Source organism: Gemmobacter caeni (assembly GCF_003054195.1).
In the GTDB taxonomy this organism is placed as follows: domain Bacteria; phylum Pseudomonadota; class Alphaproteobacteria; order Rhodobacterales; family Rhodobacteraceae; genus Gemmobacter; species Gemmobacter caeni.
On the sequence record NZ_QBKP01000001.1, the window covers coordinates 170,367 to 226,285 of the forward strand.

Sequence of the window (55,919 nt, forward strand, 5' to 3'; positions counted from 1 at the left end):
CAGAGGCCGCGATCCGCGCGGGCGGGCCGGTGCGCGTGGTGCTGCCAGCAGACCGGCCAGAGCGGCAGGCGGTGCTAAAGGGTCTGGCGGTCGGGATCGTGATTGCCCGTGACGCCGCCAGCGGCATGTCGGCCTCGCTGCGTGCAGGCATTGCCGGGCTGGACGGCCCGGTGATGATCCTGCCCGCCGATATGCCGGAACTGGACCAGGAAGCGCTGCGGCAGATGCAGGCCGTGCAATCCGCTGCGCCGGAGGCAATCCTGCGCGGAGCCAGTGGCGACACCCCCGGTCATCCGGTGATCTTTCCGGCGGATCTGCTGCCGGAACTGGCCCGGCTGAATGGCGACGAAGGCGCGCGCGCGGTTATCGCCGCCCATCGCGGGCGCCTGCGGCTGGTTCCGCTGCCCGGCCGGGCAGCGCTGACCGATCTGGACACGCCCGAGGACTGGGCGCTCTGGCGGCAGGGGCGTTAGCCCCCCCTCAGGCCATCAGCAAGACCCGCGCCTCATGTGCCCGCAGGCTGCGCCTGGCCGACAGGAACGGGCGATACTGCCCGGCTGCCAGTTCGGGGAACAGCGCCAGAAGTTCATTGCGCTGTGCATCATCCATGCCCGCCAGCGTCATGTCGCCGGGCTGGAAGCTCTCGCTCCAGGCGCCATCGGCCCGCACGATTTCGTGCCGGTCGAACATCAGGTGAATATAGCTGACCTGCTGCGGCATCGCTCGCGTGACTCCGGACAGGCCGGTCAGGTGGGTCGCCGCCACCAGAACCTCATGCTCGCCGAACAGCATCTCCGCCCGGTGGCCGGTAAACAGGATGCGGTGCTGCGGGCTGACCATCATGTCGCGCAGCGGCAGTTCCCCCCCTAGCGCACCGCGCGCGATGCGCACCGGCGCGAAATTGGGATGGGCCTGCAATTCGGCCCCCGAGAGATCGCGGCGCCCGATCCAGCGGACCGGCTGATAGCCGTTGTCACGGGTGAGAACCAGATCACCTTCCTCAAGCTGTTCCACCCGAACCTCGCCCCGCTCTGTCACGATAAGGCTGCCCGGCGTGAAACAGGGTATGACCTTCTCGATATCAGTGAAGGTCATAGTCCCGGTGACATTGCCGTCGGTATCAAGGAACTGGACGGTGCCATTTTCGGGATTGGCACTGTCGTAGATGATGTTCGTCAGATCCTTGCCCCAGGCGCTGAGGTCAAGGGTGTCGAAATCATCGCCGCCGTTCCCGCCATCGACCACCGCGCCGATCCCGGCACCGGCGCCAAGGGTGATCGTATCGCGGTCATCGCCACCGGCAACGGTATCGGCGCCGCCGTCAAGCTGGATGTTGTCATCCCCGGCGCCACCGTCGAGCAGATCATTGCCCGCGCCGCCGCTGAGCATGTCATTACCCGCGCCGCCGTAAAGCTGATCGTCGCCCGCATCGCCGGACAGCATGTCATTGCCGATACCGCCGGTCAGCAGGTCATTGTCCAGCCCGCCGAACAGCCGGTCATTGCCGTCGCCGCCATCCAGCGTATCGGCCTCGCTGCCACCGTAAAGCGTATCGCTGCCACCGCCACCAGACAGGCTGTCGGTGCCGCTGCCGCCGGTCAGCGAGTCGTCGCCCGTGCCGCCATCAAGGACGTCATTGCCCTCGTCGCCCTGCAACACGTCATTGTCGGCACCGCCCGCCAGCGTGTCATCGCCCAGACCGCCGACCAGTGTATCCTCTCCGGCGTCGCCCAGCAGCGAATCCGAACCGCCCTCACCATAAAGGGCATCGTCCCCCTCGCCGCCATAGACCGTGTCATTGCCCGCGCCGCCTTCCAGCAGGTCATTCCCGGCATCGCCATAAACCTGATCCGCGCCATCGCCTGCACGCACGGTATCGTCGCCAGCGCCCGCCTTGACCACATCGTCGGCATTGCCGAACTGGTTGTCATTGGCGTCGATCATATCGCCTTCAGGGTCGCCCGTGTAAGACCCGTCGATCAGATCATTGCCCGAGGTGCCCTCGACGATGAAATCGGGCGGGAAAACCTGTGCGCCATCCACGAACAGATTTTCGATGTTGAAGAACTGGAGCGTTTCACCCGAGGCGTAATGCACCACGCCGTTTTCGGGGTTCAGCAGATCCCAGACGATATGGTCGATGTTCGTGACATGAAGCGTATCATTGTCGGTGCCGGTGGTGACTGCCTCGCCACCATCGACATAGTCGCCTGCGCCGCCATAGAAGACGTCGGCATCCTCCTCGCCCAGCATCGTATCGTTGCCGGTGCCGCCGTAGATCGTGTCATTGCCGTCCGAGCCTTGCAGCAGGTCGTCGCCTTCATCGCCATGAACGATGTCATCGCCACCCGAGCCGGTAACGCTGTCGTTGCCCGCACCACCAAAGACAGTGTCGGTGCCATAGCCGCCAAAGACGTGATCGTCGCCAGCGCCGCCAAAGACCGAGTCGTCATCGGCCCCGCCATAGACAGAATCGTTCCCCGCGCCGCCATAGACCACATCATTCCCGGCATCGCCGCGCAGGAAGTCATCCCCGTCGCCGGCATCGAGCGAGTCATTGCCCGCATCGCCCTGCATGTAGTCATTGCCGTCGCCGCCCAGAACGGTGTCGTTGCCGTCACCGCCATAGAGGTTGTCATTGCCGGTGCCACCGATGATGGAATCATGGCCCGCCCCGGCAAATACCTCGTCATTGCCGCTTCCGGCGTCGATGTAGTCATTGCCGGTGCCGCCCGTGACGAAATCGGCGCCGCCCCCGGTGAAGATCTGGGTATTGCCGGTCGCGGCCGAGGCATTGACGTTGTCGTTCAGGTCAGTGGTGACCAGTTGCTCCATCTCGGAAAAGGTGCCTGAAGCACCGCTGCCGAAGGTGAAGCTGCCCGATTCCGTCCCGCTGAAGTTGACGTTGACGCCCGATCCGGCTGCCGTCAGCTCAAGCCGGTCCAGATCACCGGGATTCTCGCCGCCCACTGCCGTCACGGTGCCCGCATCGCCCGCAATGGTGAACACGTCATTGCCGGTGCCGCCATAAAGCGTGTCGTTGCCGGTGCCCCCGGCGGTCAGCCCTGCCGTGAGTGTATCATTGCCCGCGCCGCCATAGACCAGATCATCTCCGGCGTCACCGGCCAGGCTGTCATTGCCGTCGCCCCCATCCAGCGTGTCATTGCCGTCGCCCCCGGCCAGGACGTCATTGCCGGTTTCGCCCAGCACGCTGTCATTGCCCGCGCCGCCCGCAACCGTATCGTTGCCGGTGCCGCCATAAACCGTATCATTGCCCAGGCCCGCAGCGATCTGGTCATCCCCGCCATAGCCATAGATCGTATCGTTCAGCCCGTCGGTCCCGTCGATCTGATCGCCGTTCACATCGGTATAGCCGGGATTCATCACATCGTTCCCGGCCGTGCCGTCCACCGGCCCGGCAAAGACGATCCGCTCGATCTGGCTGAAGGTCAGCGTACCGCCCGAGGCCAGCGCGATAGTGCCGGATTCGTTGTCGCCGCCCGCATAGGTGATGGTCGAACCCGCCTCGACCACCAGCACGTCATTGTCATTGCCGGTTTCGCCGCCAATGATCGTGTCGCCCGCGCCACCCCAGATCGTATCGGCATCCGCGCCGCCGGTCAGCAGGTCATTGCCCGCCCCGCCATAAAGCACATCATTCCCCGCGCCGCCGTCCAGGGTATCGTTGCCGGTGCCTCCATCGACCGTATCATTGCCCGCCCCCGCGATCAGCGAGTCATTGCCGTCGCCGCCGCTGACAGAGTCGTTGCCCGCCCCCGCATCAATCGTGTCATTCCCCGCCCCGGCAAGGATTGAATCATTCCCCGCCCCGGTCGCCACGCTGTCATTGCCGACGCCGCCGTAGACGGTATCGTTGCCTGATCCGAGCGTGATGCTTTCAATCTCGCCAAACCCGGCGTTACCGCCGGTTGAGGACAGCGTGCCCGCTTCGGCCCCCGTGAAGGTCAGCGTCACATTGGTGGTCAGCGCCGAGGCGTCGATGCTGTCGCCCGTGGTTTCAGAGGTCTCGCCGCCGAGGATCGTGTCATTGCCATAGCTGCCCGAGAGGACGAACTTGTCATCCCCCGCGCCACCGCTTTGCACATCCGCGCCGCCGCCGCCGGTGATCGTGTCATTGCCGGTGCCGCCATAAAGGCTTTCGGCCCCGGAGCCGCCGGTGATGCTGTCATTGCCCGCCCCGCCGTCGAGCAGGTGCCCGGTCGTGCTGGAGGCGGCGTTGATCGTGTCGTTGCCGCTGCCCCCATAGACGTTCTCGATCTCCGAGAAGGTGGTGGAGCCGCCGGTATAGGTTGCGGTGCCATTCTCGTTGCCCGAGAAGGTCACGTTGATGCCGGTGGAGATAAGGCTGCCGTCCAGCGCGTCGCCAGTCGTCTCGCCGGTTTCGCCGCCCACCACGGTGTCCGACTCGCCGGTGCCGCCATTTGTCAGGTAGAAGCGGTCATCCCCGGCCCCGCCCGACAGGCTGTCATTGCCAAGGCCGCCATTCAGCGTGTCATTCCCCGCATCGCCGAACAACGTGTCATTCCCGGCATCGCCCAGCAGCGAGTCATTGCCGTCGTCGCCGTGGATCAGATCGTTTCCGGCCCCGCCGGAAATCGTGTCCGCGCCCTCGTCGCCATACAGCCGGTCCGCCCCGTTGCCGCCGGAGATCGAGTCATTGCCACTGCCGCCATAGACAATGTCATTTCCCTCGCCGGACGTGACAGTATCATTACCTGCCCCCGCATAGACAAGGTCGGCGTTGCCGGTCGTGCCCTGCACACCCAGACCGTCATTGTTGTCGATCCGGTCGCCATCCGGGTCGCCGGTATAGTTCGTGTCGATCACGTCATTGCCCGACGTGCCCGAAACGATGCCATCCTTCGTCACCGAGGTCGAGGTATGGATGGTGACGAAGCCAACATCGGTATTCCCCAACCCGTCGGAAACGGTATAGGAAAACGGTTCATTCCCGGTCGTCCCGTTCGAGAAAATGGTGATCGTGCCATCCGCGTTCAGCCGGACCTGCTGGCCTGACGGCAGGGTGATCGTCTGCCCCGCCACGACATTCTGGCCATTGATCTTGGTGATGGTCAGGTTCGAGCCGGAGGGATGTTCGTCGTTCGCCAGAATGTCGAAGCTGCGCGACGAATTGGTCAGCAAGTTGACCGTATCATCATTGGCCAGCGTATAGGTCTGCACGCTGTCGCCCATGATGAGCAGGTTGGAATCGTAGACCGCGTCGCCGCCATCCGCGATGCCGATCTTGATCGTGTTCACCTGCCCCGCATTTACCGGCGCCTTGATCGACAGCACATAGGTCAGGCCGTCCATCTCGGTGTTATACTGATCGGAAGTATTGTCGCGATAAAGGTTCTTGTTGAAGCCAGAGTTCACCGTGTCGATGGCCACATTGCCCGAGGTCGAGACACTGATCGGGGCAAAAACCCCGTTGACCCAGACGCCGAAGGCATCGTTGACGCCTTGGTTGATGTATTCCGGGTATTCCTCCGAGGCGAACACGAACTGCATCGTGATCATGTCACCGTCAGGCACGAAGCTGGCCTGAAGGATCGCGCCGTCATAGGTATTGACCCCGGACACCGCATTGAGCTGCGCGTCGCCGTCCACACCGCCGGCCATGTCGGTGCCGGTGTTGGTATTGACGTTGGTGTTCGTCGTCCCCGAGCTGTTGGTGAAATCCGCCGCATTGCCGGTTGACAGGATCACCCCGGTGTCCGTGGGCGAAACCCCCGCAATCGTGGTCAGCGCGCCGGTATAGGTCGCCGAGGAAGCCGCCGCCCCGCTGTAGGTCGCCGTACCGCTGACAAGCTGGACGCCATTCCCGAAGATGGCATTGAACATCTGTTCCGCAGTTGCGGCGGTATTGATCGAAAGTTCGGTTGCAACCGGCATGGCGTCACTCGTTCACGGTTTGAGGGAGGGAAGGCGGAAAAGAAACGGCGGCAAGCGGGCATGTTCCGGCACCCCGCCAAAGCGGCGGGCGGTTCGGGAACAAAGGCAATCCGGGGCTTGCGTGACCCATTATCCGATCCATTTCTAAATTCATGTCCGCCCCCATCCGCCCCTGCGGGCAGACGACAGGCTGGTACAGGATCGGCTTAGGCGCCGATCATGGCTGAATAGTGGTTCTGGATGGACAGATTATTGACTTCGTGCCCTTTGGAGGCACCGAATACGGCAAAATAAAGACACTGTGTTTAAAAATAAAATCAATAAGTTGCCGCGCGATCTTCGTTTCCCTTGCGGAAACTGCCTGTGTATCTTTTTTCAAGACCTGAAAGCAAAAAGGAGCCCGGAAGGGCTCCTTTTCTGAAGGTATGCGCTGGCCGCGCCGGTCACTTCACCAGCAGGCGCGCCTCGTGCTTTTTCAGCGTGCGCCGCGCCGCGCCGTAAGCCTCGCGGCCGACATCGGATTTCAGCTCGGGGAAGAGCTCGTAAATCTCGTTGCGCTGCGCATTGCCCATGCCGTTGAGCGTATAGTCGCCCGGCTGGAAGCTTTCGGTCCAGGCACCATTCGACAGAACGACCTCGTGGCGGTCGAACATGAAGTGGATATAGGTCGTCCCCATGCTGTCCACCTCGTGCACCCCGCGCCCGGCGACCAGATGCTTGGCGGCCACCAGAACCTCGTGCTCGTCGAAGTAAAGCGCGGTACGGTCGTTGGCCACCAGAACACGGTGGTTCGGGCTGACCATCATGTCGCGCTCCGGCAGGCCGTTGCCGAGGCTGCCCTTGCGGATCAGGATCGGCTTCAGATGCGGGTTCAGCGACAGGTCGGTCCAGTTCAGCGCCTTCTGGCCCACCCAGCGGATCTGCTGGATGCCGTTGTCGCGGGTGATGACCCGGTCACCGGCTTTCAGCTCTTCCACCGGCACCTCGCCACGCGGGGTCGCGATCAGTGTGCCGGGGGTGAAGCAGGGGATGACATTCTCGATATTCGTGAAGGTCATCGTCCCGGTGACATTGCCATCGGCATCAAGGAAATCGACGGTGCCGTTTTCCGGGTTGTCGGCGGCATAATGCACCACCAGCGGACCGGCGCTGCGCAGGTCGAGCGTGTCGTAATCGTCACCCCCCTCGCCGCCGTCGATCACATCGCCGATCCCGTCATTGGCCGAGCCGATGACGAAGGTGTCGCGATCATCGCCACCCGACAGGCTGTCTGCCCCCTCGCCGCCGAGGATCGTGTCATTGCCCTCGTCGCCGTAGATGGTGTCCTGATCAATGCCGCCGTCCAGCATGTCATTGCCGACACCGCCATAGAGGACATCATTGTCGTCCATCCCGAAGATGGTGTCGTTGCCCAGACCGCCATAGATCGTGTCCATGCCATTGTCGGGGCGCAGATCGGTCGCATCGGGAATGTTCAGCTCGTCCGGGTAGGACGGATCAAGGCCGCCATAGGCAAGGTCATCGCCATGGCCAAGGTGGATCAGGTCGGACCCTTCGCCGCCGATAACGGTATCATCGTCGCGGCCGCCATAGATCGTGTCGGCGTCGATGCCACCGTCGATCAGGTCGTTCTCGTCACCGCCGTAGATCAGATCGGCATCATCGCCGGTCCGGATCGTATCATTGCCATCGCCACCATAGACGGTGTCCATGTCGTTGAACGGATTGGCGTCATCCGGGTAAAGCCCCGGATAGCCCATATCCGGGCGCGGAATGCCGGTGGCAGAAGTGTCGATCAGGTCATTGCCCTGGCCGCCGCGCACGATATCGCGGCCATTGCCGCCATAGATCGTGTCATCGCCATCCCAGCCCACGATCGAGTCATCGCCCGGCCCGCCATAAACCAGATCATTGCCCGCTCCGGCAAAGACCGTGTCATCGCCCAGACCGGAATAGACGGTGTCATCACCTTCGCCCGCGCGCACGCGGTCATCATTCGGGTCGTCGCCCGGAATGATCGCGTCATTGGCGTCGATGCGGTCGCCATCCGGGTCGCCGGTATAGCTGGTGTCGATCAGGTCATTCCCGGCCGTGCCATCGACCCAGCCGTCGCGCGGCGGCGGGGCCACCGTGACGGTCACCGTGGCGGTGTCGGTCAGGCCATCGGGATCGGTGATGGTGTATTCGAAGGTCGCATCACCCGAGAAGCCCGCGTTGGGGGTGAAGGTGATCGTGCCATCGGCATTCACCGTCACCGTACCATCCGGCGAGGTTCCTGCCGAAACCACCGACAGCGGATCATTGTCGACATCGGTGTCATTCGCCAGAACGGCGATGACCACCGGCGTACCCGCATCGGTGTTGGCGTGATCGTTCACCGCATCCGGCGCGTCGTTCACCGGGTTCACCGTCACCGTCACGGTGGAGGTTGCGGTATTCCCGTCGGGATCGCGGATTTCGTAGGTGATGGTATCCGTGCCGTTGAAATCGGCGTTCGGCACATAATGCAGCGTGCCGTCGGGATTGACCGTGACCGTGCCGTTCGTCGCCGAGCCGGTCGTCACCGTCAGGGTCTGGCCCTGCGGATCGGTGTCATTGGTCAGCACGTCGATATCGACGGGCACATCCTCGTCGGTTTCGGCGGTGTCGGGATTGGCAACCGGGTCCTGCGACTGGTTGTCGACGGTATCGGAGATCGAGAAATACTCGACCGAACCCGCAAAATGCTGATCAATGTTGTTCAGCATGTTGGGGTTGGAATGCGCCTGCCCCGCGCCGATCATCCAGGGCTGGTCAATGCCCTCGCTGCTCTGGTCCATGGTCAGGCCGGGCGGAACCGCATCGTCAAAGCTGGTGCCCTGGGTGAAGTTTTCCAGATCCAGATGACCGCCGTTGGCCGCATCCCAGGAATAGGTCAGCTTGATCTCGTCGCCCGGCGCCGAGAAACCCGGCCCGGTGGTGAACACGGTCGAGCTGGTATCCGTTTCATGCGTGATGACGATGCTGCCATCGTCCAGCAGCTCCACCCTGTATCCACCGGGGGTTTCGCCGACGCTGTCGCGCGACAGGATGGTCTGGGTGCCCGAAACCGGATTTTCCGACGAGGAAAACTGGATTTCCAGCGTCCCGCGATCCAGCTGGAAGGCCGGGTTCGGATAGATCTTCACCAGATCATTGTCGCCGTCCAGAACAGCGCGTGTGCCGTCAGAAGTGGCTCCGTTCAGGTAAATCCCGTCCTGCGCCCCGTTGTCGAGAGCCGAGTCGCGGGCGTGGGTGTCCGTATCCTCGAAATTGTAGAGCGCGAAAACCGGCATCGTCTTTTCCCCGTTTCAGCGCGGCCCGTACGGCCCCGCCCGATCAAATGGACCCTTGCGGGCATGTGACCGGCACAAACCACGAGGGCGTGCCGGGAAGCCAACCGTTCAGAGTTCGGAGAAGAAAAAGTGCCTGAAATCCGGCATCACGAAGCGGCGCGTAAAATACGCGCACAGCAAAATGATTGTACGAAGCCTGGCAGCTCTTTTCACAACTCCTGCGTCAACTGACGCGCACCCTTTACGGCCGCCCCCACGGCCAATGTCCTTCCCAGAAAGACATCCTATGGATACCTCTTGTTCGGCGTGTCGAAAAGTAAATTCTCCACATTTTCGCCGCTTAGCGCGCATTCCGGACACGTCACCGCCCAGTCTTCACCATATTTTTGCCCGATTTGACGCTGGATTGTTCGCGCGGTGGACGCAGTTCAGGCGCTGTCAGGGATACGAAAATGCGCGTCTTTATTGGGACTTTTCGTCACATCCCGACGCATCCTCTGGTCGGCTCCGCACAGGACTGTTCCCACGGCGGAAACAGTGGCTCCGTCTTACTTTACGGTAACCAGGGCCCGAGTTTTGCCATGATGTTTAACCTTCCGTTCACTCCGAAGAACCAATCCGGCGCTCTGACAGGGATAGGACAGGCTCGGGAGACGGCCCGAAAAGCCGAAATCCGAATCACACGCAGAATCACGGCGAAAAGAAGGCAGGATCGGAGCGGGGTATGCCCGCCGCAAAACCTGTGCGGGAATCCGCCCGGACGGGCGACCGTGCAGCGGCGATTTTCGCCACCTCGCGCGGCGCAGGTCAGAGGGCCTGGAACTTTCGCTGTCGGGTCGTCCGGGGCGCGGCGCCGTTGCGGCAGGCCGGTCCCGATTGGTGCGGGCGGTGGGACTCGAACCCACACACCTTGCGGTAAGGGTGTTTGAGACCCTCGCGTCTACCATTCCGCCACACCCGCATCGCCAACCGATCTATGGGGCGGCGACGGGGCTGTCAAGCGCGGCCGCGTGCTGTGTCAAAGCTGCCGGGCAGCGAAGGTGTCGCATTGCCCCATGTCGCCCGAGCGATAGCCGCGCAGGAACCAGCGTGACCGCTGTTCAGAGGTGCCATGGGTGAAGGTATGCGGCATCGGGCGGCGCCCCGCATTGCGTTGCAGCGTGTCGTCGCCAATCTGCCGGGCGGCGTTCACCGCCTCCTCGATATCACCTTCCTCCAGCGTGCCGAACCGCGCATCGGCCTCGCGCGCCCAGATGCCGGAAAGGCAATCGGCCTGAAGCTCGATCCGAACCGAGATCGCGTTGCTTTCAGCCTGGCTGGATTGCGCCCGCACCTGATTGGCGCGGTTCAGGATGCCGATTTCGTTCTGCACATGGTGCGCGACCTCATGCGCCACCACATAGGCCGCAGCGAAATCGCCACCCGCGCCCAGTTGCTGCGACATGGTAGTGAAGAAATCGGTATCCAAATAGACCTTGCGGTCGGTCGGGCAGTAAAACGGGCCGGTCGCGCCGCTGGCATCGCCGCAGGGCGAAGGCGTCACGCCCTTGAACAGCACCAGCACCGGCGGACGATATTCCTTGCCCACCTGTTCGGGAAAAACGTGGCCCCAGACCTCCTCGGTATCGGCCAGCGTGACCGAGACGAACTCGCCCGCCGCCTTGTCAGCGGGGCTGAGATCGGCCTGCGTGGTCTGGCTCTGCGGCGCCGAGCCTGCGCCCTCCAGCAGCGGGGTGACATCGATGCCAAGGAAATAGCCGATCAGCAGAACGGCGATCACGCCGACACCGCCCATGGCCCCGCCGGCGCTGCGCATGCCGCGACGATCCTCGATGTTGCGGCTGCCGCGCCGACCTTTCCATTCCATGTGAAACTCCCTGCCCCGTTACGCCTGCGACCCTCAGGCGCAGATTACCCCGATGCCGCCGCATCGCAAGCGGCTTGACCTCGCCCCTCCGGCGTGATGAACCCCAACGGACAACAGGCGGGGCGGTTCCGATGATCAGGCGGCTGTATGACTGGACCATGGCGCTCGCGGGCCATCGCCATGCCCTGCTGGCGCTGGCAGCCGTGGCCTTCATCGAAAGCTCGGTCTTTCCGATTCCGCCGGACATCCTGTTGATCCCGATGATCATTGCCGCCCCGCAACGCGCCTTCCTTTACGCGCTGGTGGCCACCGTGGCCTCGGTACTGGGCGGTCTTGCGGGCTACGGGATCGGCTTTTTCCTGTTCGACACGGTGGGCGAGCCGGTGCTGGCCTTCTATGGCATGACCGCCGAGTTCGAGACATTCAGTGAAAGCTACAATGCCTGGGGCGCCTGGGCTGTGCTGATCGCGGGGGTGACGCCCTTTCCCTACAAGGTCATCACCATCCTGTCGGGCACCACGCAACTGTCGCTGCCGGTGTTCATCGTCGCCAGTATCGTGGCGCGGGGGCTGCGGTTCTTCATCGTCGCGGCCCTGCTGTGGAAATTTGGCGCACCGATCCGTGATTTCATCGAGCGGCGGCTTGGGCTTATGTTCACGCTGGCGCTGGCGCTGCTGATCGGCGGTTTTGCCGCCGTCAAATATCTCGGCTGACCGCCCCGGAAGGAGACCGCCATGACCTATTTCCGCTTTCTGGCGCTTGTCGCCGCCGGAGGCTCTGCCGCCCTGCTGCTGGGCGCGCTGGCCTTTCAGTATATCGGCGGGATGGCGCCCTGCCCGCTGTGCCTGTGGCAACGCTGGCCGCATGTCGCGGCGGTGGTCATCGGTCTGCTGGCCGTGGCTTTCGGCACGCGGGTTCTGGGCTGGCTGGGCGCGCTGGCGGCACTGACCACTGCGGGCATCGGCATCTTCCATGTCGGGGTCGAGCAGAAATGGTGGGCCGGTCTGGCCAGTTGTTCTTCCGGCTCGATCACCGGCCTCAGCGGGGCGGACCTGCTGAACACCGATATTGCGGTCGGTGCGGTGGTGCGCTGCGACGCGATTGCCTGGAGTCTGTTTGGCATTTCCATGGCGGGCTGGAACGTGATCATCTCGCTGGTGCTGGCGCTGATCTGGGTGGCGTCTGCGCGGCGCGGCTGACGAAGAAAGGGGGCTGTCTGCCCCCTCGCCCCTGCGGGGCTCACCCCCGAGGATATTTCAATCAAGGTAAAAGCAGGTCAGCCGAACAGGCGGCCGTGTTCCTGAATGGCAAAGCGGTCGGTCATGCCGGCGACGTAATCAGCGACGATGCGGGCCAGTTGCGTGTCATCTGTCGCGGCTTCGATATCGGCGCGCCATTCCTCGGGCAGCAGATCGGGGCGGCGCAGGAACAGCGGGAACAGATCGTCCAGCATCGCCGTTACCTCGGTCCGCATCTTCACTACTGAAGGCGCGCGATACATGCGGTGGAACAGGAAGCTGCGCACCGCCTTCAATTCCTGGTACAGCGGTTTAGAGAAGCGGATGATGGTGGTGCCCATGTGCCGGATGTCATCGACCGATTTCGGCTGCGCGGCTTCCAGCCGGTTCTGCGCAACATGGATCACATCCTCGACCATGCGGCCGAAGACGCGGCGCAGCGCCTCGTGCCGTCGGCGCATCTTTTCGAGACCGGGGTAAAGCCGGTCCACCTCCTCGAAGGCGGGGGCGGTCACCGGAAGCTCCATCAGGTCTTCCTCGGTGAACAGGCCCGAGCGCAGCCCGTCATGCAGATCGTGGTGGCTGTAGGCCACATCATCGGCGATGGCCGCCACCTGCGCCTCGGCACTGGCATGGGTGTCGAGACCCAGATCCCAGTCGGCATTCACCTCGGCCAGCGCATAGGGCAGCGGGCCTTCATGCTTCTTGTCAGCGAAGGGGCCGATCACCGGACCGTTGTGCTTGGCAATGCCCTCAAGGCTTTCCCAGGTCAGGTTCAGCCCGTCGAAACCGGCGTAGTGCCGTTCCAGCTTCGTCACGATGCGCAAGGCCTGGGCATTGTGGTCAAAGCCGCCATAGGGCTGCATCAGCCGGGCCAGCGCATCTTCGCCGGTATGGCCGAAGGGTGTATGGCCTAGGTCATGCGCCAGCGCCACGCATTCCGCAAGATCGGTGTTCAGGCCCAGCACGCCGGAAATCGTACGCGCGACCTGCGCCACCTCGATAGAATGCGTCAGGCGGGTGCGGTAGTAATCCCCCTCGTGTTCGATGAACACCTGCGTCTTGTGTTTCAGCCGGCGGAAGGCGGAGGAATGGATGATGCGGTCACGGTCACGCTGGAACGGCGAACGGAAGGTGGACATGCCCTCGTCATGGCGCCGCCCGCGCGAGGCTTCAGGCAGGCAGGCGAAGGGGGCGAGGATCTGGGTCATGGTCGCAGGTCGTTCTTCCGGTCGGTTGGCAGAGGCTTGTTTGGCAAACCTGCTGCCCCTATATGATGAAAACCCCATGAAGGATATGGAAATTCCGACGATGGACCTTCAGCTTCCCGCAGATGCGGCCCTGCCGCGTGTCACCGACCGGGCCTTTGCCCGTCTGGCCGAGATCGCCGAGATGACGGGCGAGCGCAAGGCATTGCGCGTCGCGGTCGAGGGCGGCGGTTGTTCGGGCTTCCAGTATGACATCCGGCTGGACGATGCGGCGGGCGACGATCTGGTGCTTGAAAAGGATGGCCAGCAGGTGCTGGTCGATCCGGTGTCGCTGCCCTTCCTGCAAAATGCCGTGGTGGATTTCACCGAAGAGCTGATCGGCGCGCGCTTCGTGATTGAAAATCCGAATGCCTCGTCCAACTGCGGCTGCGGCACGTCCTTCTCGATCTGATCTTTCCCGATCCCGGCGGCTCAGCGCGCCGGCGCGGCGCGCTGGCTGTGGATCAGCCAAAGCCCCGAAGCAACGACCAGCGCAGAACCCACCCAGAGATGCGCGCCGGTGAGTTCGCCGAACAGATGTTCGCCGAGCAGTACCATCCACAGGAACTGGACATTGGCGATCTGCATGACGACATAGGCGGGCAGCATCCGCAAAATGATGACCATCAGCCAGCGCGTGCCGACGATGAACAGCGTATATGCGACCAGCAACGCCAGATCCGCCCAGCCCATCGGCTGCCAGACGAAGGGTGCCACGACCGCGCCGAGAACCATGCAGGCGAGTTGAGCATAGAAGACCTGCGCCATGGAATGCGTGTGGCTCTTGCAGATCCGCCGCGACAGGACGATGGAAGCCGAGCCCGACAGGCTGGCGGCAAGCCCGATCCAGTGACCGGGGGTGATACCGCCCAGACCTTCGGGAAACAGGAACAGCATCCCGGCCAGCCCCAGCCCCAGCGCGCACCAGACTGCGGGCGCCAGCCGCTCGCGCAGGATCAGGCCAGACAGGACCGCGCCAAAGATCGGCATGATGGCGATGAAAACGAAGATTTCCGCGAAGGGCAGAAAGCGCAGGGCATAAAAAAAGCCGGTCGTGCTGATGGCCCCCAGAGTCGAGCGCAGCGCAACCAGCCAGGGGCTGCCGGTGTGGAACACGCGGCTGCCCTGCCCCGCCGCCGCCGTACCCAGACCGACCAGCACCGCAATAAGACCGGACAGCAGCATCAACTGCGGCGCGGCATAGGTTGCGATCAGATCCTTGGCTATCGCATCGGCGCTGACCGAAATGAGAGTGTTCAGCACAACAAGCCCCGCCCCGATCAGGGCGGTTTTCTGCAAGACAGGGCGCAGTCCAACCTCTGCGGTCATCAGGCCCCCTTCCGCACGGCGCCGTGCGCCAGAACTGGCCGGGCAAAGGTTGCGAAAAACGCCTCGAACTCCGGTCCCTCCGCCATGGCCCTGTCCGCGATTTCCAGTGCTTCGGGCGACAGCCGCCCCGCGCAGGCCCGCCGCATGGCAGGGTAATCCGCCTCGCGCCGTCCTCCAAGGGCCATAAGGGCCTGCGACCATTCGCGCAGCGGAGAGATCAGGGGACGCACCAAAGAAAATCGCATAGGACCAACCGGGTAATCTTCGCCAAAGGCGGTTTCTCCCATAGTCCCCATCAACCAGCGATTGACAAGAAAATTATGGTAGGCGTCGGAAGAATCTTCACAGACGCCCGCTTCGATGCGGAAGGCCGCAGATTCCCGGTGCAAATGGCCCAGCCACAGCGGCGGGACCGGCAGTCCGGCATAGCGCAGGGCGATGCAGACCTCGCCCAGAAGGTCTCCGTTCTGTTCCAGCCAGGCCAGATTTCCCAGAACATGAAGCGATTGTTGCGCGGCCTTTGGCAGGTGCAGCGGACGGCGGCCATATTCGGACAGGTAAAACACCGCATGCAGCAGGTCATAGGCGGCGCGCGGATTTGGCAGGGCAAAAGTTTCGGGCCGGGACATGAAGCCGGTGAGCCGCGCGTCAAGCCCCGGCAGATCGACGGCCTGTCCTGCGCGCGCCATCAGAAAACGGCTTTCGGCGCGCTGGAGATCGTTCACCTCCATTCCGATCCAGCCTTCGGAGGCGATGCGCGCGGCCATCCGCGCCGCTGTATCGCCCGGCTGGCCCAGATCCTCCAGCCAGACCGCGACACCCAGCATCATGCGGTAATATTGCGGGTGAAAGGCAAGCTGATCCTCCAGCCCGTCATGGAAAGGCTGGTAGACCGCAAGCGCTGCCTCGGGCACATCGTGGTTCAGCGCCGAAAGGATCATCAGAAGTTCGGCATTTTCCTTCAGCCACCACGCATCGCCCTGGCGCCTGCGCCCGGTGGCAAAGCCCGACAGCAGTGAAACAAGCCCGCCGGTTGCGCCCATGGCAGGACGGGCCGCGCGACGCGCGGCGAAACTCACGATGTTGGTCATTGGCCCTCTCCGGCAGATTGCCCGGCAGGAAAGCCCCCCTTTGGCGCCGGGCCCGGGCGAAAAGGGGGGCTGTCAGATCAGTTGGAGCAGGGCATCAGCGCGACGCCGGCGCCTGCAACCATGGTCTCGCCTTCGATGTTCGAGCAGGGCATCAGATCGGCGGCCACGCCGGTTTCGATGTTCGACGCCGGCATCAGCGCCACGCCGCCGCCCAGGATCATCTCGGTGCCCTCGATGTTCGAGCAGGGCATCAGATCGGCGCCAAGACCCATGGTCATGTCCGCCACATCGGCCGCTTCGGTGACTTCGACGAATTTACGCAGTGCGCTCATGATAAACCCCCGTGGTTCGAGCAGTGTTTGCCCCCTGAGCCTTGCACCTAGTAATTGATTTTTCAAAGAAAATTGCATTCACAGGTTGTATCCAGCCTTATCCACATGCCGGGCTGGCAACAACTATCGGATAGAGTTAACCAATTGGGCGAAATTATGACTTATCCACGCGTCAGTCTCATGCGAACAATCCACAGCCCCGGCCGGAAAGCATGATTCGCGAATATTAACAAAGCCTTAATTCCACAGCATTTCCGAGCGGCACTCCCGGCGCACCGCATCGGGGTTGCGGTCTGTCCCCTCGCGGGCGATAGAGGTCTGGCCAGATGTCCGACAGAAGCGGAGAGCCGATGAAACTCGCAACTTTCAACATCAACGGGATCAAGGCCCGGATCGAGGCCCTGCCCCGCTGGCTGGACAGCGCCCGCCCCGATGTCGTGGCCTTGCAGGAAATCAAGTCGGTCGACGAAGGCTTTCCGCGCGCCCTGTTCGAGGACATGGGATACCGCGTCGAAACCCACGGGCAGAAAAGCTTCAACGGTGTCGCCCTGCTGTCGCGCCTGCCGCTGGAAGATGTGACACGCGGTCTGCCCGGCGCGCCCGAAGACGAACAGGCCCGCTGGATCGAGGCGAGCGTGATCGGCGAGAAACGCGCCGTCCGGTTCTGCGGGCTGTATCTGCCGAACGGCAACCCCGTCAGCTTCGGCCCCGATGGCGCCCCTGAGGCCGAGGGGAAATACGGCTACAAGCTCTCGTGGATGGCGCGCATGCGCCAGCGCGCGACCGAACTTCTGGCGACGGAAGAGCCGATGGTGATGGCCGGTGACTACAACATCATCCCGCAGCCCGAGGATGCGGCGCGTCCCGAGACCTGGACCAAGGATGCGCTGTTCCTGCCCGAAAGCCGCGCGGCCTTCCGCCGGATCGTGAATCTCGGTTTCACTGATGCGTTCCGGGCGCGGGTAACCGGCCCGGGCCATTACAGTTTCTGGGATTATCAGGCGGGCGCATGGGAACGGAACAACGGCATCCGCATTGACCACTTGCTCCTCTCTCCGCAGGCGGCAGATCTGTTGCGTGACGTGCAGATCGACCGGGCGGTGCGGGGCGGCGAAAAACCCTCCGATCACGTCCCGGTCTGGATCGACCTCGACGCCTGATCCCCCGGAACAGGAGCTGCGATGACCACGGACCAAGGGCTCAGCCTGCTTCTGATCTGCGCCACCGTTCTGTTGTTCCTCAGCGGGCGCCTGCGGCATGACATCGTGGCGCTGTCCGCCCTGATTGCTGCCGTGACCGTCGGTCTGGTTCCGGCAGACAGGGCCTTCGACGGCTTCGCGCAGCCTGCCGTGATCACCGTGGCCTGCGTTCTGGTGCTGAGCCGGGCCTTGCAGGTTTCGGGGGCTGTCGACTGGCTCGCGCGGAACGCGCTGCCATCTTCGGGCGGGCCGGTGCGCACGCTCCTGACGCTCTGCGGGCTGGGCGCGTTTCTCTCGGCCTTCATGAACAACGTCGGCGCATTGGCGCTGCTGATGCCTGTCGCGCTTCAGATCGCACCGCGTGCGGGGCTGACCGCGGGTCAGGCGCTCATGCCGCTGGCTTTCGGCACGGTTCTGGGCGGGACCGTCACGCTGATTGGCACGCCGCCCAACCTGATCGTCGCGGGTTTTCGTGCACGCTCGGGCGAGGCACCTTTTGCCATGTTCGATTTCACCCCCGTCGGTCTGGCGGTCACACTGGCCGGACTTGCCTTCATCACGCTGGTCGGCTGGCGGCTGGTGCCGAAACGACAGGGCAGCACCGGCGAGGATTTCGATACCGGCGCCTATATGGCAGAGCTGACCGTCCCGCCCGAGGCTGCGGCCATCGGCATGACGCTGGCAGAGATCGAGGCGAAGCTGGCAGAGGCCGGAGGCCAGATCGTCGCGATGGAGCGGCGCGGCACCTGGCTGACCGCACCGCGCGCCAGCCGCAAGGTGATCGAGGGCGACCTGCTGGTGATGGAGGCCGATCTTGCCACGCTGATCGAGGCGGCACAGCCGCTGGGTCTGAAGCTGGCGGAACGCGATCCCGAACAGGAAAGCCGCCGCAACGATGAGGTTCTGCTGCGCGAATATGTGGTGCGGCCTGACAGTGCCCTGGCAGGATCGACCCCCGCCGACCTTGGCCTGCGCTCGCGCTATGGCATCAACCTGCTTGCCGTCGCGCGCAGTGGCCAGCGTGCCGCGACCCGGCTGCGGGAATGGCGCATCCGGGCGGGGGATGTGCTGCTGCTTCAGGGACAGGCCGAGGCACTTTCAGGCTTCAGCGCCCATGCGGGCTTCATTCCGCTGGCCGAGCGTGATCTGCATCTGCCGCGCCCGCGTCAGGCGCTGCTTGCCTCGGGCATCATGGCGGCGGCGGTTGCGGCAGCGGCACTGGGTTTTGCCCCGCCCGCCATCGCCTTTACCTGCGGCATGCTGGCGGTGATGATCACCCGCCTCGTGCCGCTGTCCGATGTCTATGACAGCATCGACTGGTCAGTCATCGTGCTGCTGGCGGCAATGATGCCGGTCGCCGATGCGATGGAAAGCTCGGGCGCGGCAAAGCTGGTTGCGGAAACCCTGATGACCCATGTGGCGCAGGGCAATGCGGTTGTCGCACTGGGCCTGATCCTTGTCGTGACCATGACGCTGTCGGATGTGATGAACAACGCGGCCACCGCAGCCGTCATGTGCCCTATCACCCTCGGAGCGGCCAGCGCGCTGTCGGTGAATCCCGATGCCTTTCTGATGGCGGTGGCCATCGGCGCGTCCTGTTCCTTCCTCACGCCCATCGGCCATCAGAACAACACCCTGATCCTTGGCCCCGGCGGATTCCGCTTTGGCGACTACTGGCGGCTGGGCCTGCCGCTGGAGGCGGTGGTGGCCGCCGTGGCGATTCCGGTCATCCTCTGGGTCTTTCCGCTTCAGGCGGTCGCGTCGAACCCGTGAACCCAGTCATAGCGGGCCAGCCCCGCACCCGGTGCCACCCTGCCGCCGATCCTGAGGCCAAGATGCGCCACCTCGCGCACCACGCCCCGCAGGTGATAGGCGCGGGCATTGCTGTTCGCTGCCGCAACGATCTTCGCACAGCGCGGGGCGCGGGCGGCGGTATAGGCCGCCAGCGCAGTTTCACCCGGCCCGTGCCGGTCCAGCAGATCGGCCAGCACCCAGGCATCCTCCAGCGCCATATTGGCGCCCTGCGCCAGAAACGGCAGCGTCGGATGCGCCGCATCCCCCAGAATGGCGGCAAACCCGGCAGGCAGCACCCTGCCCCAGCTTTCGGCCACCGGATGCCGGAACAGCCCCCAGAGCCACAGATCCTCCACCCTGTCCAGCCAGCCGCGCACGCGCGGGCCGAATTCCTCGAACGCCAGACGCAGCGCCAGCGGGTCGTCACGCAGGTTCCAGCCCTCGTCGACCCAGCGGTTCCGTTCTTCCACCGCCACGATATTACGCAGCCGCCCGCCGCGCAGCGGATAGCTGACCAGATGCCGCCCCGCGCCCATATGCACCTCGGCCACCGGCGCGGTGTCGGTGGTTTCGGGGATTACCGCCCGCCAGGCCACCTGCCGGGTAAAGAACGGCGCCACCACGCCGGTCAGTGCCGCGCGCAGGCGGGAATGCAGCCCGTCCGCCCCGATCAACAGGGCAGGCCGCAGTTCGACGCCCTGCGCCGTCATCAGGCTGGGCTGATCGCCGGACAGATCCACCTTCTCGATCTTCTGAAGCAGGCGGATCTGCACCCCGGCCACCCGTGCGGCAGCCGCCAGCAGCTCGATCAGGTCGGCCCGGTGCGTCAGATGCCAAGACAGACCGGGCCGCAGCCGCGCCAGATCCATCCGCAGGATGGTGCCACCACCATAGCCGTCACGCAGTTCCACCGCCTGCGCCTGTGGCGCCACCGCAGCCAGCGCCTCGCCCAGACCCAGCGCGCGCAGCACGGCCACGCCGTTGGGGGTGATCTGCAATCCGGCACCGACCTCGCGGATCGCTTCGGCCTGTTCCAGCACGGTGACGCTGGCCCCGCGCCGCGCCAGCGCAACGGCCAGCGCAAGCCCCGCGACACCCGCCCCCAGAACCGTGATCTCGGTGCCGTTCAGCCGTCCCATCCATCCCCCGAACATGCAAAAGCCGGACCTGAGGGTCCGGCCTCACACTGCCGTTCCGCCCGCGCCACCGCAAGCGGCAGCGGCTGCGTTCAGTCGTCGCGGTGAACCTTTTCGCGACGCTCGTGCTTTTCCTGCGCTTCCAGCGTCATGGTCGCAATGGGGCGGGCGTCCAGCCGCTTGAGGCTGATCGGCTCGCCCGTCATCTCGCAATATCCGTATTCGCCATTTTCGATCCGGCGCAGCGCCGCGTCGATCTTGGAGATCAGCTTGCGCTGCCGGTCGCGGGTCCGCAGTTCCAGCGCCCGGTCGGTTTCCTCGCTGGCGCGATCCGCCAGATCGGGAACGTTGCGCGCGCTTTCTGTCAGGTTGTCCAGCGTCTCGGCACTCTGATCCAGAAGCTCCTGCTTCCAGACCAGAAGCTTGCGGCGGAAATATTCCAGTTGCCGTTCATTCATGAACGGCTCGTCCTCCGCGGGGCGGTAATCGTCGGGGAGAAACATCTCTGCCTTCATCGCAGCACTCCACATAGGCGATCTGCGCCGGATTCGGCCGACCAAGGCCGGAAGGCGCGTCGTGTGCGCCCTCGTAACGGAAGCGTCAGGCATTGTCACTAGCCGTTGCGCCGATTTGGCGGCGGGACGGCACGCTTGTTAACGATTTGCAGGCGGCGGACAGCGGGACCACCTGATTTCCGTCCCGGACTACAAGAAATATGGCGCGCGCCCCCAAGCTCTTCTGTCTATTGTGCCGCCCTGTGCTAGACATCGGCCAAGGCTTTTCCCGCGGGCCCTGAGTTTCCTCATGCGGGATACACCAAATCACCTTTCCTCCAGCGGACCCGGACATGATGCCCAAGATCCATTTCCTGTGCGCCGTGCTTGCCCTGACGGCAGCACCCGCCCTCGCCGAAACCCCCGATTATTCCGCAGGCGGCGGCAAGGTCTACGCCTCGGTCCGGGGCTGGACCGTCGTGCAAAGCGACCGCTACGGATGTTCAGCCTATCCCGAGGCCATGCCCATCGTCTTCAACACCCCGCCCGCAGGCGGCTGGCAACTGATCTTCCCCTACAGCACTTCGGGCGGAGAAGGCACATTCGCGGGTTCCATCGACGTCGACAAGTCCAGCTTCACGGAAGAGTATTACGGCGATGGCGAGTGGATGTATTCATCCTTCCCACTGAACATGCGCAAGGCGGCAGCCGCCGGAAGCCGTATCTATGCCAATATCGGCCCGGCGGTCGCGGATGTCGGTCTGGACGGCGCCACCGCTGCCATGCTGAAGGTCGAGGAATGCTGGCAGAACCTGACGGGGTGGAGCACCGCCACATCAAGCCGCGCCGGAACCTTCGCCCTGTCGGGCGACTGAACTGCCGCCCCTGCCCTTGCCCTCGTCGGCCCGAGGGCTTACCCCTCGGTCCGGTATCCGCTTCACGAAGGACAGTCCCATGCGTTTCGACGGCACCGCCGATTATGTCGCGCCCCCCGATCTGGTCGTCGCGGTCAATGCGGCGGTGGCGCTGCAACGCCCGCTGCTGGTGAAGGGCGAGCCCGGAACCGGCAAGACCGAACTGGCGCGGCAGGCGGCCACTGCGCTGGGTCTGCCCTTCATGGAATGGAACATCAAGTCCACCACCAAGGCGCAGCAGGGGCTTTACGAATACGATGCCGTCTCGCGCCTGCGCGACAGCCAGCTTGGGGACGAGCGCGTCCATGACGTGAAGAACTATATCCGCAAGGGCAAGCTCTGGCAGGCGTTCGAGGCCGGAGGGCGCGTGGTTCTGCTGATCGACGAGATCGACAAGGCCGACATCGAATTTCCGAATGATCTGCTGCAAGAGCTCGACCGGATGGAGTTCCACGTCTACGAGACGGGCGAGACGATCCGCGCGCAGCATCGCCCCGTGGTCATCATCACCTCGAACAATGAAAAGGAACTGCCCGACGCGTTTCTGCGCCGCTGTTTCTTCCACTACATCCGCTTCCCCGAAATCGACACCTTGCGCGCCATCGTCAACGTGCATTTCCCCGGCATCAAGGAGGCACTGCTGACCACCGCGCTGACGCAGTTCTACGAAATCCGCGAAACGCCGGGACTGAAGAAAAAACCTTCCACCTCGGAAGTGCTGGACTGGCTGAAGCTCCTGCTGGCCGAGGATCTGGGCCCCGAGGATCTGAAGCGCGACGGGCGCAACCTGCTGCCGCGCCTGCATGGGGCACTGCTGAAGAACGAACAGGACGTTCATCTTTTCGAAAGACTCGCCTTTATGGCGAGGGGGCGAGGCTGATCCGCGACAAAAATGCGGGGCCTGTGGATAGTTTCAACAACGCCCCGCAAACCCTTGCCCAACCGCAAGAATCAGCGCCATAGATTCGCCGTTTCCGCCACAATCACGCCACAATTAAGCCAATTTCACCCCACTAGCGCCACAATTAAAGAAACATTCTGAAATATTACGTGATAACCGCATCGCAAATCTGGCGCGCGGTCCTCACGCGACCGCGATGGATTGTGGCGCGCCCTAATGCCGTCACGCCCCAGGATTTCCCGAGATTGACATAAATCGGCCCCGGTGCAGACACTCTGCTCACGTTCTCTGACTGCAATGAAGAACGTGACAACAACAAGCACAGGTCGAGCGGAGACATGACCCCTGTAACGTGCAGCCCGCTGCGCCAGCCGATGGCGTATGCGCAAAATTCCGGCCCCGCTGCTGCGGCGGCGCCGGTGGGCTGTGCCGTGACACGGGTTCCGGTTCTGCAAACGTCCTGTGACACCCCGCCCCCGGCCCTGCCGGCCGGGATGCGGGTTTCGCGCCGGTCGGGGGACTGGGGCGATGCCGGACAGTCGGGCAGAAAGGCGGCGGGGGCCGCCCATCTGACCGGCAGGACGGCGAAGGGTGCCGGGGATCTGCGGTTCATCCTGTCTCGGGGGAGACAGGACGCAGGCTCCGGTTTCCGGGGGACCGGCCGGGCTGGCGATGCGGGGGCATCGTCACAGGGTCAGGCACGGCCCCGCACAACCGGGGCCATGATCCGGCGCATCTGTCTGCTCCGCCGGATCGCGGTCTCATACGACCACCGCACTCACGGGGCTGCCAACCCATGCGTATCACCGCCGTACTCGCGCTCGCCGCACTGACCGCCTGCGCCCAGACACCCGATTCCGGCTATCGTGCCGAGGTCTCGATGAACCGGCTGGTCGAACAGCCGGGTTCATCCGTCACCAGCGCGGTCAACCTGTTTTCGGGCCAGACCCCGCAGCGTGTCAGCCGCTCGAACGCGGAAATCGCGCAGGATTTCCTTGATCTCGAATTCCGCATGGAAAGCGGGCGCGCACTGCCGGTTCTGACCCGGTTCGAGGGCGGCCCGATCACCGTCGCCCTGACCGGACAGGTGCCACCCACAGCCGAGGCCGATCTGGCGCGGCTGATCTCGCGCTTCCGCAACGAGGCCGGGCTGGATGTGCGGCGCGCCAGCGGACCGGCGAATATCAACGTGGTCTTCGTGCCGCGCAAGACCATCCGCGCGACCTTCAGCAATGTTGCCTGTTTCGTTGCACCCCGCGTTGCATCTTGGGAAGAATACAAGGCTGCGCGCGGCACTGGCACGCTGGACTGGACAACGCTGCGTCAACGCGAGCGGCTGGCGATCTTTGCCCCGGCGGATTCCACCCCGCAAGAGGTGCGGGATTGCCTGCACGAGGAAATCGCACAGGCCATGGGGCCGCTGAACGACCTGTACCAACTGCCGGACAGCGTGTTCAACGACGACAATTTCCACACCGTCCTGACCAGCTTCGACATGCTGATGCTGCGCGTCCACTATGCGCCGGAACTGCGCAGCGGCATGACACGCGAGCAGGTGGCGGCAGTACTGCCCGGCCTGCTGGCGCGGCTGAACCCCACCGGCGCCACCGGCCGCACCCATCAGGGGGGCCAGACGCCACGGGCCTGGATCCGCGCCATGGAAACCGCGCTTGGACCGCGTGGCAGCGTCTCTGCCCGCAATGCCGCCGCACATGAGGCGCTGGCCATTGCCCATGCGCAGGGCTGGCAGGCGAGCCGTCTGGCTTTCTCCTGGTTCGCTGTCGGGCGTCTCAATGTCAGCAACGATCCGGTGGCTGCGGCCAATGCATTCGCCAATGCAGAACGTATCTACCGCCGCCTGCCGGGCGCGCAGATCCAGGCCGCGCATGTCGACATGCAGCTTGCCGCCCTGGCGCTGAGCCAGGCCAACCCGGCTCAGGCCATAGCCTTTGCAGACCGCGCGATCCCGGTGGCGCGTCAGGCGCAGAACGCCTCGCTTCTGGCGACCGTGATGCTGGTCAAGGCGCAGGCGCTGGAGGCGCAGGGCAACGTGGCGGCGGCGCGGGCGCTGCGGCTCGACAGTCAGGGCTGGGCACGGTATGGCTTCGGCTCGGATGCGGCGACGCGGGCCCGGATGCGTGACATCGCATCGCTGGTGCCCTCGAAACTGCGGCAGTTGTTCAGGGGCTGAGGGGCCGCGCGCCCCCTGCCCGTCCGCGATGGCGCCCCGGCGCCGCGCGGCAGCAGCAGGAGAGGCTGAGGCATGATCGTCATTACCGCCGCGATATTCGGGGCGCTTCTGGGTGCAGGACGCGCCCGCGCCCATGGCGGGCGGCTGGCCGACATGCTGCAATGGGGCGGCAGCTTCGCCATCCTGTTCGCGGTTGTCGGCATGATCGTTACCATCATCATCGAAAGGTCGATCTGAGCCGATGTTCCTGCCGTTCTTTGAAACCCTCCGCCGCACCGGCGTTCCGGTCTCGCTGCGCGAGTATCTTGGGTTTCTGGAAGGCATGGCCGCAGGGCTCGCCACCTATGATGCGGAGGCGTTCTACTACCTCGCCCGCACCGCCATGGTGAAGGACGAGCGCCATCTGGACCGTTTCGACCGCGCCTTCGCCGAAAGCTTCAGGGGTCTGGATGCCATCACCGCCGATCAGGTGCTGGAGGCGATCGACCTGCCAGGCGACTGGCTGGCGAAGCTGGCCGAAAAGCACCTGACGGCCGAGGAAAAAGCCCAGATCGAAGCCCTGGGTGGCTTCGACAAGCTGATGGAAACGCTGAAGAAGCGGCTGGAGGAACAGAAGGGCCGCCATCAGGGTGGCAACAAATGGGTCGGCACCGCCGGCACCTCGCCCTTCGGTGCCTATGGCTACAACCCCGAAGGCGTGCGCATCGGGCAGGATCAAAGCCGCCACCAGCGCGCCGTGAAAGTCTGGGACAAGCGCGAGTTCCGCAATCTGGACGACAAGGTGGAACTGGGCACCCGCAACATCAAGGTCGCGCTGCGCCGTCTGCGCCGCTGGGCGCGCGACGGTGCGGCGGATGAACTGGATCTGGACGGCACCATCCGCGCCACTGCCGATCACGGCTATCTGGACGTCCAGACCCGGCCCGAACGGCGCAATGCGGTGAAGGTGCTGCTGTTTCTGGATGTCGGCGGCAGCATGGACCCATACATCCGCGTGCTGGACGAATTGTTTAGCGCCGCGAAGGCGGAATTCAAGCATCTGCGGCATTTCTACTTCCACAACTGCCTTTACGAAGGGGTGTGGACCGACAACATCCGCCGCTGGGATCAGCAAACCCCGACATGGGAGGTGCTGCGCACCTATGGCGCCGATTACAAGGCGATCTTCGTGGGCGATGCCTCGATGTCGCCTTACGAGATCCTGCATCCCGGCGGCGCCAATGAACACTGGAACCCCGAGGCGGGTCAGGTCTGGCTGGAACGCGCCTGCGCACAATGGCCGAACCATCTGTGGATCAACCCGGTCCGCGAGGAACACTGGGGCTACACCCAATCCATCCGGCTCATCCAGGGCATCTTCGCCAATCGCATGGTGCCGATGACGCTGGAAGGCATCTCGCGCGGGATCAAGGAACTGCGATGATCCCGCTTGCCCGTCGCCATCCGAAGCTGTTCGCGGCCTTCGTGCTGGCGCTGGTGCTGGCGCTGTTCTTTGCCGGGCGGATCGTGGTGCGGGCGGTCTACTGGTCACAGCACCGGGAAGAAGCCGTGGCCCCCTGGATGACCGTGGGCTATGTCGGGCGCAGCTGGCGGCTTGACCCGCGCGCCATAGATGCAGAGGCGGGCCTGCCGCCGCCGGAAGGGCGGCCGCTGACGCTGGAACAGATTGCCGCCGGTCGTGGTGTGCCGGTGGCGCAGGTGATTGCCGAGGTCGAGGCCGCCATCGCCACCCTGCGCGCCGCATCGCCAAAGCCATGACCGACTGGCTGCTGGCGCTTGTGCCCACCTGGGGGCTGTGGCTGATCGGGCTTTGCACCTATGCCTCCTGCCTTGCCCTGCCCATCCCGGCCTCGGTGGTCATGCTGGCGGCGGGCGGCTTTGTCGCCTCGGGCGATCTGGTGCTGTGGCAGGTGATCGGCGCGGCACTGCTGGGGGCGACACTGGGCGACCAGACCGGCTATCTGGCGGGCCGCACCGGCGGGGTTGCGCTGGTGGAAAGGCTGGGCCACGAGGGCAGCCGCGCCGCGATCCTGACCCGCGCCCGCGACCTGATGCAGCGGCGTGGCGGTATCGCGGTCTTTCTGTCGCGCTGGCTGTTTTCGCCGCTGGGGCCTTATGTCAACCTGATCGCAGGCGCCATGCGACAGGGCTGGGCCGCCTTCACCCTTTGGGGCGTGGCGGGTGAAGCGGTCTGGTGCGGGCTTTATATCCTCATGGGCCGCGCCTTCGCGGGCAATCTTGCGGTCGCTTCCGATCTGCTTGGGTCCGTGCTGGGCCTTGTCGCCAGCGGTGCGGCGGTGCTGGGTCTGGGCTGGTGGCTGCTGACGCTGGCCCGGCGCGAGCGGGATTTGCCCCACAGGCCGGACTGACCCATATTCCCTCCATGCTGAAATTCGCCCCCATCCTTCTGGCCATCGCCTATGCCCTGCTGATGTACCGCTTCTCGGTCTGGCGCAGCGCGAAAGAGCTTGATGCCCGCTCGCATCCGCTGCGCGATGCGGGGCTGGAGCCGGTGATGCGCCGCATGGCCACGGCGCTGGAGATTCCGCGCATCGCCGTACATGTCTATGACGTGGCGCCGGTCAATGGCCTCGCGGCTCCGGACGGGCGCATCTTCCTGACCTCGGGGTTCATGCAGAAATACCGCGCGGGCGAAGTGTCGGCGGATGAGCTTGCCAGCGTCATCGCGCATGAACTGGGCCATGTCGCCCTGGGCCATACCCGCCGCCGGATGATCGACTTCACCGGGGCCAATGCGGTTTTCGTGATGCTGACCGCGCTGCTCGCGCGGTTCGTCCCGGTTCTGGGCATCTGGATCGCCAACCTGATTTCCACCGCTCTGATGGCCCGGCTGTCGCGGCGCGATGAGTTCGAGGCCGATGCCTATGCCTCGGCCCTGCTGGTGAAGGCCGGGATCGGCACCGCGCCGCAGAAATCGCTGTTTCGCAAACTGGCCGGGCTGACCGGGAGCCGTGGTACCGCCCTGCCCGCCTGGCTTCTGAGCCACCCTGCTGCCGAGGAGCGCATTCGCGCCATCGAAACCAACGAGGCGCGCTGGAAAGTGAACGGCTAGACGCCCCCGGCGCCAAATGCCTTGGCGAAGCGGTTCAGCTTCACCCGTTTCAGCAGGGCTTTCAGCGAGACGGGCTGCCCCGCGCGCCGTTCCGCCTCGGCATGAACCCTCGCGATGACCGCGGCCACCTCGGCAGGGTTACGCGACCAGAGTTCCCAGACGAACCCGTCGGGGTCACGACGCTCGATCCCCTCGGCCGCCAGAACATGCCGGGGGAAATCGCTGGCGTTGAAGGTGAGGATGGCATCGGCGCCCGACGAAATCGCCACCGCCAGAACATGCAGGTCGTTTTCATCCGGCAGCACCAGCCGCGCCTCGATATTCGGCTGGGCACGCTGCATGGCGCGGGGGAAAGCCGTCCGCATCAGCAGCCCCTCGGCCCGCGCCTCGGCCTGCGCATCAGCGCCAAGACGGATCACCGCCCGCGCCCATTCCTCCAGAATACGTTCCGACCAGACGGGTTCGTAAAGCCCACGCGCTGCCATCCCCAGCAGGATGTCGCGCAACACGCTGGGGAACAGCACGCAGGCGTCCAGAACGACGCGCATCAATCCAGCCGGAAGAACACGGCCTTCAGATAGCCGCTTTCGGCAAGCTGCGGCAGCAGCGGATGATCCGGCCCGGCAAAGCCCGTATGGATCACCTGCGCCCGCCGCCCGCCGCGCCCGATGCCGCGTGCGCTGGCGTTGCGGAAAGCGGTCAGATCGGCGGCATGGGAACAGGAACACAGCACCAGATAGCCGCCCGGCGCCACCAGAGGCGCGGCAAGGCGGGCGATGCGTTCATAGGCGCGCAGGCCCGCCTCCAGCGCGGGCTTGGCGGGTGCAAAGGCGGGCGGGTCGCAGATCACCAGATCGAATTGCGCGCGCTCCCTGCCAAGCGTTTCCAGAACGTCAAAGGCATCGCCCTGCCGGGTGCTGAAGCGGTCGGCGACGCCCGTCGCCTTTGCGCCCTCTGCGGCCAGCGCCAGCGCGGGTGCACTGGCATCCACCGCCAGCGCGCTTTCGGCGCCGCCCGCCAGCGCCGCCAGCGCAAACCCCCCGACATGGGTGAACATATCGAGCACCCGCGCGCCTTTCGCCAGACGTGCGGCAAAGGCGTGGTTCGGCCGCTGATCGAAGAACAGCCCGGTTTTCTGCCCGCCCAGCACATCGGCCATATAGGTCGCGCCATTCATCTGCACCGGCACCGGCGCGTCGATCCCGCCCGACAGCACAGCCGTCTCCTCGGTCAGCCCCTCCAGCCCGCGGGCGCGGCCCGTGCCGTTCTTGATGATCGTGCCGACCCCGGTCACGGCGCGCAGCGCGGCGGCAAGCGCCTCCAGATGCGCCTCGGCCCAGGCGGCATTGGGCTGGATCACCGCCACATCGCCGAAACGGTCAATCACCACGCCGGGCAGGCCATCGGCCTCGGCATGGACCAGCCTGTAAAACGGCGCGTCGAACAGCCGCGCGCGCATGTCCAGCGCCCTGCGCAGACGGGCGGCGAACCAGGCCTCGTCGATGACCGCCTCGGGGTCGCGATCCAGCATACGGGCGATGATCTTCGATTTCACATTGACGGTCACAAGGCCCAGCGGTCGCCGTTCGCCATCTTCCAGCACGGCCAGCGAACCGGGCTCCAGCGCCTGGGTGCGCCGGTCGGTCACCAGCTCGTCGGCATAGACCCAGGGAAAGCCATGGCGGATCGCCCGCGCCTCGGCCTTGGGTTTCAGTCTTACGGTGCGGCGGGTCTCGGTCATCGGCTCACATGCGAAAAAGGGGGGCAATGCCCCCCTCTAGCCTGTCACGGCCCATAACGAAAGCCCGGCGTCAGTAAAGTGCGGCGACAGTCCCGGTCGCGAGCGTGCTGTTGCGCGACATCGGCGCGGTGCTTTCCGGCATCGGGATCGACAGTTCCTGGCGGATCACCTCGGCCAGACGTTCCTCGATGACCACCCGCATGGTGCGCCCCGCCGCCTCTTCCGCAATGGCGCGCGTGCCACCCGCGCCCTTGGCATCGGCCCAGACCTTGCGCGGCTTCTCGATCACCGCGCCGGTCGCCGCATCGCGCACCGTCAGGATGAAATGCACCGAATGCACACCGCCAACCGTATAGCGTGTCTTTTCCGTCAGCGAATGGAAGCGCGTGAGCTCCACATCCAGCATGACCTTCGGCCCCTGATGCATCGCGGCCGTGCCCTTGGCAAAGCCCTCTTCCAGAATGGCCTGCACCTGGGTGTAACGATCCCCCAGCACATCCCCCCGCCAGACGATGTCGGCAATCGGGTAGAACATGTTGGCTTCCGAGACCCGCAGGTCGCGCGGCACCGACACCCGGATGCCCTGCACGTCATATTTAGATGCCATCACCACGGGGTTCTTCGTCGCCACAGTGATGCCGCCCGGCGTGGTGCCACCGCGCGACGCCACACCGCCGCCGCAGGCCGACAGACCGAAAGCAAGCCCCAAGGCAATCATAATCCGAATCGCAGATTTCATTTCCAACCTCCGGCTTCTCCGGTTGCGCTTTCATCTGTTTTCCTGCCGGATCGGGGCGGAATTGCGTTGGACTCGGCGCATTGTTGCGGAAAGCCCGGGGAATTACTGTGCCCTTTGAAAGCGCCGGACGATTGACGCGGGGGCGTGGACAGTCCAGACTCGCCTTCTCGCCGGAACCTGCCGATTGCGGGTCCGGCGGGGAACATGGGTTGTTAGCGCTAACAAAATCTGCTACATCACCGGCACCGCAAGAACGGAGCCCGCCATGACGCTGAACGCCACCATCGCCCGCGTGACCGACCGGATCCGCGCAAGGTCCGAGGGGCCGCGCGGCGACTACCTTGACCGGATGCGCGCCGCCGCCAGCGCAGGCCCGGCCCGCGCCCATCTGACCTGCGGCAATCAGGCCCATGCCTATGCGGCGATGGAAACCGACAAGGCCACACTGGCCGCCGGTCGCCAGCCCAATCTGGGCATCGTCACCGCCTATAATGACATGCTGTCGGCCCATCAGCCCTACGAGGATTTCCCGAAGCTGATCCGCGAGGAAGCCCGCCGGAACGGCGCCACCGCGCAGGTCGCAGGCGGCGTGCCGGCCATGTGCGACGGCGTGACCCAGGGCCAGCCGGGGATGGAGCTGTCGCTGTTTTCCCGCGACGTGATCGCGCTGGCCTCGGGTGTGGCGCTCAGCCACAACACCTTTGACGCGGCGCTGTTTCTGGGGGTCTGCGACAAGATCGTGCCCGGCCTCATCATCGGCGCCGCCACCTTCTCGCATATCCCAGCCGTCTTTGTGCCCGCAGGCCCGATGACCAGCGGCCTGCCGAATGACGAAAAGGCCAGGGTGCGCCAGCAATTCGCCACCGGCGAAGTGGGACGCGACAAGCTGATGGAGGCAGAGATGGCCTCCTATCACGGTCCCGGCACCTGCACCTTCTACGGCACCGCCAATACCAACCAGATGCTGATGGAGTTCATGGGCCTGCACCTGCCGGGCAGTTCCTTTGTCAACCCCGGCACGCCCCTGCGCGCGGCGCTCACCCGCGCCGCCGTGGCGCGCGCGGCGCAGATCACCGCGCAGGGCAACGATTACCGCCCGGTCGGCGAGATCCTCGACGAACGCGCCTTCGTCAACGGGCTGGTGGGTCTGATGGCCACCGGCGGTTCGACCAACCTCGTGCTGCACCTGCCCGCCATGGCCCGCGCCGCCGGTATCCACCTTGATCTGGAGGATTTCGACGACATCTCGAACGTGGTGCCGCTGATGGCCAAGGTCTATCCCAACGGCCTTGCCGATGTGAACCATTTCCACGCCGCTGGCGGACTTGGCTACATGATCGGGCAATTGCTCGACGCGGGGCTGCTGCACCCGGATGCCCGCACCATCATGGGCGACGGGATGCAGCCCTACCGGATGGAGCCGCGCCTTGCGGGCGAAACCCTTGAATGGGTGCCAGCCGCCTCTGAGACGCTGAACGACCGCATCCTGCGTCCGGCCAGTGCGCCCTTCGCCGCCACCGGCGGGCTGAAGCAACTCAGCGGCAATCTCGGTCGCGGGGTCATCAAGGTCTCGGCCGTCGCACCCGAACGCCATGTGATCGAGGCCCCGGCCCGCATGTTCCACGATCAGGAGGCTGTGAAAACCGCCTTCAAGGCGGGCGAGTTCACCGCGGACACCGTTGTCGTCGTCCGCTTCCAGGGCCCGCGTGCCAACGGGATGCCGGAACTGCATTCGCTGACCCCCACGCTTTCAGTTTTGCAGGAGCGCGGGCTGAAGGTGGCGCTGGTCACCGATGGCCGCATGTCGGGCGCCTCGGGCAAGGTGCCCGCCGCCATCCATGTCAGCCCCGAAGCCGCCACCGGCGGCCCGCTGGCAAAGCTGCGTGACGGCGACATCGTGCGGCTCGACGCCATCGCCGGCACGCTGACCGTTCTGGCCGAGGATTTCGACAGCCGCACGCCGGTCACCGCCGACCTTTCCGCCAACAGCCACGGCATCGGCCGCGACCTGTTCGAGGCCTTCCGCCGCAATGTCGGCAATGCCACCGAAGGCGCCGCCGTCGTCGTCTGATTCCGCCCCGGCGGGGCATGGGCGCAGGATTGCCCTTTCATCCTGGCCCCAATATCCCCGCCGGAGGCATCCACCCCATCCACCTGCCCCAACGCCCGGAACATCGCCATGACCCCCGCCGAAGCCTCTGCCCGCGCCGCCGAAATCTGCCGCCTTGCCCCCGTGATCCCGGTTCTGGTGATCGAGGAGGTCGGCCATGCCGCTCCGCTGGCGCGCGCGCTGGTCAAGGGCGGCCTGCCGGTGCTGGAAGTCACGCTGCGCACCCCGGCGGCGCTGGAGGTCATTCGCGCCATGGCCGATGTAGAGGGCGGCGTCGTGGGGGCGGGCACCCTGCTCACCCCCGCCGATGTGAAAGCGGCCAAGGCGGCTGGTGCCACTTTCGGCGTCTCGCCCGGTGCGACGGAACGGCTGCTCGACGCCTGCGAAGAGCACGACCTGCCGTTGCTGGCCGGGGCCGCCACCTGTTCCGAGGTCATGACGCTGATGGAGCGTGGCTATACGGTGCAGAAATTCTTCCCGGCAGAGGCGAATGGCGGCGCTGCCGCGCTTGCCGCCATCGGTGCCCCGCTGCCGCAGGTAAGCTTCTGCCCGACCGGCGGCATCACGCTGGCCAAGGCCGCCGATTACCTGGAGCTGAAGACCGTGCTCTGCGTCGGCGGCAGTTGGGTTGCGCCCAAGGCAATGATGCAGGCGGGCGACTGGGCCGGGATCGAGGCGCTGGCCGCCGAAGCCGCCGCCCTGCCGCGCTGAGCCTTACTTCAGCGCCATCCGCACCAGCTTCGCGCCCAGCAGGATGAAGGGCGCGGCATGCAGCAGCAGGTCGAAGATGTCGATCGGCTTCGCCAGTGTGCCCGAGGCCAGCATCTTCAGCTTTTCCCAGATATGTGGCTCGGGCACGAAAGGCGCGAGCCCCAGCGTCAGCGCGGCGAGGATCAGCAGGTTCAACGGCATCTGGTCGAGAAGGTTCAGCATCTTCGGCCTCATTCATATTCACCCCCATGAATACGAAAACCGGCAGCGATGCAAGCCACAACGAAAAACCCGCCGGGCAGATGCCTCAGGCGGGTTATTTTCGTGTGAAGTGGCGCGGTTGACGGGGCTCGAACCCGCGACCCCCGGCGTGACAGGCCGGTACTCTAACCGACTGAGCTACAACCGCGCGATCACACATCCGGGGAGCTGGCGGGCGGTGGCGCGGTTGACGGGGCTCGAACCCGCGACCCCCGGCGTGACAGGCCGGTACTCTAACCGACTGAGCTACAACCGCATTGCCGCCCGGGCCAGCGCCCGGATGTGGGGGTGTATTACGGGGCCACGCCGCCGCCGTCAAGCGCCCCCGATGCGATTTTTTCACATTCTCGCATCTTCCTGAAATCCGGTCACTTTTCCGGCGCCGGGATGAACTCGGCATCGTCGCCCGGCGGCAGCCGGAACCGGCCATGCGCCCAGTCCCCGGCGCGCCAGGCCTCTTTCGCAGCCTCGATCCGTTCCTTGCTGGAGGCCACGAAATTCCACCAGATATGGCGCGATCCTTCCATGGTGGCGCCTCCCAGAACGATCAGCCGCGCACCGGAAGCCCCGGCTTTCACGGCGATCCGGTCACCGGGACGGAACACCAGCATGCGCCCCGCCTCAAAGCTTTGTCCCGCCACCGTCACCTCGCCGGTGAGCACATAGACCCCGCGGTCCTCGTGATCGTCCGGCAGCGGCAGTACGGCACCCGGCGCCAGCGTCGCATCGGCATAGAGCGTCTCCGAGGCCAGCGGCACCGGCGCCCGTTCGCCCCAGCCATGGCCGAGGATCAGCCGCAGATGCTTGCCCTCACCCTCCAGCTCCGGCAGATCGCCCCTGGGCGTGTGATGGAAGGCGGCGGGGTCGTCCTCACGCTCCACCGGCAACGCCATCCAGCTTTGCAGCCCCAGCATGGCATGCGGCTTCTCGCGCAACTCGCCATCAGTGCGTTCGGAATGGGTGATCCCGATACCGGCGGTCATCAGGTTCACCGCGCCCGGCTCGATCCAGCGGTCGGTGCCAAGGCTGTCACGGTGATGCAGCTTGCCCTTCAGCAGATAGGTCACGGTCGCCAGCCCGATATGCGGATGCGGGCGGACGTCGATGCCCTGCCCGGTCAGAAACTCAGCCGGACCCATCTGGTCGAAGAAAATGAAGGGGCCGACCATCTGGCGCTGCACGGCCGGCAGGGCGCGGCGCACCTCGAAACCGCCAAGGTCACGGGCGCGGGCAACGACAACGGTTTCAATGGCGTCCACGGCATCGCCAACGGGGATATCGGGGTCCAGTGCGGGGTTCCAGCTCATCTCGTCCTCCTGTGTGTTGCAGGAAAGATAGGCCGGATTGCGACGCCGCGCATCTGCCGCGATCGCCGAAGTCCTGTGCATGGCTGCGCCGCAGTCTTGACCCCGCCGCAGGATTGGACGAGATCACCGCCATGAAGGCAGAACTTTCCGAAGACGGGCAAAGCTTCACGCTGACGCGCGGCGCATGGTCGAACAGCTATCCGCTGGCCGATCTGCCGAAATGGCTGGCCTTCTATCGCAAGCAGCCGCTCGATTTTCCGAAATCGGGTGATTCCTATGCCGCGTCGATTGCGGCGCTGGAGGCACTGGCCGCCCGCCTGGGTCAGGGCTGATCCGCGACGGAAACCCGGCTGCGCGGCGTATCAGGAGAACTGAACCTGATACACCGGAATCCTCCTCATGAAATCGCTGTTTCTTCGTTATGCGACCCCGTTCACCACCGGGCTGTTCCTCGTATCGCTCGTGTCCGGGGTGGCGCTGTTTCTTCACATCGGCCCTGCGGCCTTCCATGGCATGCATGAATGGCTCAGCATGGTGCTGATCCTGCCCTTCGTGCTGCATCTCTGGCGGAACTGGCGGCCGATGACGGCCTATTTCCGCCATACCCCAATGATCGTGGCGCTGGCGGCCTCAGTTCTGGCCGGGGCCGTATTCTTCCTGCCGTCCGGCAGCGCGCAGGGCGGGCGTCCGCCTCAATTCGCCGTGGCGAACCGGCTGCTGGCGGCCACGCCCGCCGAAGTTGCGCCCGCGCTGGGTCTCAGCGAAACCGGGTTGCGTGACCGCCTGACGGCCGCCGGGTTTGCCGTGCCCACCGGGGCCGAGACCCTGCACGATCTGGCCATCGCCGCCGGGCAGGAAGACAGCGCGATTCTGACGGTTCTGGCCAGTGCCGGGAACTGATTGCAGCGCCAGAGCACCTGGATCGGCCAGATTAGGAAAAACCTAATCCAAGCTGACAAACAGTTTGCTTTCGCCTGACATGCCGGTGCGGCACTCTGGGGGCGATCCCAAAGGACTCCCGCAACCATGATCCGCACTGGCACAGAATACCGCGAGTCGATCCGAGACGGACGCGAGGTTTTCGTGAACGGGGACCGGGTTGCGGATGTCACGAGCCATCCCGCCTTCCGGTCGATGGTCGAGATTCGTGCCCGGATGCAGGACATGGCCCACGCGCCGGACACGCGCGACCTGATGACCGTCACCCGCAACGGCGAGGCGCAGGTGCTGCTGAACGCCCTGCCCTTCGCGCAGGCCGACTGGTGGGCCAAGCGCCGCGCCACCGATGCGGTGCTGGATATGGCGGGCGGCATTGTCACACGGATCGGTGACGAAACCGTGGGCGAGATGTGGTCGCTGCACGATTGCGCCGCTGCGCTGAACGACATCGACCCGCGCTTCGGCCCCAATATCATCGCCCATGTCGACCGGGCGGTCTCCGCCGATCTGTTCCACGTCTCGGGCAATGCCGGGCCTGCCACCGATGGCACGGAAATGGCACTGCGTGTGGTGCGCGAAACCGATGCGGGCGTGGTGGTGCGTGGCGCCAAATACGAAACCGCAGCCGCCTATGCCAATCAGGCCTTCATCAAGCCGACGCTGACGAATTGGGGCGATGCCGAACAATCCAGCCGCGCCATCGGCTTTGTTTGCGACATGGCCACGCCGGGGCTGAAATTCCTTTGCCGCGAGAGCTTTGCCACCCGCGCCCCGGCAGAGGATTACCCGCTGGCCAGCCGTCTGGACGAGGCGGATACGCTGCTGGTTTTCGATGATGTGCTGGTGCCGTGGGAAAACGTGCTGTTTTATCGCCATACCCGCGCGGCCATGCAAGTCCGGGCAACACTTCACCGTTATTCGGCCTTCGCCTTCGTGCAACGCAACCTGCGTCTGGCCGACATGCTGATCGGGGTGGCGCTTCTTGCCACCCGTCGCAGCGGACTGAACCGGCAACAGCCGGTGCAGGAGAAGCTGTCGCAGCTTGCGCTGTATCGTGAGACCATCAACGCCCATCTGACGGCGGCGATCACGCTGGCCGAACGCTCGCCCGCCGGGCTGATGATGCCGAACCAGAGCCTGCTTTATGCGGGCAGGATGCAGGCGGTCAGCCAGTTGCCCGCCATGATCCACCTGACCCGCGAATTGTGCGGCGCCCAGCTTGCGCTGATGCCGGACGCCGCCGCCTTCCGCGCGCCCGACACCGCCCGCTGGCTCGACCGCTGCTATGCCGGTGACGACTGGACCGCCGAGGACCGCCGCCGCCTGATGGCCTTCGCGCGCGACCTTCTGAACTCCGATTACGCCGGTCACCGGCTGACGTTCCAGCTTTTCGCACAAGGCCCGCCTTTCGCGCAGCTTGCCGCCGTCTACCGCAATTTCGACTGGGAAGGACCGCTGGCGCTGGTGAAAGACTGCGCCGGGCTTTCTGAAAGCATATCCGAACGGGACAGCCTGAGCGCAGGCGACTCGACCGTGTCGAAATGGTTCGCAACCGTGGCCCCGCAGGGCGTGGCCGCTCATTAGGAAAGGACAAGCGCAGATGAACCGCCATGCCCCGCTGAGCCCCGCCGCCGAACTGCATGCCAATGTCTCGGTCCCGTTCGAGCGCGCATTCGCCATGCCGAAAGCGGTCTATACCTCGCCCGAGTTTCTGGCGCTGGAACAGAAACACGTCTTCGCACAGGACTGGCTGTGCGCCGGTCGCGCCGAAAGCCTGCCTGATGCGGGCGATTATCTGACCATGGAAATCGCGGGCGAGCCGGTTGTGGTATTGCGCGACCGTGACGGCGCCATCCGCGCGATGTCAAACGTCTGCCGTCATCGCATGTCCACCCTGTTGCAAGGTCGCGGCAAGGTGCGGGCCATCACCTGCCCCTACCATGCCTGGACCTACAACCTCGACGGCAGCCTGCGTGGGGCGCCCGCGATGACGCTGAACGAAGGCTTCTGCAAAGAGGCGCTTGGCCTGCCCGCCATCCGCTGCGAGGTCTGGCAGGGCTGGATCATGGTCACGCTCAACCCCGAGGCACCCGCCCCGGCAGAGGCGCTGTCCGAAGTGACCGATCTTATCGCCCCTTTCGACATGACCGGCTATCGCGAGACCTTCCGCGAAAATTTCCGCTGGGCGACCAACTGGAAGGTGCTGGCCGAGAATTTCATGGAAAGCTACCACCTGCCGATGTGCCACGCGGGCACCATCGGCGGCGCGTCAAAGCTGGAGGAAATGGTCTGCCCGACCGGCGGCGCGGGGTTCAACTACCACTGGATTCTGAAGAATGATTCCGTGCCGCTGGCACTGGCGCATCCGTCGAACACCACGCTGGAAGGCGATGACCGGCGCAAAACCTGGCTGCTGGCGATCTACCCCTCGCTGCTGATCACGCTGACGCCGGGCTATTTCTGGTATCTCTCGCTCACCCCCGACGGACCGGGCCATGTGCAGGTGCTGTTCGGCGGCGGCATGTCGGAAGACTGGCTGGCAGATCCGGCGGCGGAGGCGCATCTGGCCTCGGTACGCGCGCTGCTCGACGATGTGAATGTCGAGGACAAGGGTTGCACCGAGAAGGTCTATCGCGGGCTTTGCTCGGACCTCGCGCAGCCCGGCCCCCTCAGCCATCTGGAGCGGCCCAATTTCGAATTCGCCCAATACCTTGCCCGCCGCATCCCGGCCTGAGGCACGACCGATCTCAAGGATGGAACCCATGTCAGTCGAAAGAACCGAGGCGCTGGTGGTCGGCGCCGGGCAGGCGGGAATCGCCGCCAGCGAACACCTGACCCGTGCGGGCGTGCCGCATCTGGTGCTGGAAAAGGACCGCATCGCCGAACGCTGGCGCAGCTGCCGCTGGGATTCGCTGGTGGCAAACGGCCCGGCCTGGCACGACCGCTTTCCGGGGCTGGAATTTGACACCGACCCCGATGCCTTCGTCGGCAAGGAAGGGGTGGCCGACTACCTTGCGGCTTACGCCCGCAAATATGACGCCCCCATCCGCTGTGGGGTCGAGGTGAAGGGCGCGACCCGCCTGCCCGACCGCGCGGGCTTCCGCGTCGAAACCTCGCAAGGCGTGATCGAGGCCACCTATCTGATCTCGGCAACCGGCGCGTTCCAGACCCCGGTCATCCCGCCACTGGTGCCGGAAAACGCCGGGATCACCCAGATCCATTCCAACAGCTACCGCAACCCCGGCCAATTGCCCGAAGGTGGCGTGCTGGTGGTGGGTGCAGGATCGTCCGGCGTGCAGATCGCGGACGAACTGCTCGCTTCCGGGCGCAAGGTCTGGCTCTCGGTCGGGCCGCATGACCGCCCGCCGCGCGCCTATCGCGGCCGTGACTTCGTCTGGTGGCTGGGCGTGCTGAACAAATGGGACGCCGACGCGCCGGAAGGCGCCGAACATACCACCATCGCGGTCAGCGGTGCCCATGGCGGCGCGACGGTCGACTTCCGCAAGCTCGCCGCGCGCGGCATGGTGCTGCTGGGCCGGACCGAAAGCTTCGAAGGTGGCAGGCTGCGCTTCGCCGATGACCTTGGCACCAATATCCGCCGGGGCGATGCCAATTATCTGTCGCTGCTGGCCGAGGCCGATGCCTGGATCACCCGCAACGGCCTGTCCCTGCCCGAGGAACCGCAGGCCCGCGAGATCGGACCCGACCCCGCCTGCATGACCGACCCGATCCATGAACTTGACCTGAAGGCCGCTGGCATCACCACGATCCTCTGGGCCACCGGCTTCAGCAATGATTTTGGCTGGCTTCAGGTCGATGCGCTGGATGACAAGGGCCGCCCCCGCCACCAGCGCGGCGTGTCGTCGGAACCCGGCGTCTATTTCCTCGGCCTGCCTTACCAGTCGCGGCGCGGATCCTCCTTCATCTGGGGCGTCTGGCACGATGCGAAATTCGTGGCCGACCATATCGCCAAGCAACGCAGCTACCTTGCCTATCGCGCGCCCGGCGAAACCGCCGCCGCCGCAGAATGACCCGGAGAGACCCAATGGCCCACACCCATTACCGCAAGTTCAACACCCGCGACACCTACCCCGAGCAGCGCCTCGACAACGACCTCTGTCAGGCGGTCGCAACCCGCGGCGGCACAACGCTCTGGATGCGTGGCCAATGCCCGCAGGATCTGGACACCGCGCAGAACATCGCCTCGCACGACCCGGTGGAACAGACCCACAAGGTCATGCAGAACATCCGCCAACTGGTCGAGGAAGCCGGCGGAAAGATGGAACATGTGGTGAAACTGGTGGTCTACCTGACCGATGTGCGCCACCGCGAGGCGGTCTACCGGACCATGGGCGAATATATCAAGGGCGTGCACCCGGTCTGCACCGGCCTGACCGTGGTGGCGCTCGCCCGCCCCGACTGGCTGGTGGAAATCGACGCCACCGCCGTCATCCCCGATTGATCCCACAGGACCGGGGGTTTCACACCCCCGGACCCCCGTGGGATATTTCTGGACAAAAAATGAGCCTGTAAAGCGCCCTCGCCATTTTCTGTCCGAAAATATCCTCGGGGGTCCGGGGGCAGACAGCCCCCGGCGTTTTCCGAAAGAGACCCGGCATGACCTTTTCCCTTGTCGCCCGCTGCGCGAAGACCGGCCAGTTCGGCATGGTGATCTCCTCCTCCTCCCCCGCCGTGGCGGCGCGCTGTGCGCATGTGCGGGCGGGCGTGGGCGTGGTGGCGAGCCAGAATGTCACCGATCCCGCGCTGGGGCCGCTGGTGCTGGAGGCGCTGGCCTCCGGCCTTGGCGCGCAGGCGGCGCTTGAGACCGTGACGGCAGGCCGCGCGCATATTGATTACCGGCAATTGCTGGTCGTCGATGGCAGCGGCGCGACCGCGATCCATTCCGGACGGCAGGTACTGGGCATCTGGGCCGAGGCGCAGGGGCAGGATTGTGCAGCGGGCGGCAATCTTCTGGCAAATGATGGCGTGCCTGCTGCCATGGTGGCGGGGTTCGAGACGGCCACCGGCCATCTGGGTGACCGCCTGATCGCCGCCCTACGCGCCGGGCTGGCGGCGGGTGGCGAGGCCGGGCCGGTGCATTCCGCGGGGCTGAAGATTGCCGACCGGCTGGACTGGCCGCTGGCCGATCTGCGCTGCGACTGGACCGAAGCCTGCCCCATCGAGGCGGTGGCGACGGCCTGGGAGGTCTACAAGCCGCAGATGGCCGCCTATGTGCAACGCGCCGAAGATCCGACGCAGGCGCCTTCCTACGGAGTTCCCGGCGATGAATGACGTGACGCAATTCACCCGTGCCGACTGGCAGGCGCGCGCTGCTGCGCTGCGCTTCCGCAATGAGATCTGGATCGACGGGCGCGCCGTGCCCGCCGCCTCGGGGGCGCGGTTCGAAAGCGTCAACCCGGCCTCCGGCGCCGTGCTGACCGATGTGGCGCGGGGCGGCGCGGAGGACATCGACCGCGCCGTCGCCTCGGCCCGCCGCGCGTTCGAGGATGGCCGCTGGAGCCGCAAGACCCCGGCTGAGCGCAAGGAGGTGCTGTTGCGTCTTGCTGCGCTGATCCGCGAGAATGTGCCGGAGCTGGCGCTGCTGGACAGCCTGGACATGGGCAAGCTGGTGAAGGATGCCGCCACCATCGACGCCCCCGGTTCGGCGCATTTCTTCCAGTGGCATGCCGAGGCAATCGACAAGCTTTATGACGAGATCGCCCCGACCGGCGGCCGTGATCTGGCGATGATCCGGCGTGTGCCGCTGGGCGTGATCGGCGCGGTGGTGCCGTGGAACTTCCCGCTGGATATGGCGACATGGAAGCTGGCGCCGGCGCTGGCCACCGGCAACTCCGTCGTGCTGAAACCGGCTGAACAATCGCCGCTGTCGGCACTGCGTCTGGCCGAGCTGGCGGCCGAGGCCGGTCTGCCCGATGGCGTTCTGAACGTGGTGCCGGGCTTTGGCGAGGATGCCGGGCAGGCACTGGGCCGTCACGCGGATGTGGATTGCCTCGTTTTCACCGGCTCGACCGCCGTGGGCAAGATGTTCCAGCGTTATGCCGGCGAGTCGAACATGAAGCAGGTCTGGCTGGAAACCGGCGGCAAGAGCCCGAACCTGATCTTCCCCGATGCCGATCTGGACGCCGCCGCCGACATGGCCGCCTTCGGCATCTTCTTCAATCAGGGTGAGGTCTGTTCGGCCAACAGCCGGATGCTGGTCCATGCCTCGATTGCCGAGGAAATGATCGAACGCATGGCCGCCCGCGCCGCGCAGGCGCAGCCGGGCGACCCGCTGGACCCGGCCTCGGCCATGGGGCCGCTGGTGGACCGCAAACATGCCGATACGGTGATGGGATTCATCGCCAGCGGCAAACAGGCCGGGCGGCTGGTCTGCGGTGGCGAGCGGATCGCGCGCGACGCCTCCGATGCCTATGTGCAGCCCACCATCTTCACCGATCTGCGCCCCGACGCTCGCGTGGTTCGGGAGGAGATCTTTGGCCCGGTGCTGACCATCCAGACCTTCAAGACCGAGGACGAGGCGCTGGCCATGGCCAATGACTCGCCCTATGCGCTTGCCGCCTCGGTCTGGACCCGCGATCTGGGGCGGGCGCTGTCGGTCTCGGACCGGCTGAATGCGGGGACGGTTTCTGTCAACACGGTCGATGCGCTGAGCGCGATGACCCCGTTCGGCGGCATGAAACAATCGGGCTTCGGGCGTGATCTGTCGATCCACAGTTTCGACAAATATTCCGCGCTGAAGACGACTTGGATCAAATACTGATCCGGGTTAGGCTATCCCTAACCTGATCACGGCCGAGGTAAGCCATGCCCTTGCGATTCACCCTGCGGCAGTTGGAATACCTCGTGGCCGTGGGCGAATGCGGCTCGATTGCGCTGGCATCGGAACGGGTGAATGTGTCTTCGCCCTCAATATCCGCAGCGATTTCGCAACTGGAGCAGGAATTCGGCCTGCCGCTGTTCGTGCGGCGCCATGCGCAGGGACTGTCGCTGACGCAGGGCGGCAAGCAGTTCGTGGAACAGGCGAAAGTGGTGCTGGCACAGGCGGCGCGGCTGAACGATCTGGCCAACAGCATCACCGGCAAGGTGCGCGGGCCGCTGAACGTGGGATGTCTGCTGACCTTCGCGCAGGTGGTTCTGCCGCAGCTCCGGCGGAGCTTCGTCGATGCCTGGCCGGAGGTCGATTTCCACCAGTTCGAGCGCAACCAGTCGGAAATCTTTGACGGATTGCGCAATGCGACGCTGGATCTGGCGCTGAGCTATGATCTGAACATCCCCGCAGATCTGGAATTCGTGGCGCTGGCGACGCTGCCGCCTTACGCTGTCTTGCCCGATACGCATGAGCTCGCACACCTGGCCGCAGTCTCGCCCGCCGAACTGGCGGACTATCCGATGGTGCTGCTCGACCTGCCGCTGAGCGCCGAATATTTCCTGTCTTTCTTCACCGAAATCGGTGTGCGGCCGCAGATTGCTGAACGCACCCGCGACATGGCGGTGATGCAAAGCCTTGTGGGTCAGGGCTTCGGCTATTCCATCGCCAATATCCGGCCCTGGTCGGACAACAGCCCCGACGGGCGGCGGCTGCGCTATGTGCCGCTGACCGGGCCGGTCAGGCCCATGCGGTTGGGGCTGGTGCTGTCGGAAGGGGCCAGCGCCTCGCAGACGGTGCGTGCCTTTGTCGACCATTGCCGCGCCAATGTCAGCGCGGAGCGCGCCGCCGGGCTGCGGCTGCGGCTGGACGGGCCGCAGCGCGATTTCTAGGCTTCCCCGGTTGCACAAGACCACGCCACTTCGCCCAAAGCGAAGGCATGACCACCTTGCGTTAGCCGCAGCCTAATTCCAGCTTCCGAAGGCGATTATTTACCCGAAGCCCCCTGCCGGGTTCTGCTGCGGCAACCCCGCGTCCCATCGACGCCCCTTCCCGCCCCTCTCAAGACGGAGCCCGGAGCCTTGCGCGATCCCCGCTACGACATCCTGTTTCAGCCCATGGCCATTGGCCCGCTGACCGCGAAGAACCGTTTCTATCAGGTGCCGCATTGCAATGGCGGCGGCTACCGCGATCCATCCGCCGCTGCGGCGATGCGTGGCATCAAGGCCGAAGGCGGCTGGGGCGTGATCTTTACCGAACAGACCGAGATGCACCAGACCTCGGAAATCACGCCCTTCATCGAGCTGCGGCTGTGGGAGGACAAGGATATTCCCGGCCTGCGCAAGATGTCGGAGGCGATGAAGACGCATGGCGCGCTGGCGGGTATTCAGCTTGCTTACAGCGGTATCAACGGGCCTAATTTCTACACCAAGGAGGTGCCGCTGGCGCCGACCGCGCTGCCGATCCGCACCTTCACCAATGATCCGGTGCAGGCGCGCGCGATGGATAAAAGCGACATCCGCAATCTGCGCCGCTGGTTCGTGAACGCGGCGAAACGGTCAAAACTGGCGGGGTTCGATCTGATCTGCCTTTACGGCGCGCATGGATTCGGCATCTTCCAGCATTTCCTCAGCCGCGCCACCAACCAGCGGTCCGACGAATATGGCGGCAGTCTGGAAAACCGCTCGCGATTTGCGCGCGAGGTGGTGGCAGATATGCGCGACGCCGTGGGCGATACCATGGCGCTGACGATGCGGGTCAGCCTTGACGAAAGCATCGGCGACCTGGGCTTTTCCAATGCCGAGGTGCGAGAGTTCATCGAGATGAACGCCGATCTGCCCGACCTGTGGGATCTGGCGCAGGGGACGTGGGAAGATTGCTCCGGCCCATCGCGCTTCAAGGAGGAAGCCGCGCAAGAGGTGCTGGTGAAGGGCATCCGCGAACTTTCCTCGAAACCCGTGGTGGGCGTGGGCCGCTTCACCTCGCCCGATGTGATGGCGCGGATGATCCGGCAGGGCACGCTGGATTTCATCGGCTGCGCGCGGCCCTCGATTGCCGATCCCTTCCTGCCGAAAAAGGTGGAGGAAGGCCGGATCGAGGATATCCGCGAATGTATCGGCTGCAATATCTGCATCACCGGCGACATGACCATGTCGATCAGCCGCTGCACCCAGAATCCCACCTTCATGGAGGAATGGCGCAAGGGCTGGCACCCCGAAAAGATCGCCGCGCGGGGCGAAAGCGAGAATGTGCTGGTGATCGGTTCCGGCCCCGCCGGGCTGGAGGCGGCGCGGACGCTCAGCCTGCGCGGCTATGACGTGGCGCTGGCCGAGGCGGGCGATGCGTTCGGCGGTCGTGTGGCGCGCGAACGCTTGCTGCCCGGCCTGTCGGCCTGGGGGCGGGTGATGGATTACCGGCTCTATCAGATCGGCCAACGGCCGAATGTGCAGATGTATCCGGGGTCGGAACTCGGCGTGGAGGAGGTGCTGGACTTCGGCTTCCAGAACATCTGCGTCGCCACCGGCAGCCAGTGGCGCGCGGATGGTGTGGCGCGGCAGCATGTGGTGCCAATGCCGGGCTTGGGCAGCCTGCCCGCCTTCACGCCCGATGACCTGATGGCGGGGCGGATGCCTGCGGGCCGCGTCGTGGTCTATGATGACGATCATTATTACATGGGCGGCGTGCTGGCCGAGCTTTGTGCCAAAGCCGGTTGCAAGGTCACGCTCGTCACCCCCGCCGCCTTCGTCTCGGACTGGACGCGCAACACGCTGGAACAGGGCGCCATTCACCGCCGTCTGGCGGAGGCAGGCGTGAAGATCGTGCTGAATACGGGCGTGACCGCCCTGCGCGCCGACGGGGTGGAGGCCAACTGCGCCTATACCGATGCCCGCCGGGTGATCGAGGCGGATGCGGTGGTGCTGGTCGCCTCGCGCGCCTCGAACGATGCGCTTTACCACGGGCTGAAGGCGCGGCAGGCCGATTGGGCCGATGCCGGCATCCGCAGCGTGCAGATCATCGGCGACGCCGCCGCCCCCGGCCCGATCGCCTGGGCGACCTATGCCGGCCACCGCTATGCCCGCGAACTCGATACCGGGGTCTGGGGCGAGGACTGGGGCGATACGCTGTCCTTCCGGCGCGAGATCACCGAACTGGCGGTGGATTGAGCCATGGAACGCAAGAAAGCCATCGAGGTTCAGAACGTCGCCAAATCCTTCGGCACCTTTCAGGCGCTGAAGGGGGTCAGCTTCGACATCTACGACAACGAATTCTTCACCATGCTGGGGCCGTCGGGCTGCGGCAAGACCACGCTTCTGCGCATGATTGCCGGGTTTGAAAGCCCGACCTCCGGCACCATCCGCCTGCATGGCCGCGACATCCTTGACCAGCCGCCGCACAAGCGCCGGGTCAACACGGTGTTCCAGAGCTACGCCCTGTTCCCGCACATGACGCTGGAGGCAAATATCGCCTTCGCGCTGGAAAATCTGGGCTGGGAAAAGGCGCGCATCCGGGACCGCGTGGCGCAGATGCTGGATCTCGTCCACATGACGCAATTCGCCCGCCGCCGCCCGGCGCAGCTTTCGGGCGGGCAGCGGCAGCGCATCGCACTGGCGCGCGCGCTGGCCTCGGAACCCGAGGTGCTGCTGCTGGACGAGCCGCTTTCCGCGCTGGACCTGAAACTCCGACAGGCGATGCGGGACGAGTTGCGCGCCTTGCAGCGCGCCACGGGCATCACCTTCATCTTCGTGACCCACGATCAGGAAGAGGCGCTCGACATGTCCGACCGCATCTGCGTGCTCGGCGCGGGCGAGGTGCAGCAGATCGGCGCCCCGAACGAGATCTACGAAGACCCCGAAAACCGCTTTGTCGCGGATTTCATCGGCGAGACGAATTTCCTGCCCGCCGAGGTGGTCTCGGTTGAGGGCGACCGGGCCACGGTGACAACGCCGCTGGGGCCGGTCACCACCTGGCACAAGGGCGCGGTGGCGGGGGCGCCGGCGATGCTGTCCCTGCGCCCCGAAAAGATCGGGATGGAGGATCAGGCGCAGGGCCACGCGCTGCATGGCACGATCACCGGACGCAATTACATGGGCGGCTATACCCATTACACGGTCACGGTGAACGGCATCGAACTACGGGTGTCGAAGCGCAACGCGGTGTCGCATGGTGCGAGCCTTGCCGTCGGCGCCCCGGTGCGACTGGCATTCCGCCCCGACAGCGCCCGGGTGCTCGCACGATGAGCTGGCGCGATTTCCGCATCTGGGGCCTTGCCCCCGCCTGGGTCATCATGGCGCTGACGCTGGTCTTGCCCATCGCCATCGTGGTGCTGGTGAGCCTTTCCACCCGCGGCGCCTATGGCGGGTTTGACTGGGGCCTGTCCTTCGACAGCTACGCGAAGATCCTGTTCGAGGAGGATTGGGACGGCAACCTTGCCTTTACCCCGCAATACCTGGCCATCATCGGGCGCACGCTGTGGCTTGCCGGGCTGACGACGCTGATCTGCGCGGTGCTTGCCCTGCCCGCCGCCTATGTCATCGCGCAGGCCCCGGCGCGCTGGAAGGCGGTGCTGGTCTATCTGGTCACTCTGCCCTTCTGGGTGTCGATGATCGTGCGGGTCTATGCCTGGATCATCATTCTGGGCAATGACGGGGTGATCGAGAAAACGCTGCGCGGACTTGGCCTTGTCACCGATATGGACAGCCTTCTGTTCACCAATGGCGCCATGCTCACGGGGTTGGTCTACAGCTATATCCCGCTGATGATCCTGCCGGTTTTCGCCAGTATCGAGAAGCTGGACCCCGCACTGATCGAGGCAAGCCACGATCTTTACGGCTCGCGCTGGGTCACCGCGCGGCGGGTGATCCTGCCCCTGACCCTGCCGGGGCTGATGGCTGGCGCGGTGCTGGTCTTCGTGCCCTGCCTTGGCGCGGTGCTGGAGCCGATCCTTCTGGGCGGCGGCAAGACCATGATGATGGGTAACCTGATCCAGACCCAGTTCGGCGGCGGGCGCAACTGGCCCTTCGGTGCGGCGATTGCCGTCACACTCATGGTGCTGGTGATGGTGTTCCTGATGCTGAACGCGCTGCGTGCGCGGCGGGAGGTGGGCCATGCGTGACGTGCGGCGCTATCCCGGCGCGCGGATCTTCACCGCGCTGTTCTTCGTCTGGCTTTATCTGCCGATCCTTGTGGTCATCGCCTACAGCTTCAACGAAAACCGCCTCGCCTCGGTCTGGACCGGGTTTTCCTGGCGGTGGTATGAAAGTGCTCTGCAAAACCGGGCGCTGCTGGATGCGGTGCAGATCTCGCTGACCGTGGCCGGCATCGCCACCGCCATCGCCACTACGGTCGCCCTGATGGCGGCGCTGGTGCTGGTGCGGGGGCGTGAGGTGAAACTGCGGCGACTGTCGGAGACCGTGGTGAACCTGCCGCTTCTGCTGCCGGAAATCGTGCTGGCGGTGGCGGTGCTGATCCTGTTCTCGCAGATCGGGTTGCAGAACGGCCTTCTGAAACTGGTGATCGCGCATTCCGCCTTCTGCATCCCCTTCGCCTTCCTCCCGATCCGCGCCCGCCTGCAAGGAATGGAGGCCGACTTCGAGGAAGCCGCACAAGATCTTTACGCCTCGCCCTGGGTCACCTTCCGCCGTGTCACCCTGCCGCTGATCGCACCGGGGGTCTTTGCCGGGGCGATGCTGGCCTTCGTGATCTCGATGGATGATTTCATCACCTCGAACCTGCTCAACTCCGGCGGCTCGACCACGTTGCCGGTCTATATCTTCGGCCTGATCAAGCAGGGCACCACGCCCGAGCTGAACGCGATTTCCACGCTGATCGTGCTGGGCTCGCTGATCCTTGCCACCACAGCCCTCGTGCTGACCTTCCGCAACCCCGACCGGGCATGAAGACCCGACCATCCTGACAGGAGAGACAGATGACCAGAACCACCCGCCTTCTTGGCCTGACCGCCGCCCTTGCCACCCTGCCGCTGGCCGCCATGGCCGAGGGAGAGCTGCATATCTACGCATGGTCCGACAGCATCGCCCCCGATCTGGTGGCAAAGTTCGAGGCCGAGACCGGCATCAAGGTCACCATGGACGGCTTCAACGCCAATGAGGACCTGCTGACCAAGTTGCAGGCCGGGGCCTCGGGCTATGATCTGGTCACGCCCTCGCAGCATTTCGTGCGGCTCATGATTGATCAGGGGTTGCTGGAAGATATCGACGCCCATGACCTCGCCGCCTATCAGGCCGTCGATGAAAAATGGCGCGGCCAGTGGTGGGATGAAACCAACGAATATTCCATTCCGCTGGCCTATGGCACCGCTGGCTTCACAGTGAACCGCGACCAGTACAAGGGGCCGGTGGATAGCTGGTCTGTGTTCTTTGAGCCGACGGAAGACCTGAAGGGCAAGATCGCGCAGCTTTCCTATCCCGACGAAATCGTGGGCGCGGCGCAGCTTTACCTTGGCATTCCCTTCTGCACCGAGGACTCGGCCGAAATGAAGCGCGTCTACGACCTGCTGGCCGCGCAGAAGCCCTTCGTCGCCGCCTATACCAGCGACAATATCGAAAACCGGATCGGCGGCGGTGAAGTGGCGATGCATTTCTGGTGGGACGGCAATTCGATGAAGACCCGCGCCAATGATGGCGCGCCCATCGAATATGCCATGCCGAAAGAGGGGCTGGTGGGCTGGCTGGACAGCTTCGTGGTGCCGAAGGGCGCGTCGAATGTCGAAAACGCCAAGAAGTTCATCGACTTCATGTCGACACCTGAAAATGCGACGGCGCAGTACAATTACTACGGCCATTCCGCTCCGGTGAAGATCGACACCGCCACCGCGAAATACACGCCGGAGAACGCGCCCGAGCTGTTCCCGACGGTGAAGGTGGAATTCTCGCGCGCCTGCTCGCCCGCCGCGCAGGATCTCGTGACCAAAGTCTGGACCCAGCTTCTGCAATGATCCCCTCGCCCGGCGGCGCCTGTCGCCGGGCCTTTTTTCACCGGAGACAGCCATGGACCTCGTGATCCGCAATGCCCGCAGCTTCCCCGAAGGTGCCGCCGTGGCGCTGGCGGTACAGGACGGCCTGATCGCATGGGTCGGGCCGGACGCAGAGGCTCCGGCTGCCGCGCGTGTCATCGACGCGGGCGGTGACACGCTGCTGCCAGCCTTCACCGAAAGCCATGTGCATCTGTTTCTGGGCGGCACCGCGCTTGGCCAGCTGAACCTCGCAGCGGTCAGTGACACGGCAAGCTTCCATTCGGCGTTGCGCCGTTTCGCAGAAACACTGGCCCCCGGAGAATTCCTGTGCGGCTACGCCGCAAATTACGAGATGCTCGGCCCCGGCACCCGGCCCGACCGGCATGCGCTGGATGCGGCAGTGGCGGATCGGCCCGTGTTCATCACCTCGACAGATTACCACGCGGCTTGGGCCAATACGGCGGCGCTGCAACTGGCCGGCATCCTGTCGGGCGCTGAAACACCGCCGGGCTCTGAAGTGGTGATGGGGCCGGACGGCCTCGCCACTGGCGAACTGCGCGAAGGCGCAGCGATGGAACTGGTCCGCCGTCTGACGCCGACCGGCGGGCGTGACAGCACGGCCATGATCGGGCAGGAACCGCCCGGCACACCCGATGCCGCGATGCGCGCCCGCGACAAGGCCACCATCCTGCGTGCCTGCCATGAACTCGCCCGCCACGGCATCACCAGCGCGGTGAACATGGATGGCAACCTTTATCAGGCCGGGCTGTTCACAGAACTGGCCGAGGAATTGCCGATCCGGGTCAAGCTGCCGATGAACCTGACCGAGGATCAGGACAAGGCCCGTGTCGCCGCCCTGATCGCACAGGCGCAGGCCGCGCCGGTCGGGCTGCTGGAATTCGGCATGATCAAGATGTTCATGGACGGGGTTTATGACACCTGGACCGCGCATGTGGTCGGCGGCTACCCGGACGATCCGGCCCATGACGGCCCGCGCCTGATTTCCGCCACCGCCTTCGCGCGGCTTTGCACCATGGCCGATGCGGCGGGGTTGCAGATCGCGGTTCATGCCGTGGGCGATGGCGCGGTGCGCGCGGTGCTGGACGGGTATCAGGCCGCCCGCACCGCCAACGGCCCGCGCGACAGCCGCCACCGGATCGAACATATTGACACGATCACCGAAGCCGACCTGCCACGCCTGCGCGATCTTGGCGTTATGGCCTCGATGCAGCCGGTGCATCCACCGGGCAGCGCAGGCCTGCCGCTGGAGCCGACCATCAGCATCATGGGGCGCGCCCGTTGGCCCACCGCCTTCCCCTGGGCGCGGATCGCGGCACAAGGCACCCCCCTGGCCTTCGGCACGGATTGGCCGGTCTCGCCGCTTGATCCGCTGCACTGCCTGCATTGCGCGATGGCCCGCCGCCCCTGGGCGCCCGGCATGCCCGACCAGCGGCTGCACCTTGCCGATGCCCTTGCCGCCTATTCCGCAGGCGGCGCCTACCTAGGCTTTGCAGAAAACCGTCGTGGCCAGTTGCGCGTCGGGATGCAAGCCGATGTGATTCTCGTCACCGGCAGCCTGACTGCGCTGGCGGAACGGGCCGATGCCGCCCGCCTCACCCTGACCCTGCGCGAGGGCGAGGTGATCTGGCAAGCCTGACCCGCGCCCTGGCCTCCGGGGCGCGCGGCATCGTCAGGGCTGCGGGCTGACCCCGATCACCGGCTCATGCAGGTGCCACAAAACCGCCCAGACCACGATGGCCAGCCCGATCCGCCACCATTCAGGCCGCCAGCCGCGCCAATCCCCTGCGAAAGGCAGGTTGGAGGTTCCGCGTGACAGTTCCGCCCAGGCCCCTGCCCCCCAGAGCCGGCGGTTACGGGCATCAATGGCCAGCATGCCGAGGGCCGAAAAGCCAGCGAACAGCCCAAAGAGAATCACATGGGCCAGATCACCGTTCACCACCAGATGCACGCCTGACCAGATCAGCAGCGCCCAAAGCAGCGGATGCCGGACCAGCCCGGCCACACCGGGCCGCGCCGGGTCGAAGCCCGAGGCCCTGCCCCCAAAGCTCAGCGGATTGGCCGCCCCCAGCGCGAGCGCGACCAGCAGCAGCGCCACCGGCATCGCAAGGTTGGCAAGCCAGCGCATCCAGATCGCCTGATCCCACAGCGGCACAAAGGGCGCCCGCCCGGCCGCCGCGATGACCCAGATCAGCAAAACCAGTGACAGCAGACCATAGGCCGCACCATAGCCCGCCCGACCCAGCCGCGCCACCAGCGCCCCGCGCAAACCGGGACGCGACGGCACCATATGGCTCCCCAGAAATGCCGCCATCGCCAGGATGAATTCCGTCCAGCCCATGACTTACCTCCCCGTCAAGCCTTACGCCCTTCGCCGGCGCTGGACAATCGCCGCGCCGCCCCTATCTTCGGCGCCATGCCCGACGCCCTTCTCATCGCCCATGGCTCACCCGCCGATCCCGAACCGCAGGAACGCGCGCTTCAGGCGCTGGCAGCGCGGGTGCGTCTCTGGTGCCCCGGCTGGCGCATCCGTGGCACCACGCTGGCGCTGCCCGGCGCGCTGGAACGGGCGATTGCGGGCCTGCCCGATGCGGTGATCTTCCCCTTTTTCATGGCCGAGGGCTGGTTCACGCGCAAACAATTGCCCAAACGGCTGGCCGAGGCCGGAATGACCGCACCGCGTCAGCTTGCGGCCTTCGGCCATAGTGCCGGACTGACCGCCCTCGCCCGCGAGATCGCCCTGAAAGCCGCCCGCCAGCATGGCCTGCCCGAGACCGCGACCCTGCTTCTGGCCGCTCATGGCAGTCAGGTCTCCCGCGCCTCCGCCAACCGGACCGAGGAAATCGCCGCGACCCTGCGCACAACCACCACCTTCCGCGTCGTGACCGGCTATGTCGAGGAAACCCCGCTGCTGCACGATGCCGCCCGGATTGATGGCCCTGCCCTGTGCCTGCCACTTTTTGCCACACGCGCGGGCCATGTCGCACAGGATGTGCCCGAGGCGCTCGCCGCCGCCGGTTTTTCCGGCCCGTTGCTCCCCGCCATCGGCGAATCCCCGGAAGCGGCCCGGCTCATCGCCGACGCGCTTCAGAGTTTTCTGTCCGAAAATATCCCTGCCGGAGGCACCCGAGCCGATCCGGCACAGCCGGTCGGCGAGACATAGGCTTGCACGGCCCGCAAGGGACGTGCTCCGCCTGAAAGGTGCCGGTCACTTCGCGGGGCGGAACGCCTTGCAGACCTCGGGATCGGTCTCGATCCAGCCCGCCCCCATCAGGTCAAGGCAATAGGGCACCGCCGGAAATACCGCGTTCAGACAGGTGTCAATGGCCGAGGGCTTGCCCGGCAGCGTGATGATCAGCGTCTTGCCCCGTGTGCCCGCTCCCTGACGCGACAGAATGGCGGTCGGCACCTCGCGCAGCGACACCGCGCGCATCAGCTCGCCAAAGCCCGGAAAGACCCGCTCTGCCACATCTTCCATCGCCTCGGGCGTCAGGTCGCGCGGGCTGGGACCAGTGCCGCCTGTGGCAAGGATCAGGTCTGCGCCGCCTTCATCAGCCCAGCGACGGAATGCGCCAGCGACAACCTCGCGCCCGTCGGGCACGATCTCGCGGATGATCTCCACCTCCGAGGTCACCGCCCGGCGCAGCCAGGCCTCGATGGCCGGGCCGCCCCGATCCTCATACTCACCGCGCGAGGCGCGGTCGGAAACCGTCAGAACCGCAATCCGGGCCGCTGTCATTGTCCGCCCTCCACCAGCACCTGCGACAGCCAGCGCGCCACCGCCTCTGGCGGCACCGGCTCGGCCAGATCGCCCGCAAAGGCATGGAAGGCACCCAGATTGGTCGCATTGACCCCGATCAGCACCGGCAGGCCGTCTGCCACGGCATCGGCGACCATCTGGCGAAAGCCCCGCCCCTCGGATTCATGCTTGCCGAACTTGTTGATGATCAGCAAACGCGCGCCCTGCATCCGGCCCGCGACCTCGGCCACAGCCGTCTCCAGCGCCCCCGCGTCCAGACGGCAGCCGCTGGACCCGGCGCCAAGCTTCTGACTGATGCGGATGACCGGCCCGTCGGGCAGCACCTGCACATCCATTTCGCAGTCCACGCCGCAATCGACATTGTTCTGCACCGCCCCGGCCACGGCAACGCCCTCGGCCAGCAGACCGCGCGCCAGATCGGCCAGCAGCCGGTCGGTCGCCCCGCGTTCTTCCAGCGTCACATATCCGATGCGCATGCCGTTACCCTTCCGTTGCTTCGCAAGGAATGCCTGCGCCGCAGATCAAGCGCAAGCCGCCTTTCGCGACGAAACGCTCAGCCGCCCAGAACGATCAGATCGCGCGACGACAGGCTCAGCTCGACCGCCGCGCCCGGTGCGGGCGGGGGTTGGTCGGCCCGGTTGAACGTGTCCAGCGCCACGGGCATGCCCGCGACATTGGCCCCAATGCGGATGACCGATCCAAGGAAATGCACATCGCGCACCGTGGCAGGCAGGATCACATCGTTGCCCTCGCGGCGGCCCAGATACAGCGCCTCGGGCCGTGCCGCCAGATCGACGCTTCCCCCCGAGACCGGCGCGGGCAGCGTGACAGGCACACCGCCCAGACGAACCCGCCCCGCGGCACCATCCTCCACCGTGGCGGTGAAGGCATTAAGCTGGCCGACAAAGTTCGCCACGAACCGTGTGGTCGGCCGGTTGTAGATCTCGAACGGGGGCCCAACCTGATCAGCGATGCCGCCGTTCATCACCACGATGCGGTCAGAGATCGACAGCGCCTCTTCCTGATCATGGGTCACGAAAATCGTGGTGATCCCCAGCTCGCGCTGAATCTCGCGGATTTCATTGCGCAGCGAGACCCGCACCTTGGCATCCAGCGCCGAAAGCGGTTCATCCAGCAACAGCACCTGCGGTTTGGGCGCCAGCGCGCGGGCCAGCGCCACGCGCTGCTGCTGGCCGCCCGACAACTGGAACGGATAGCGCGCGCCCAGATCCGGCAGGCCGATCAGGCGCAGCATCTCGGTCACGCGCGCAGAAATCTCGTCACGGCCCGCGCCCTTGATCTTCAGCCCGAAGCCCACATTTTCCGCCACGGTCATGTTGGGAAACAGCGCATAGGCCTGAAACACCATGCCGATATTGCGCTGGTTCGGCCGCTTGCCCACCACATCGGTGCCTCCGATGCGGATCGCGCCCGAGGACGGGGTTTCAAACCCCGCCACCATGCGCAGCACGGTGGTCTTGCCACAGCCGGAGGGGCCCAGAAGCGAGATGAACTCCCCCTGCCCGACATCGAGGTTGAAATCCTTTACCACGCGGTTGGAGCCGAAGGATTTTTCCAGATGCGAAAGTTCGAGGAAGGCCATCAGCGCGCTACCTTGCTGTGCTTTGAAAAACGGGTGACAAGCTGGATCAGGCCCATGCAGGCCCAGGTGATGCCAAAGGCGATCACCGCCAGCGCGAAGGGCTCGTAAGGCTTGTTGGCGCCGATCCGTTGCAGATACGGGCCAAAGGCCGGACGATCCAGCAGCGCCGCGAGGGTGAATTCGCCGATCACGATGGCGAAGGTCAGGAAGGCCCCCGACAGCACAGCCGGAATGACGTTGGGCAGGATCACCCGGCCAAGGATGGTGACCCAGCCGGCGCCAAGGCTTTGCGCCGCCTCGGTCAGCGTCGCCACGTCAATGGTACGCAGGCCGGTGTCGACGGCGCGATACATATAGGGCAGCGCCAGGATGGTATAGCCGAAGGCCAGCAGCAGGTTGGTGCCCATGATGCTGCCGGTCAGCGGCAGCCAGCTGGAGGTATTGTAGAGCCGGATATAACCGAAGACGATCACGATGGCCGGAATGACCAGTGGCATCAGCGTGATGAATTCCACATAAGGTCGCGCCCAGGGCATCTTCAGCCGCACCCAGAAGGCCGTGGGCACCACGATCAGGATACCCAGCGCGATGGTGACCAGCGCCATCATCACCGAATAGCCGAAGGTCGCCTGAAACTCCGGGTCGGCGATGACCTTGGCATAGGCATCAAGGCTGTAGACCCCGCGCCGGGCCTTGAGGCTGAATTCGGTCAGGCCCAGCAGCGGCAGGGCGAAATAGGTCAGGCCGAAGATCAGGACGATCCAGCCGGTGAGGCGGCCCCAGAGGCTCATTTCATCCACCTTTCGGCCCGAATGCGCAACCAGATGTAAACGAT

52 protein-coding genes and 3 tRNA genes (2 of these 55 cut by a window edge) are annotated in these 55,919 nt (G+C 65.2%); 32 read left to right on the forward strand and 23 right to left on the reverse strand.

The genetic code is table 11. The features are described from left to right. Positions 1–473 carry the 3' portion of a nucleotidyltransferase family protein gene (locus tag C8N34_RS00780; RefSeq protein WP_170120526.1) on the forward strand. Its footprint begins 61 nt before the window's first position, so only the last 473 of its 534 coding nucleotides appear in the window; the start codon falls outside the window, past its left edge; the stop codon is at positions 471–473. A 7-nt stretch (positions 474–480) separates the two neighbouring features. Here the strand turns inward: C8N34_RS00780 and C8N34_RS27090 are convergent, their stop codons facing one another. The 4 genes from C8N34_RS27090 to ypfJ all read right to left on the reverse strand — a co-directional run bounded on the left by C8N34_RS27090 (position 481) and on the right by ypfJ (position 11,097). After that, positions 481–5,916, reverse strand: a complete 5,436-nt coding sequence (locus C8N34_RS27090; protein WP_108126908.1) for a Hint domain-containing protein — start codon at positions 5,914–5,916, stop codon at positions 481–483. A 443-nt stretch (positions 5,917–6,359) separates the two neighbouring features. Beyond that, positions 6,360–9,230: a Hint domain-containing protein gene (locus C8N34_RS00790; protein ID WP_108126910.1), complete on the reverse strand. Its 2,871-nt coding sequence runs from the start codon at positions 9,228–9,230 to the stop codon at positions 6,360–6,362. Positions 9,231–10,107: 877 nt separating this feature from the next. Further along, positions 10,108–10,191 (reverse strand) — tRNA-Leu (locus tag C8N34_RS00795). Between the two features lie 57 nt (positions 10,192–10,248). Continuing rightward, entirely contained in the window at positions 10,249–11,097 is an 849-nt protein-coding gene (ypfJ, locus tag C8N34_RS00800) for a KPN_02809 family neutral zinc metallopeptidase (protein WP_108126912.1), read from the reverse strand. A 131-nt stretch (positions 11,098–11,228) separates the two neighbouring features. Between ypfJ and C8N34_RS00805 the strand changes: the two genes are divergently transcribed. Together C8N34_RS00805 and C8N34_RS00810 are read left to right on the forward strand one after the other, a co-directional pair. Next, complete coding sequence (locus C8N34_RS00805; RefSeq protein ID WP_054303457.1) at positions 11,229–11,810, forward strand: YqaA family protein; 582 nt, start codon at positions 11,229–11,231, stop codon at positions 11,808–11,810. A gap of 21 nt (positions 11,811–11,831) precedes the next feature. Beyond that, positions 11,832–12,296 (forward strand): disulfide bond formation protein B, encoded by a 465-nt coding sequence (locus C8N34_RS00810; RefSeq protein ID WP_108126914.1) that lies wholly within the window; start codon positions 11,832–11,834, stop codon positions 12,294–12,296. 77 nt (positions 12,297–12,373) lie between these two features. Here C8N34_RS00810 and C8N34_RS00815 read toward each other — a convergent pair whose 3' ends face one another. Further along, positions 12,374–13,537 carry a deoxyguanosinetriphosphate triphosphohydrolase gene (locus C8N34_RS00815; protein ID WP_054303704.1) on the reverse strand — a complete coding sequence of 388 codons (1,164 nt, stop codon included), beginning with the start codon at positions 13,535–13,537 and terminating at the stop codon, positions 12,374–12,376. A 109-nt stretch (positions 13,538–13,646) separates the two neighbouring features. Between C8N34_RS00815 and C8N34_RS00820 the strand changes: the two genes are divergently transcribed. Continuing rightward, entirely contained in the window at positions 13,647–13,994 is a 348-nt protein-coding gene (locus tag C8N34_RS00820; protein ID WP_108127405.1) for a HesB/IscA family protein, read from the forward strand. 20 nt (positions 13,995–14,014) lie between these two features. Here the strand turns inward: C8N34_RS00820 and C8N34_RS00825 are convergent, their stop codons facing one another. The 3 genes from C8N34_RS00825 to C8N34_RS00830 form a co-directional block, all read right to left on the reverse strand. Continuing rightward, positions 14,015–14,911, reverse strand: a complete 897-nt coding sequence (locus C8N34_RS00825) for a DMT family transporter (protein ID WP_054303455.1) — start codon at positions 14,909–14,911, stop codon at positions 14,015–14,017. After that, positions 14,911–16,002 carry a DUF6902 family protein gene (locus tag C8N34_RS26125; RefSeq protein ID WP_158640437.1) on the reverse strand — a complete coding sequence of 364 codons (1,092 nt, stop codon included), beginning with the start codon at positions 16,000–16,002 and terminating at the stop codon, positions 14,911–14,913. The genes C8N34_RS00825 and C8N34_RS26125 overlap by 1 nt, the downstream gene beginning before the upstream one ends. 77 nt (positions 16,003–16,079) lie before the next feature. Then, complete coding sequence (locus tag C8N34_RS00830; RefSeq protein ID WP_108126918.1) at positions 16,080–16,334, reverse strand: hypothetical protein; 255 nt, start codon at positions 16,332–16,334, stop codon at positions 16,080–16,082. A gap of 350 nt (positions 16,335–16,684) precedes the next feature. Between C8N34_RS00830 and xth the strand changes: the two genes are divergently transcribed. Then, on the forward strand, positions 16,685–17,494 hold the full coding sequence (gene xth, locus C8N34_RS00835) for an exodeoxyribonuclease III (protein ID WP_108126920.1): 810 nt from the start codon (positions 16,685–16,687) through the stop codon (positions 17,492–17,494). 21 nt (positions 17,495–17,515) lie between these two features. Beyond that, positions 17,516–19,306 carry an SLC13 family permease gene (locus C8N34_RS00840; RefSeq protein ID WP_108126922.1) on the forward strand — a complete coding sequence of 597 codons (1,791 nt, stop codon included), beginning with the start codon at positions 17,516–17,518 and terminating at the stop codon, positions 19,304–19,306. On the opposite strand, the gene C8N34_RS00845 is transcribed toward C8N34_RS00840, so the two are convergent. Together C8N34_RS00845 and dksA are read right to left on the reverse strand one after the other, a co-directional pair. Beyond that, positions 19,282–20,466 (reverse strand): FAD-dependent monooxygenase, encoded by a 1,185-nt coding sequence (locus C8N34_RS00845; protein WP_108127407.1) that lies wholly within the window; start codon positions 20,464–20,466, stop codon positions 19,282–19,284. The two genes, C8N34_RS00840 and C8N34_RS00845, sit on opposite strands and share 25 nt — an antisense overlap. Before the next feature lie 89 nt (positions 20,467–20,555). Further along, positions 20,556–20,978 carry an RNA polymerase-binding protein DksA gene (gene dksA / locus C8N34_RS00850; RefSeq protein WP_054303450.1) on the reverse strand — a complete coding sequence of 141 codons (423 nt, stop codon included), beginning with the start codon at positions 20,976–20,978 and terminating at the stop codon, positions 20,556–20,558. A gap of 332 nt (positions 20,979–21,310) precedes the next feature. Between dksA and C8N34_RS00855 the strand changes: the two genes are divergently transcribed. From C8N34_RS00855 to C8N34_RS00885, 8 genes are all read left to right on the forward strand, one after another. Next, entirely contained in the window at positions 21,311–21,832 is a 522-nt protein-coding gene (locus tag C8N34_RS00855) for a hypothetical protein (protein ID WP_108126924.1), read from the forward strand. Between the two features lie 79 nt (positions 21,833–21,911). Then, positions 21,912–22,751, forward strand: coding sequence for an AAA family ATPase (locus tag C8N34_RS00860; protein ID WP_108126926.1), 840 nt, complete (start codon positions 21,912–21,914; stop codon positions 22,749–22,751). A gap of 817 nt (positions 22,752–23,568) precedes the next feature. Continuing rightward, positions 23,569–24,963, forward strand: coding sequence for a DUF2927 domain-containing protein (locus tag C8N34_RS00865; RefSeq protein ID WP_054303447.1), 1,395 nt, complete (start codon positions 23,569–23,571; stop codon positions 24,961–24,963). Positions 24,964–25,035: 72 nt separating this feature from the next. After that, the gene (locus C8N34_RS26130) at positions 25,036–25,200 is read left to right on the forward strand and encodes a hypothetical protein (RefSeq protein WP_054303446.1); all 165 of its coding nucleotides are present in this window, start codon (positions 25,036–25,038) and stop codon (positions 25,198–25,200) included. A gap of 4 nt (positions 25,201–25,204) precedes the next feature. Continuing rightward, positions 25,205–26,386, forward strand: coding sequence for a vWA domain-containing protein (locus tag C8N34_RS00870; RefSeq protein WP_108126928.1), 1,182 nt, complete (start codon positions 25,205–25,207; stop codon positions 26,384–26,386). Continuing rightward, positions 26,383–26,721 (forward strand): hypothetical protein, encoded by a 339-nt coding sequence (locus C8N34_RS00875; RefSeq protein ID WP_108126930.1) that lies wholly within the window; start codon positions 26,383–26,385, stop codon positions 26,719–26,721. Before C8N34_RS00870 ends, C8N34_RS00875 begins: the two co-directional genes overlap by 4 nt. Then, a complete protein-coding gene (locus tag C8N34_RS00880) occupies positions 26,718–27,332 on the forward strand; it encodes a DedA family protein (RefSeq protein WP_054303443.1) in 615 nt (204 codons plus the stop codon). Before C8N34_RS00875 ends, C8N34_RS00880 begins: the two co-directional genes overlap by 4 nt. A gap of 14 nt (positions 27,333–27,346) precedes the next feature. Next, positions 27,347–28,036 (forward strand): M48 family metallopeptidase, encoded by a 690-nt coding sequence (locus C8N34_RS00885; protein ID WP_108126932.1) that lies wholly within the window; start codon positions 27,347–27,349, stop codon positions 28,034–28,036. On the opposite strand, the gene C8N34_RS00890 is transcribed toward C8N34_RS00885, so the two are convergent. From C8N34_RS00890 to C8N34_RS00900, 3 genes are all read right to left on the reverse strand, one after another. Continuing rightward, positions 28,033–28,584 (reverse strand): RSP_2648 family PIN domain-containing protein, encoded by a 552-nt coding sequence (locus C8N34_RS00890; RefSeq protein WP_054303441.1) that lies wholly within the window; start codon positions 28,582–28,584, stop codon positions 28,033–28,035. The genes C8N34_RS00885 and C8N34_RS00890 overlap by 4 nt on opposite strands. Beyond that, positions 28,584–29,777 carry an RSP_2647 family RNA methyltransferase gene (locus C8N34_RS00895; protein ID WP_108126934.1) on the reverse strand — a complete coding sequence of 398 codons (1,194 nt, stop codon included), beginning with the start codon at positions 29,775–29,777 and terminating at the stop codon, positions 28,584–28,586. Before C8N34_RS00895 ends, C8N34_RS00890 begins: the two co-directional genes overlap by 1 nt. 70 nt (positions 29,778–29,847) lie before the next feature. Then, positions 29,848–30,516, reverse strand: coding sequence for a DUF6778 family protein (locus tag C8N34_RS00900; protein WP_199750627.1), 669 nt, complete (start codon positions 30,514–30,516; stop codon positions 29,848–29,850). Positions 30,517–30,781: 265 nt separating this feature from the next. Between C8N34_RS00900 and edd the strand changes: the two genes are divergently transcribed. Continuing rightward, the gene (gene edd, locus C8N34_RS00905) at positions 30,782–32,587 is read left to right on the forward strand and encodes a phosphogluconate dehydratase (RefSeq protein ID WP_108126936.1); all 1,806 of its coding nucleotides are present in this window, start codon (positions 30,782–30,784) and stop codon (positions 32,585–32,587) included. 108 nt (positions 32,588–32,695) lie between these two features. Further along, on the forward strand, positions 32,696–33,337 hold the full coding sequence (eda, locus tag C8N34_RS00910; protein WP_108126938.1) for a bifunctional 4-hydroxy-2-oxoglutarate aldolase/2-dehydro-3-deoxy-phosphogluconate aldolase: 642 nt from the start codon (positions 32,696–32,698) through the stop codon (positions 33,335–33,337). 3 nt (positions 33,338–33,340) lie between these two features. On the opposite strand, the gene C8N34_RS00915 is transcribed toward eda, so the two are convergent. The 4 genes from C8N34_RS00915 to C8N34_RS00930 form a co-directional block, all read right to left on the reverse strand. Continuing rightward, positions 33,341–33,559 (reverse strand): RND transporter, encoded by a 219-nt coding sequence (locus tag C8N34_RS00915; RefSeq protein WP_206752323.1) that lies wholly within the window; start codon positions 33,557–33,559, stop codon positions 33,341–33,343. Between the two features lie 110 nt (positions 33,560–33,669). After that, positions 33,670–33,746, reverse strand: a tRNA-Asp gene (locus tag C8N34_RS00920). A 31-nt stretch (positions 33,747–33,777) separates the two neighbouring features. Continuing rightward, positions 33,778–33,854 (reverse strand) — tRNA-Asp (locus C8N34_RS00925). A 112-nt stretch (positions 33,855–33,966) separates the two neighbouring features. Beyond that, entirely contained in the window at positions 33,967–34,905 is a 939-nt protein-coding gene (locus C8N34_RS00930; RefSeq protein ID WP_108127411.1) for a pirin family protein, read from the reverse strand. Between the two features lie 131 nt (positions 34,906–35,036). Here C8N34_RS00930 and C8N34_RS00935 point away from each other — a divergent pair, with 131 nt between their 5' ends. The 15 genes from C8N34_RS00935 to C8N34_RS01005 all read left to right on the forward strand — a co-directional run bounded on the left by C8N34_RS00935 (position 35,037) and on the right by C8N34_RS01005 (position 51,360). Further along, positions 35,037–35,237, forward strand: coding sequence for a hypothetical protein (locus C8N34_RS00935; RefSeq protein WP_054303700.1), 201 nt, complete (start codon positions 35,037–35,039; stop codon positions 35,235–35,237). 67 nt (positions 35,238–35,304) lie between these two features. Continuing rightward, on the forward strand, positions 35,305–35,805 hold the full coding sequence (locus C8N34_RS00940) for a DUF4405 domain-containing protein (RefSeq protein ID WP_108126940.1): 501 nt from the start codon (positions 35,305–35,307) through the stop codon (positions 35,803–35,805). A gap of 126 nt (positions 35,806–35,931) precedes the next feature. Beyond that, entirely contained in the window at positions 35,932–37,428 is a 1,497-nt protein-coding gene (locus tag C8N34_RS00945; protein WP_108126942.1) for a 4-hydroxyphenylacetate 3-hydroxylase family protein, read from the forward strand. A gap of 16 nt (positions 37,429–37,444) precedes the next feature. Continuing rightward, entirely contained in the window at positions 37,445–38,578 is a 1,134-nt protein-coding gene (locus tag C8N34_RS00950; protein WP_054303433.1) for an aromatic ring-hydroxylating oxygenase subunit alpha, read from the forward strand. A gap of 28 nt (positions 38,579–38,606) precedes the next feature. Next, positions 38,607–39,875 (forward strand): flavin-containing monooxygenase, encoded by a 1,269-nt coding sequence (locus C8N34_RS00955; protein ID WP_054303432.1) that lies wholly within the window; start codon positions 38,607–38,609, stop codon positions 39,873–39,875. Between the two features lie 14 nt (positions 39,876–39,889). Continuing rightward, positions 39,890–40,306, forward strand: coding sequence for a RidA family protein (locus C8N34_RS00960; protein WP_108126944.1), 417 nt, complete (start codon positions 39,890–39,892; stop codon positions 40,304–40,306). Between the two features lie 155 nt (positions 40,307–40,461). Next, entirely contained in the window at positions 40,462–41,136 is a 675-nt protein-coding gene (locus C8N34_RS00965; RefSeq protein ID WP_108126945.1) for a DUF1028 domain-containing protein, read from the forward strand. Next, on the forward strand, positions 41,129–42,625 hold the full coding sequence (locus C8N34_RS00970; protein ID WP_108126947.1) for an aldehyde dehydrogenase: 1,497 nt from the start codon (positions 41,129–41,131) through the stop codon (positions 42,623–42,625). The genes C8N34_RS00965 and C8N34_RS00970 overlap by 8 nt, the downstream gene beginning before the upstream one ends. Positions 42,626–42,669: 44 nt before the next feature. Continuing rightward, positions 42,670–43,623, forward strand: coding sequence for a LysR family transcriptional regulator (locus tag C8N34_RS00975; RefSeq protein WP_108126949.1), 954 nt, complete (start codon positions 42,670–42,672; stop codon positions 43,621–43,623). Positions 43,624–43,812: 189 nt separating this feature from the next. Then, a complete protein-coding gene (locus C8N34_RS00980; protein ID WP_108126951.1) occupies positions 43,813–45,894 on the forward strand; it encodes an oxidoreductase in 2,082 nt (693 codons plus the stop codon). A gap of 3 nt (positions 45,895–45,897) precedes the next feature. Next, positions 45,898–46,968 (forward strand): ABC transporter ATP-binding protein, encoded by a 1,071-nt coding sequence (locus C8N34_RS00985; protein ID WP_108126953.1) that lies wholly within the window; start codon positions 45,898–45,900, stop codon positions 46,966–46,968. Further along, on the forward strand, positions 46,965–47,843 hold the full coding sequence (locus C8N34_RS00990) for an ABC transporter permease (protein WP_108126955.1): 879 nt from the start codon (positions 46,965–46,967) through the stop codon (positions 47,841–47,843). Before C8N34_RS00985 ends, C8N34_RS00990 begins: the two co-directional genes overlap by 4 nt. Further along, positions 47,836–48,627 carry an ABC transporter permease gene (locus tag C8N34_RS00995; RefSeq protein ID WP_108126957.1) on the forward strand — a complete coding sequence of 264 codons (792 nt, stop codon included), beginning with the start codon at positions 47,836–47,838 and terminating at the stop codon, positions 48,625–48,627. Before C8N34_RS00990 ends, C8N34_RS00995 begins: the two co-directional genes overlap by 8 nt. Positions 48,628–48,656: 29 nt before the next feature. Then, entirely contained in the window at positions 48,657–49,685 is a 1,029-nt protein-coding gene (locus tag C8N34_RS01000; RefSeq protein ID WP_108126959.1) for an extracellular solute-binding protein, read from the forward strand. 52 nt (positions 49,686–49,737) lie between these two features. After that, on the forward strand, positions 49,738–51,360 hold the full coding sequence (locus C8N34_RS01005; protein WP_108126961.1) for an amidohydrolase: 1,623 nt from the start codon (positions 49,738–49,740) through the stop codon (positions 51,358–51,360). Positions 51,361–51,393: 33 nt separating this feature from the next. Here C8N34_RS01005 and C8N34_RS01010 read toward each other — a convergent pair whose 3' ends face one another. Continuing rightward, on the reverse strand, positions 51,394–52,062 hold the full coding sequence (locus tag C8N34_RS01010; protein WP_108126963.1) for an NnrU family protein: 669 nt from the start codon (positions 52,060–52,062) through the stop codon (positions 51,394–51,396). 75 nt (positions 52,063–52,137) lie between these two features. Here C8N34_RS01010 and C8N34_RS01015 point away from each other — a divergent pair, with 75 nt between their 5' ends. Then, positions 52,138–52,884 carry a sirohydrochlorin chelatase gene (locus tag C8N34_RS01015; protein WP_108126965.1) on the forward strand — a complete coding sequence of 249 codons (747 nt, stop codon included), beginning with the start codon at positions 52,138–52,140 and terminating at the stop codon, positions 52,882–52,884. A 45-nt stretch (positions 52,885–52,929) separates the two neighbouring features. On the opposite strand, the gene mog is transcribed toward C8N34_RS01015, so the two are convergent. The 5 genes from mog to C8N34_RS01040 all read right to left on the reverse strand — a co-directional run. After that, positions 52,930–53,460, reverse strand: a complete 531-nt coding sequence (gene mog, locus C8N34_RS01020) for a molybdopterin adenylyltransferase (protein ID WP_108126967.1) — start codon at positions 53,458–53,460, stop codon at positions 52,930–52,932. Continuing rightward, positions 53,457–53,957, reverse strand: a complete 501-nt coding sequence (locus C8N34_RS01025) for a DUF2478 domain-containing protein (protein ID WP_108126969.1) — start codon at positions 53,955–53,957, stop codon at positions 53,457–53,459. Before C8N34_RS01025 ends, mog begins: the two co-directional genes overlap by 4 nt. A gap of 77 nt (positions 53,958–54,034) precedes the next feature. After that, positions 54,035–55,084 carry an ABC transporter ATP-binding protein gene (locus C8N34_RS01030; protein WP_108126971.1) on the reverse strand — a complete coding sequence of 350 codons (1,050 nt, stop codon included), beginning with the start codon at positions 55,082–55,084 and terminating at the stop codon, positions 54,035–54,037. Further along, positions 55,084–55,875 (reverse strand): ABC transporter permease, encoded by a 792-nt coding sequence (locus C8N34_RS01035; protein WP_054303416.1) that lies wholly within the window; start codon positions 55,873–55,875, stop codon positions 55,084–55,086. Before C8N34_RS01035 ends, C8N34_RS01030 begins: the two co-directional genes overlap by 1 nt. Beyond that, positions 55,872–55,919, reverse strand: the 3' portion of a protein-coding gene (locus C8N34_RS01040; protein ID WP_108126973.1) for an ABC transporter permease. It continues 828 nt past the right edge of the window; 48 of the gene's 876 nt are visible here — the last part of the coding sequence; its start codon lies beyond the right edge, outside the window — the gene reads right to left on this strand; the stop codon is at positions 55,872–55,874. The genes C8N34_RS01035 and C8N34_RS01040 overlap by 4 nt, the downstream gene beginning before the upstream one ends.

What these genes read in the sequence shown, in the direction of transcription:
- C8N34_RS27090 (WP_108126908.1), bottom strand. Translation starts at nt 5,916, where the DNA reads ATGCCGGTTGCAACCGAACTTTCGATCAATACCGCCGCAACTGCGGAA.
- C8N34_RS00790 (WP_108126910.1), bottom strand. Translation starts at nt 9,230, where the DNA reads ATGCCGGTTTTCGCGCTCTACAATTTCGAGGATACGGACACCCACGCC.
- ypfJ (WP_108126912.1), bottom strand. Translation starts at nt 11,097, where the DNA reads ATGGAATGGAAAGGTCGGCGCGGCAGCCGCAACATCGAGGATCGTCGC.
- C8N34_RS00805 (WP_054303457.1), top strand. Translation starts at nt 11,229, where the DNA reads ATGATCAGGCGGCTGTATGACTGGACCATGGCGCTCGCGGGCCATCGC.
- C8N34_RS00810 (WP_108126914.1), top strand. Translation starts at nt 11,832, where the DNA reads ATGACCTATTTCCGCTTTCTGGCGCTTGTCGCCGCCGGAGGCTCTGCC.
- C8N34_RS00820 (WP_108127405.1), top strand. Translation starts at nt 13,647, where the DNA reads ATGGACCTTCAGCTTCCCGCAGATGCGGCCCTGCCGCGTGTCACCGAC.
- C8N34_RS00825 (WP_054303455.1), bottom strand. Translation starts at nt 14,911, where the DNA reads ATGACCGCAGAGGTTGGACTGCGCCCTGTCTTGCAGAAAACCGCCCTG.
- C8N34_RS26125 (WP_158640437.1), bottom strand. Translation starts at nt 16,002, where the DNA reads ATGACCAACATCGTGAGTTTCGCCGCGCGTCGCGCGGCCCGTCCTGCC.
- C8N34_RS00830 (WP_108126918.1), bottom strand. Translation starts at nt 16,334, where the DNA reads ATGAGCGCACTGCGTAAATTCGTCGAAGTCACCGAAGCGGCCGATGTG.
- xth (WP_108126920.1), top strand. Translation starts at nt 16,685, where the DNA reads ATGAAACTCGCAACTTTCAACATCAACGGGATCAAGGCCCGGATCGAG.
- C8N34_RS00840 (WP_108126922.1), top strand. Translation starts at nt 17,516, where the DNA reads ATGACCACGGACCAAGGGCTCAGCCTGCTTCTGATCTGCGCCACCGTT.
- C8N34_RS00845 (WP_108127407.1), bottom strand. Translation starts at nt 20,466, where the DNA reads ATGGGACGGCTGAACGGCACCGAGATCACGGTTCTGGGGGCGGGTGTC.
- dksA (WP_054303450.1), bottom strand. Translation starts at nt 20,978, where the DNA reads ATGAAGGCAGAGATGTTTCTCCCCGACGATTACCGCCCCGCGGAGGAC.
- C8N34_RS00855 (WP_108126924.1), top strand. Translation starts at nt 21,311, where the DNA reads ATGATGCCCAAGATCCATTTCCTGTGCGCCGTGCTTGCCCTGACGGCA.
- C8N34_RS00860 (WP_108126926.1), top strand. Translation starts at nt 21,912, where the DNA reads ATGCGTTTCGACGGCACCGCCGATTATGTCGCGCCCCCCGATCTGGTC.
- C8N34_RS00865 (WP_054303447.1), top strand. Translation starts at nt 23,569, where the DNA reads ATGCGTATCACCGCCGTACTCGCGCTCGCCGCACTGACCGCCTGCGCC.
- C8N34_RS26130 (WP_054303446.1), top strand. Translation starts at nt 25,036, where the DNA reads ATGATCGTCATTACCGCCGCGATATTCGGGGCGCTTCTGGGTGCAGGA.
- C8N34_RS00870 (WP_108126928.1), top strand. Translation starts at nt 25,205, where the DNA reads ATGTTCCTGCCGTTCTTTGAAACCCTCCGCCGCACCGGCGTTCCGGTC.
- C8N34_RS00875 (WP_108126930.1), top strand. Translation starts at nt 26,383, where the DNA reads ATGATCCCGCTTGCCCGTCGCCATCCGAAGCTGTTCGCGGCCTTCGTG.
- C8N34_RS00880 (WP_054303443.1), top strand. Translation starts at nt 26,718, where the DNA reads ATGACCGACTGGCTGCTGGCGCTTGTGCCCACCTGGGGGCTGTGGCTG.
- C8N34_RS00885 (WP_108126932.1), top strand. Translation starts at nt 27,347, where the DNA reads ATGCTGAAATTCGCCCCCATCCTTCTGGCCATCGCCTATGCCCTGCTG.
- C8N34_RS00890 (WP_054303441.1), bottom strand. Translation starts at nt 28,584, where the DNA reads ATGCGCGTCGTTCTGGACGCCTGCGTGCTGTTCCCCAGCGTGTTGCGC.
- C8N34_RS00895 (WP_108126934.1), bottom strand. Translation starts at nt 29,777, where the DNA reads ATGACCGAGACCCGCCGCACCGTAAGACTGAAACCCAAGGCCGAGGCG.
- C8N34_RS00900 (WP_199750627.1), bottom strand. Translation starts at nt 30,516, where the DNA reads ATGAAATCTGCGATTCGGATTATGATTGCCTTGGGGCTTGCTTTCGGT.
- edd (WP_108126936.1), top strand. Translation starts at nt 30,782, where the DNA reads ATGACGCTGAACGCCACCATCGCCCGCGTGACCGACCGGATCCGCGCA.
- eda (WP_108126938.1), top strand. Translation starts at nt 32,696, where the DNA reads ATGACCCCCGCCGAAGCCTCTGCCCGCGCCGCCGAAATCTGCCGCCTT.
- C8N34_RS00915 (WP_206752323.1), bottom strand. Translation starts at nt 33,559, where the DNA reads ATGCTGAACCTTCTCGACCAGATGCCGTTGAACCTGCTGATCCTCGCC.
- C8N34_RS00930 (WP_108127411.1), bottom strand. Translation starts at nt 34,905, where the DNA reads ATGAGCTGGAACCCCGCACTGGACCCCGATATCCCCGTTGGCGATGCC.
- C8N34_RS00935 (WP_054303700.1), top strand. Translation starts at nt 35,037, where the DNA reads ATGAAGGCAGAACTTTCCGAAGACGGGCAAAGCTTCACGCTGACGCGC.
- C8N34_RS00940 (WP_108126940.1), top strand. Translation starts at nt 35,305, where the DNA reads ATGAAATCGCTGTTTCTTCGTTATGCGACCCCGTTCACCACCGGGCTG.
- C8N34_RS00945 (WP_108126942.1), top strand. Translation starts at nt 35,932, where the DNA reads ATGATCCGCACTGGCACAGAATACCGCGAGTCGATCCGAGACGGACGC.
- C8N34_RS00950 (WP_054303433.1), top strand. Translation starts at nt 37,445, where the DNA reads ATGAACCGCCATGCCCCGCTGAGCCCCGCCGCCGAACTGCATGCCAAT.
- C8N34_RS00955 (WP_054303432.1), top strand. Translation starts at nt 38,607, where the DNA reads ATGTCAGTCGAAAGAACCGAGGCGCTGGTGGTCGGCGCCGGGCAGGCG.
- C8N34_RS00960 (WP_108126944.1), top strand. Translation starts at nt 39,890, where the DNA reads ATGGCCCACACCCATTACCGCAAGTTCAACACCCGCGACACCTACCCC.
- C8N34_RS00965 (WP_108126945.1), top strand. Translation starts at nt 40,462, where the DNA reads ATGACCTTTTCCCTTGTCGCCCGCTGCGCGAAGACCGGCCAGTTCGGC.
- C8N34_RS00970 (WP_108126947.1), top strand. Translation starts at nt 41,129, where the DNA reads ATGAATGACGTGACGCAATTCACCCGTGCCGACTGGCAGGCGCGCGCT.
- C8N34_RS00975 (WP_108126949.1), top strand. Translation starts at nt 42,670, where the DNA reads ATGCCCTTGCGATTCACCCTGCGGCAGTTGGAATACCTCGTGGCCGTG.
- C8N34_RS00985 (WP_108126953.1), top strand. Translation starts at nt 45,898, where the DNA reads ATGGAACGCAAGAAAGCCATCGAGGTTCAGAACGTCGCCAAATCCTTC.
- C8N34_RS00990 (WP_108126955.1), top strand. Translation starts at nt 46,965, where the DNA reads ATGAGCTGGCGCGATTTCCGCATCTGGGGCCTTGCCCCCGCCTGGGTC.
- C8N34_RS00995 (WP_108126957.1), top strand. Translation starts at nt 47,836, where the DNA reads ATGCGTGACGTGCGGCGCTATCCCGGCGCGCGGATCTTCACCGCGCTG.
- C8N34_RS01000 (WP_108126959.1), top strand. Translation starts at nt 48,657, where the DNA reads ATGACCAGAACCACCCGCCTTCTTGGCCTGACCGCCGCCCTTGCCACC.
- C8N34_RS01005 (WP_108126961.1), top strand. Translation starts at nt 49,738, where the DNA reads ATGGACCTCGTGATCCGCAATGCCCGCAGCTTCCCCGAAGGTGCCGCC.
- C8N34_RS01010 (WP_108126963.1), bottom strand. Translation starts at nt 52,062, where the DNA reads ATGGGCTGGACGGAATTCATCCTGGCGATGGCGGCATTTCTGGGGAGC.
- C8N34_RS01015 (WP_108126965.1), top strand. Translation starts at nt 52,138, where the DNA reads ATGCCCGACGCCCTTCTCATCGCCCATGGCTCACCCGCCGATCCCGAA.
- mog (WP_108126967.1), bottom strand. Translation starts at nt 53,460, where the DNA reads ATGACAGCGGCCCGGATTGCGGTTCTGACGGTTTCCGACCGCGCCTCG.
- C8N34_RS01025 (WP_108126969.1), bottom strand. Translation starts at nt 53,957, where the DNA reads ATGCGCATCGGATATGTGACGCTGGAAGAACGCGGGGCGACCGACCGG.
- C8N34_RS01030 (WP_108126971.1), bottom strand. Translation starts at nt 55,084, where the DNA reads ATGGCCTTCCTCGAACTTTCGCATCTGGAAAAATCCTTCGGCTCCAAC.
- C8N34_RS01035 (WP_054303416.1), bottom strand. Translation starts at nt 55,875, where the DNA reads ATGAGCCTCTGGGGCCGCCTCACCGGCTGGATCGTCCTGATCTTCGGC.